At 60.8% G+C, this 55,607-nt stretch carries 57 protein-coding genes and 3 tRNA genes (2 of these 60 only partly in view); 42 read left to right on the plus strand and 18 right to left on the minus strand.

Features of this window, described 5'->3' with window-relative positions:
* The 4 genes from M5G17_RS13690 to M5G17_RS13705 all read right to left on the minus strand — a co-directional run.
* Positions 1-666: the 5' portion of a virulence factor family protein gene (locus M5G17_RS13690; RefSeq protein WP_273893445.1), read on the minus strand. The gene continues 630 nt to the left of window position 1, outside the view; the window shows 666 of its 1,296 coding nt (coding positions 1-666); it begins with the start codon at positions 664-666; its stop codon lies off the left edge, out of view.
* Entirely contained in the window at positions 666-3,308 is a 2,643-nt protein-coding gene (gene mprF / locus M5G17_RS13695) for a bifunctional lysylphosphatidylglycerol flippase/synthetase MprF (protein WP_273893446.1), read from the minus strand. The genes M5G17_RS13690 and mprF overlap by 1 nt, the downstream gene beginning before the upstream one ends.
* Positions 3,309-3,531: 223 nt before the next feature.
* Positions 3,532-3,608 (minus strand) — tRNA-Met (locus tag M5G17_RS13700).
* 131 nt (positions 3,609-3,739) lie between these two features.
* Positions 3,740-3,816: transfer RNA gene (locus tag M5G17_RS13705), tRNA-Met, on the minus strand.
* 218 nt (positions 3,817-4,034) lie between these two features.
* On the opposite strand from M5G17_RS13705, the gene dinB reads away from it, so the two are divergent.
* On the plus strand, positions 4,035-5,099 hold the full coding sequence (gene dinB / locus M5G17_RS13710) for a DNA polymerase IV (protein WP_273893447.1): 1,065 nt from the start codon (positions 4,035-4,037) through the stop codon (positions 5,097-5,099).
* A gap of 45 nt (positions 5,100-5,144) precedes the next feature.
* Here dinB and M5G17_RS13715 read toward each other — a convergent pair whose 3' ends face one another.
* The 3 genes from M5G17_RS13715 to M5G17_RS13725 all read right to left on the minus strand — a co-directional run bounded on the left by M5G17_RS13715 (position 5,145) and on the right by M5G17_RS13725 (position 9,307).
* Positions 5,145-6,098: a hypothetical protein gene (locus tag M5G17_RS13715; protein WP_273893448.1), complete on the minus strand. Its 954-nt coding sequence runs from the start codon at positions 6,096-6,098 to the stop codon at positions 5,145-5,147.
* 18 nt (positions 6,099-6,116) lie between these two features.
* Complete coding sequence (locus tag M5G17_RS13720; protein ID WP_273893449.1) at positions 6,117-7,832, minus strand: proline--tRNA ligase; 1,716 nt, start codon at positions 7,830-7,832, stop codon at positions 6,117-6,119.
* A gap of 170 nt (positions 7,833-8,002) precedes the next feature.
* A complete protein-coding gene (locus M5G17_RS13725; RefSeq protein WP_273893450.1) occupies positions 8,003-9,307 on the minus strand; it encodes an OprD family porin in 1,305 nt (434 codons plus the stop codon).
* Positions 9,308-9,602: 295 nt separating this feature from the next.
* Between M5G17_RS13725 and M5G17_RS13730 the strand changes: the two genes are divergently transcribed.
* The 3 genes from M5G17_RS13730 (at position 9,603) to M5G17_RS13740 (ending at position 10,752) form a co-directional block, all read left to right on the plus strand.
* Positions 9,603-9,860 (plus strand): hypothetical protein, encoded by a 258-nt coding sequence (locus M5G17_RS13730; protein ID WP_273893451.1) that lies wholly within the window; start codon positions 9,603-9,605, stop codon positions 9,858-9,860.
* Between the two features lie 256 nt (positions 9,861-10,116).
* On the plus strand, positions 10,117-10,542 hold the full coding sequence (locus M5G17_RS13735; protein ID WP_273893452.1) for an HIT family protein: 426 nt from the start codon (positions 10,117-10,119) through the stop codon (positions 10,540-10,542).
* Positions 10,543-10,545: 3 nt separating this feature from the next.
* Positions 10,546-10,752 carry a SlyX family protein gene (locus tag M5G17_RS13740; RefSeq protein ID WP_273893453.1) on the plus strand — a complete coding sequence of 69 codons (207 nt, stop codon included), beginning with the start codon at positions 10,546-10,548 and terminating at the stop codon, positions 10,750-10,752.
* A gap of 62 nt (positions 10,753-10,814) precedes the next feature.
* Here the strand turns inward: M5G17_RS13740 and M5G17_RS13745 are convergent, their stop codons facing one another.
* Positions 10,815-11,402, minus strand: a complete 588-nt coding sequence (locus M5G17_RS13745) for a cold-shock protein (protein ID WP_273893454.1) — start codon at positions 11,400-11,402, stop codon at positions 10,815-10,817.
* A 299-nt stretch (positions 11,403-11,701) separates the two neighbouring features.
* Here M5G17_RS13745 and M5G17_RS13750 point away from each other — a divergent pair, with 299 nt between their 5' ends.
* From M5G17_RS13750 to M5G17_RS13900, 31 genes are all read left to right on the plus strand, one after another.
* A complete protein-coding gene (locus tag M5G17_RS13750) occupies positions 11,702-12,175 on the plus strand; it encodes a Dps family protein (RefSeq protein ID WP_130263527.1) in 474 nt (157 codons plus the stop codon).
* 233 nt (positions 12,176-12,408) lie between these two features.
* A complete protein-coding gene (locus tag M5G17_RS13755; RefSeq protein ID WP_273893455.1) occupies positions 12,409-12,738 on the plus strand; it encodes a ribbon-helix-helix domain-containing protein in 330 nt (109 codons plus the stop codon).
* A 93-nt stretch (positions 12,739-12,831) separates the two neighbouring features.
* Positions 12,832-13,053 carry an FmdB family zinc ribbon protein gene (locus M5G17_RS13760; RefSeq protein ID WP_273893456.1) on the plus strand — a complete coding sequence of 74 codons (222 nt, stop codon included), beginning with the start codon at positions 12,832-12,834 and terminating at the stop codon, positions 13,051-13,053.
* A 93-nt stretch (positions 13,054-13,146) separates the two neighbouring features.
* Entirely contained in the window at positions 13,147-14,922 is a 1,776-nt protein-coding gene (gene aspS, locus M5G17_RS13765) for an aspartate--tRNA ligase (RefSeq protein WP_273893506.1), read from the plus strand.
* Positions 14,923-15,043: 121 nt separating this feature from the next.
* Positions 15,044-15,790, plus strand: coding sequence for a YebC/PmpR family DNA-binding transcriptional regulator (locus M5G17_RS13770; RefSeq protein WP_273893457.1), 747 nt, complete (start codon positions 15,044-15,046; stop codon positions 15,788-15,790).
* Between the two features lie 170 nt (positions 15,791-15,960).
* Positions 15,961-16,485, plus strand: a complete 525-nt coding sequence (gene ruvC / locus M5G17_RS13775; protein WP_273893458.1) for a crossover junction endodeoxyribonuclease RuvC — start codon at positions 15,961-15,963, stop codon at positions 16,483-16,485.
* A 108-nt stretch (positions 16,486-16,593) separates the two neighbouring features.
* Positions 16,594-17,202, plus strand: coding sequence for a Holliday junction branch migration protein RuvA (gene ruvA / locus M5G17_RS13780; RefSeq protein ID WP_273893459.1), 609 nt, complete (start codon positions 16,594-16,596; stop codon positions 17,200-17,202).
* The gene (gene ruvB / locus M5G17_RS13785) at positions 17,203-18,258 is read left to right on the plus strand and encodes a Holliday junction branch migration DNA helicase RuvB (protein ID WP_273893460.1); all 1,056 of its coding nucleotides are present in this window, start codon (positions 17,203-17,205) and stop codon (positions 18,256-18,258) included. It begins immediately after the preceding gene.
* Between the two features lie 125 nt (positions 18,259-18,383).
* Positions 18,384-18,839, plus strand: coding sequence for a tol-pal system-associated acyl-CoA thioesterase (gene ybgC / locus M5G17_RS13790; protein WP_045193538.1), 456 nt, complete (start codon positions 18,384-18,386; stop codon positions 18,837-18,839).
* Between the two features lie 2 nt (positions 18,840-18,841).
* Positions 18,842-19,537 (plus strand): protein TolQ, encoded by a 696-nt coding sequence (gene tolQ / locus M5G17_RS13795; protein ID WP_010223192.1) that lies wholly within the window; start codon positions 18,842-18,844, stop codon positions 19,535-19,537.
* Positions 19,538-19,551: 14 nt separating this feature from the next.
* Positions 19,552-20,004 carry a protein TolR gene (tolR, locus tag M5G17_RS13800; protein ID WP_130263534.1) on the plus strand — a complete coding sequence of 151 codons (453 nt, stop codon included), beginning with the start codon at positions 19,552-19,554 and terminating at the stop codon, positions 20,002-20,004.
* Positions 20,004-21,080, plus strand: a complete 1,077-nt coding sequence (tolA, locus tag M5G17_RS13805; RefSeq protein WP_115088304.1) for a cell envelope integrity protein TolA — start codon at positions 20,004-20,006, stop codon at positions 21,078-21,080. The genes tolR and tolA overlap by 1 nt, the downstream gene beginning before the upstream one ends.
* Entirely contained in the window at positions 21,077-22,378 is a 1,302-nt protein-coding gene (gene tolB, locus M5G17_RS13810; protein ID WP_130263536.1) for a Tol-Pal system beta propeller repeat protein TolB, read from the plus strand. The genes tolA and tolB overlap by 4 nt, the downstream gene beginning before the upstream one ends.
* A gap of 52 nt (positions 22,379-22,430) precedes the next feature.
* Positions 22,431-22,928, plus strand: coding sequence for a peptidoglycan-associated lipoprotein Pal (gene pal / locus M5G17_RS13815; protein ID WP_010223188.1), 498 nt, complete (start codon positions 22,431-22,433; stop codon positions 22,926-22,928).
* A gap of 6 nt (positions 22,929-22,934) precedes the next feature.
* Entirely contained in the window at positions 22,935-23,765 is an 831-nt protein-coding gene (ybgF, locus tag M5G17_RS13820) for a tol-pal system protein YbgF (RefSeq protein WP_273893461.1), read from the plus strand.
* A 158-nt stretch (positions 23,766-23,923) separates the two neighbouring features.
* The gene (gene queE, locus M5G17_RS13825; protein WP_273893462.1) at positions 23,924-24,571 is read left to right on the plus strand and encodes a 7-carboxy-7-deazaguanine synthase QueE; all 648 of its coding nucleotides are present in this window, start codon (positions 23,924-23,926) and stop codon (positions 24,569-24,571) included.
* 13 nt (positions 24,572-24,584) lie between these two features.
* A complete protein-coding gene (queC, locus tag M5G17_RS13830) occupies positions 24,585-25,259 on the plus strand; it encodes a 7-cyano-7-deazaguanine synthase QueC (RefSeq protein ID WP_130263539.1) in 675 nt (224 codons plus the stop codon).
* A gap of 61 nt (positions 25,260-25,320) precedes the next feature.
* Positions 25,321-25,396, plus strand: a tRNA-Lys gene (locus tag M5G17_RS13835).
* A gap of 298 nt (positions 25,397-25,694) precedes the next feature.
* Positions 25,695-26,693, plus strand: a complete 999-nt coding sequence (locus M5G17_RS13840; RefSeq protein ID WP_273893463.1) for an ATP-grasp domain-containing protein — start codon at positions 25,695-25,697, stop codon at positions 26,691-26,693.
* A gap of 77 nt (positions 26,694-26,770) precedes the next feature.
* Complete coding sequence (locus M5G17_RS13845) at positions 26,771-27,910, plus strand: trypsin-like peptidase domain-containing protein (protein ID WP_273893464.1); 1,140 nt, start codon at positions 26,771-26,773, stop codon at positions 27,908-27,910.
* A gap of 70 nt (positions 27,911-27,980) precedes the next feature.
* Entirely contained in the window at positions 27,981-29,108 is a 1,128-nt protein-coding gene (locus tag M5G17_RS13850) for a phosphoribosyltransferase domain-containing protein (RefSeq protein ID WP_273893465.1), read from the plus strand.
* Positions 29,098-29,856, plus strand: coding sequence for an HAD family hydrolase (locus tag M5G17_RS13855; RefSeq protein ID WP_273893466.1), 759 nt, complete (start codon positions 29,098-29,100; stop codon positions 29,854-29,856). Before M5G17_RS13850 ends, M5G17_RS13855 begins: the two co-directional genes overlap by 11 nt.
* A complete protein-coding gene (locus tag M5G17_RS13860; protein WP_273893467.1) occupies positions 29,849-30,943 on the plus strand; it encodes a cysteine protease StiP domain-containing protein in 1,095 nt (364 codons plus the stop codon). The genes M5G17_RS13855 and M5G17_RS13860 overlap by 8 nt, the downstream gene beginning before the upstream one ends.
* Positions 30,943-31,893 carry an HpcH/HpaI aldolase/citrate lyase family protein gene (locus tag M5G17_RS13865; protein ID WP_273893468.1) on the plus strand — a complete coding sequence of 317 codons (951 nt, stop codon included), beginning with the start codon at positions 30,943-30,945 and terminating at the stop codon, positions 31,891-31,893. The genes M5G17_RS13860 and M5G17_RS13865 overlap by 1 nt, the downstream gene beginning before the upstream one ends.
* Positions 31,890-32,621 carry an HAD family hydrolase gene (locus M5G17_RS13870; protein ID WP_273893469.1) on the plus strand — a complete coding sequence of 244 codons (732 nt, stop codon included), beginning with the start codon at positions 31,890-31,892 and terminating at the stop codon, positions 32,619-32,621. The genes M5G17_RS13865 and M5G17_RS13870 overlap by 4 nt, the downstream gene beginning before the upstream one ends.
* A gap of 2 nt (positions 32,622-32,623) precedes the next feature.
* Positions 32,624-33,214, plus strand: coding sequence for a TerD family protein (locus M5G17_RS13875; RefSeq protein WP_273893470.1), 591 nt, complete (start codon positions 32,624-32,626; stop codon positions 33,212-33,214).
* Positions 33,211-34,392: a TerD family protein gene (locus M5G17_RS13880; RefSeq protein WP_273893471.1), complete on the plus strand. Its 1,182-nt coding sequence runs from the start codon at positions 33,211-33,213 to the stop codon at positions 34,390-34,392. Before M5G17_RS13875 ends, M5G17_RS13880 begins: the two co-directional genes overlap by 4 nt.
* Before the next feature lie 49 nt (positions 34,393-34,441).
* Entirely contained in the window at positions 34,442-34,891 is a 450-nt protein-coding gene (locus M5G17_RS13885; protein WP_273893472.1) for a tellurite resistance TerB family protein, read from the plus strand.
* Positions 34,892-34,902: 11 nt separating this feature from the next.
* Positions 34,903-35,934, plus strand: coding sequence for a TerC/Alx family metal homeostasis membrane protein (locus M5G17_RS13890; protein ID WP_273893473.1), 1,032 nt, complete (start codon positions 34,903-34,905; stop codon positions 35,932-35,934).
* 31 nt (positions 35,935-35,965) lie between these two features.
* Entirely contained in the window at positions 35,966-36,541 is a 576-nt protein-coding gene (locus M5G17_RS13895) for a TerD family protein (RefSeq protein ID WP_273893474.1), read from the plus strand.
* Positions 36,542-36,576: 35 nt separating this feature from the next.
* Positions 36,577-37,155 (plus strand): TerD family protein, encoded by a 579-nt coding sequence (locus tag M5G17_RS13900; RefSeq protein ID WP_273893475.1) that lies wholly within the window; start codon positions 36,577-36,579, stop codon positions 37,153-37,155.
* Positions 37,156-37,221: 66 nt separating this feature from the next.
* Here the strand turns inward: M5G17_RS13900 and M5G17_RS13905 are convergent, their stop codons facing one another.
* The 4 genes from M5G17_RS13905 to M5G17_RS13920 all read right to left on the minus strand — a co-directional run bounded on the left by M5G17_RS13905 (position 37,222) and on the right by M5G17_RS13920 (position 43,186).
* A complete protein-coding gene (locus M5G17_RS13905) occupies positions 37,222-38,478 on the minus strand; it encodes a VWA domain-containing protein (protein ID WP_273893476.1) in 1,257 nt (418 codons plus the stop codon).
* 159 nt (positions 38,479-38,637) lie between these two features.
* Complete coding sequence (locus M5G17_RS13910; RefSeq protein WP_273893477.1) at positions 38,638-40,851, minus strand: TonB-dependent receptor; 2,214 nt, start codon at positions 40,849-40,851, stop codon at positions 38,638-38,640.
* Between the two features lie 131 nt (positions 40,852-40,982).
* Positions 40,983-42,236 (minus strand): ankyrin repeat domain-containing protein, encoded by a 1,254-nt coding sequence (locus M5G17_RS13915; protein WP_273893478.1) that lies wholly within the window; start codon positions 42,234-42,236, stop codon positions 40,983-40,985.
* Positions 42,237-42,289: 53 nt separating this feature from the next.
* Entirely contained in the window at positions 42,290-43,186 is an 897-nt protein-coding gene (locus tag M5G17_RS13920; protein WP_273893479.1) for a DMT family transporter, read from the minus strand.
* 97 nt (positions 43,187-43,283) lie between these two features.
* Here M5G17_RS13920 and M5G17_RS13925 point away from each other — a divergent pair, with 97 nt between their 5' ends.
* Both M5G17_RS13925 and M5G17_RS13930 read left to right on the plus strand, forming a co-directional pair.
* Entirely contained in the window at positions 43,284-44,165 is an 882-nt protein-coding gene (locus tag M5G17_RS13925) for a LysR family transcriptional regulator (RefSeq protein WP_273893480.1), read from the plus strand.
* A 48-nt stretch (positions 44,166-44,213) separates the two neighbouring features.
* On the plus strand, positions 44,214-44,897 hold the full coding sequence (locus tag M5G17_RS13930) for a peptidoglycan DD-metalloendopeptidase family protein (RefSeq protein ID WP_273893482.1): 684 nt from the start codon (positions 44,214-44,216) through the stop codon (positions 44,895-44,897).
* A 6-nt stretch (positions 44,898-44,903) separates the two neighbouring features.
* On the opposite strand, the gene M5G17_RS13935 is transcribed toward M5G17_RS13930, so the two are convergent.
* On the minus strand, positions 44,904-45,551 hold the full coding sequence (locus M5G17_RS13935) for a TetR/AcrR family transcriptional regulator (RefSeq protein WP_273893483.1): 648 nt from the start codon (positions 45,549-45,551) through the stop codon (positions 44,904-44,906).
* Between the two features lie 102 nt (positions 45,552-45,653).
* On the opposite strand from M5G17_RS13935, the gene M5G17_RS13940 reads away from it, so the two are divergent.
* Positions 45,654-46,085 carry a hypothetical protein gene (locus tag M5G17_RS13940; RefSeq protein ID WP_273893484.1) on the plus strand — a complete coding sequence of 144 codons (432 nt, stop codon included), beginning with the start codon at positions 45,654-45,656 and terminating at the stop codon, positions 46,083-46,085.
* On the opposite strand, the gene M5G17_RS13945 is transcribed toward M5G17_RS13940, so the two are convergent.
* The 4 genes from M5G17_RS13945 to M5G17_RS13960 form a co-directional block, all read right to left on the minus strand.
* Positions 46,072-46,482: a hypothetical protein gene (locus tag M5G17_RS13945; protein ID WP_273893485.1), complete on the minus strand. Its 411-nt coding sequence runs from the start codon at positions 46,480-46,482 to the stop codon at positions 46,072-46,074. The genes M5G17_RS13940 and M5G17_RS13945 overlap by 14 nt on opposite strands.
* 120 nt (positions 46,483-46,602) lie before the next feature.
* Positions 46,603-47,901 (minus strand): NAD(P)/FAD-dependent oxidoreductase, encoded by a 1,299-nt coding sequence (locus M5G17_RS13950; RefSeq protein ID WP_273893486.1) that lies wholly within the window; start codon positions 47,899-47,901, stop codon positions 46,603-46,605.
* Positions 47,898-48,977: a polyamine ABC transporter substrate-binding protein gene (locus M5G17_RS13955; RefSeq protein ID WP_420793397.1), complete on the minus strand. Its 1,080-nt coding sequence runs from the start codon at positions 48,975-48,977 to the stop codon at positions 47,898-47,900. The genes M5G17_RS13950 and M5G17_RS13955 overlap by 4 nt, the downstream gene beginning before the upstream one ends.
* A 59-nt stretch (positions 48,978-49,036) precedes the next feature.
* Complete coding sequence (locus M5G17_RS13960) at positions 49,037-50,395, minus strand: glutamine synthetase family protein (RefSeq protein WP_273893488.1); 1,359 nt, start codon at positions 50,393-50,395, stop codon at positions 49,037-49,039.
* Positions 50,396-50,569: 174 nt separating this feature from the next.
* On the opposite strand from M5G17_RS13960, the gene M5G17_RS13965 reads away from it, so the two are divergent.
* The 4 genes from M5G17_RS13965 to nadA all read left to right on the plus strand — a co-directional run bounded on the left by M5G17_RS13965 (position 50,570) and on the right by nadA (position 55,243).
* Positions 50,570-51,484 carry a helix-turn-helix domain-containing protein gene (locus M5G17_RS13965; RefSeq protein WP_273893489.1) on the plus strand — a complete coding sequence of 305 codons (915 nt, stop codon included), beginning with the start codon at positions 50,570-50,572 and terminating at the stop codon, positions 51,482-51,484.
* Between the two features lie 53 nt (positions 51,485-51,537).
* Positions 51,538-52,407, plus strand: coding sequence for an isocitrate lyase/PEP mutase family protein (locus M5G17_RS13970; RefSeq protein ID WP_273893490.1), 870 nt, complete (start codon positions 51,538-51,540; stop codon positions 52,405-52,407).
* Positions 52,408-52,461: 54 nt separating this feature from the next.
* Positions 52,462-53,958: a YdgA family protein gene (locus tag M5G17_RS13975; protein WP_273893491.1), complete on the plus strand. Its 1,497-nt coding sequence runs from the start codon at positions 52,462-52,464 to the stop codon at positions 53,956-53,958.
* A 226-nt stretch (positions 53,959-54,184) separates the two neighbouring features.
* Positions 54,185-55,243: a quinolinate synthase NadA gene (nadA, locus tag M5G17_RS13980; RefSeq protein ID WP_273893492.1), complete on the plus strand. Its 1,059-nt coding sequence runs from the start codon at positions 54,185-54,187 to the stop codon at positions 55,241-55,243.
* 79 nt (positions 55,244-55,322) lie between these two features.
* On the opposite strand, the gene M5G17_RS13985 is transcribed toward nadA, so the two are convergent.
* Positions 55,323-55,607, minus strand: partial view of a M48 family metalloprotease gene (locus tag M5G17_RS13985; protein WP_273893493.1) — the 3' portion only. The gene runs 1,149 nt beyond the window's last position; the window shows 285 of its 1,434 coding nt (coding positions 1,150-1,434); the start codon falls outside the window, past its right edge; the stop codon is at positions 55,323-55,325.

Below are 55,607 nucleotides of genomic sequence, written 5' to 3' on the forward strand. Positions count from 1 at the left end.
AGGGATGCTCATGGCGTTGCCATCTTCGCCTACCAGCGCCTGGGTCAGTTGTGCCTTGAGCACTTGCGGCAGGTGAATGTCGTAGTCGCTGATGCTGGTTTCGGCGTTCGGCTGGTCACGCACGAAGGCGGCGCTGGCGTCGTCCGGGTTGTCGTTCCAGACCACGCTCCAGTGACCGTGGGCAGCGGACTTGGGCAGTGGGGTGGCGCAGCCGGGCTGTTCGAGGGTGAAGTCCACCGAGATCGCCTGGGCCTTGTCATCACTCTGCTGGGCCAGCCAACGCCAGGCCTGGGCTGCGCCTGGGCCGATACCGGCCACCAGGGTCGGGGCGCCCTTGAGTTGCTGCAGGGCTTGCTGCAGGGCCTGTTGCTGCTTGCTGCAATCGGCGGGCGGAAGGATTACCTGGACCATCTGTGCTTCACCGCTCTGGCTCAGATCGAGCAACTGCTTCTCGCTCAAGGCCTGCTCCTGGGGCACGGCGATCGCCACCCGGGCCTTGGCCTGGGTGCCCGGGTTGACCTTTATCAGGCTGCTGCCATCGCTCAGGTTCAGGTGCTCAAGGGTGGCTTCAGGTGCCGGGCGCGTCCACAGCCAGAAGCCCAGGGCAGCGGCCAATAGGGCGAGTAGCAGGGGAACCAATACATACAGCCAGTAGCGTCGAATCATCAGCGTTTCACCAATCCAGTCAGGCCGCCCGCGATCAGGGCGGCGGTATCGGCCAGTGCCACCAGCGGATCGAGTCCGGCCGGCACGGCCATATAACGAGGTTCCCAGTCCGGTTGGAACTTGTCTTTGAAGCGGCGCAGGCCCTGGAAGTTGTACAGCTGCTCACCGCGCTGGAACACCATCGAGCCCAGGCGTTGGGTCAAGGGCGCGCCGCGCCGTGGTTGCAGCCCAGAGAGTGGCACCATGCCCAGGCTGAAGCGGCCATAACCGTGCTGCTTATAGTGTTGGATCAGGCCGATCATCATGAATTCCATGGTCAGCTTCGGCGCGTCGGGGTGGGCACGCATCAGATCAAGGCTGGCCAGCTCCAGTCCGCGTGTTTCCAGCAAGTTGGCAAACGCCACCGGCCGGCCTTCGAAGCGGATCAGGGCAATGCGAAAGTGCTGCAGGTAGTCGGGGCTGAAGCGGCCGAGGGAGAAGCCTTTCTCGCGCACGTTCTTGCCGCTGAGCCAGGCATCGGAAATGCTCTTGAGCTCGTGCAATGGCGCCTGTCCGGGTTCGTGAACTTCCAGGCTGAGGCCATCGCGGCCACCCCGGTTCCAGGTGTAGCGCAGGTCTTTCATCTCCTTGCCCTTGGCTTCCAGGTCAAAGCGCTTGAGGTCTACCCGGGCTTCTTCGCCCAGTTTGATCGCGGTCAGGCCGATGTCCATATAGAACGGCAGGTTCTCGGCGCGGACCTGGTAGAACACCGGGCGGGCATGGTGCACATCGCACAGGTCGCGGAATTGCCAGATCATCTCGGCGCGTTCATGGGCCGGGCCGATCGGGTCATACAGCGCCACCAGGCTGCGGCCGCGGCGGGCATACATGAGAAAGGCATCGTTGTTGGGGTGAAACAGCAACGCTTTGTCGCCGGTCAGTGCCAGGCCGCCGTCAGGCTGGTCGGATGCTTGCAGGATGGCATTGGCGCGTTGCAGTTCCTCGGCGCTGGGCAAGTGAATCACCGGACGGGCAGTGCGCAGCAACCAGGTCAGGGCGACGATCACCAGCAGCACCGCACTGCCCAGGGCCGAGCGCAGGCCGCGTGGAGCATCGGCGTCGAGGGTGAACTGCCACCACAGTTGGTGGCTGTAGGGCACATCCTGATAGGCAAACAGCAACAGCCACACCGAGGCGCCCAGTACGCAGGCACTGGCGGCAAGGTAAACCGGTGAGAACGGTAGTTCGAGCAAGCGGCTGGGACGGTAGAACGAACGGCGGAAGACTGCCAGCAAGCAGGCGGTGAAGGTCAGGATGCTGGCCTCTTCCCAGTCGAAGCCTTTGAGCAGCGAGAGCAGAGCGCCGACCAGCAGCAGGATGGTGGTCAGGATCCAGGCCGCCGACAGGCGCCGCCGCAGGCCTTGAGCCAGCAGCAGGCACAGCACGCCAATCAGGCTGGCGCCGAAATGCGAGGCATCAATCAGCCGGTGTGGCACCAAAAAGCCCAGGTGCTCCAGGCGCTCGTCGATTTCCGGCGTGGCCCCGGAGAACAGCAGCACCACACCAGACAGAAACACCAGTACCGCCAGCACTGGCGCCGCCAGGCCGGAAGCGGCCCGGATCGCCTGCTGGGCAAACAGCAAGCGCCGGGCTTCGCTGGCAAGCAGCAGGATGCAGGCCAGCAGCAGCGGCAGCACCACATAGATCAGGCGATAGAGTAGCAGTGCGGCAGCCAGTGGCGCGGCGCCCAGCTTGTCGGCAAAGGCTGCCAGCAGGATCGCCTCGAACACCCCGACGCCCCCAGGCACATGGCTGAGAACTCCGGCGGCCAGGGCCAGCAGGTAGACCAGCAGGAAGGCGCCAAAGGGCGGAGCCTCTGGCAACAGCAGGTAAAGCACGGTGGCGGCAGCGGCAACATCAAGGGCAGTAATGAGCAACTGCAACAGGGTCAGGCGTGCACCTGGCAAGCGCAAAGTGCGCCGGCCTACTTGCACCAGCAGGTTGTCTGCCAGGGGTTGTTCGGGCAGCCGTCGACGGTACAGCCCGTAGACCAGCGCCGCGCTCAGGCCCAGTACTGCCAGGGCGATCGCTGCCAACAGCGCAGGCGCGAGGTGCAAGGCCGAAGCGGCAGCAGGCAGGTTGCTCAAGGTCGCTAGGGCCGCGAGCGGCGGCAGAGCGCAGCCCAGGGAAAGGCTGGCGAACAGGGTCATCCGCGCCACTTCCGCGGCACCGATGCCGTGACGGGCATACAGGCGATAGCGTACCGACCCCCCGGACAGCAGCGACAGGCCAATGGCATTGCCGATGGCAAAGGCGCTGAAGCCGCCCATCACCAGGGTGCGCGGCGGCAACTGCACGCCGGCATAGCGGCTGGCCGACCACTCATAACCAAGCAGAATGACAAAGCCGATCACCGTGGCCAGCAACGCACCGATCAGCGATGTGGGCGGCACACTGAGCAGCGAATCATGCAGGGCATAGATGTCCAGTTCGCTAAGCAAGTGGCGGCAGGCGATCAGGGCAACGGTAAACAGCAGCAAGGTCACGCCCAGGCCGATCGGCTGGCGATACTTGCTCAGGCGCTCAAGCCAGCGCAAGCGATGCTCGGCAATCGGTAGTGCGGCAGTAACGGGGGCTTGTGTTTCAGGTGTCTGGGTGCGCATCAACCACCTCGTGGCTTGCGCGCGACAGCTAGGCTGTATCCGGTCAAAGTACCAATCCCTATGGATGCGTGATGTCCGATATGATCGGGCCGCTGAGCACCTTGAGGATAGTTAAAGAAGTTTCATATTGCCTGAGCGGCGGTGCGCGATAGCGCGAAAGGGAATGACCTGAATTGCAGACGCAAAAAAGGCCGCTTTTTTCAAAGTGGCCTTTTCTGTTGTTTGGTTGCGGGAGCCGGATTTGAACCGACGACCTTCGGGTTATGAGCCCGACGAGCTACCAGACTGCTCCATCCCGCGTCTGTGGGGCGGATTCTACAGCGTTGAGCTTTGCTGTCAACGCTTAATTGTTGATTTACAATAAAAAAGTGCCTGGGACTTTATTTCAGGCAAAGAAAAAGGCCACTCGTTAGAGTGGCCTTTCCTTGATTTGGTTGCGGGAGCCGGATTTGAACCGACGACCTTCGGGTTATGAGCCCGACGAGCTACCAGACTGCTCCATCCCGCGTCTGTGGTGCTGATTCTACAGTTCTGCCTGTGGCTGTCAATAGCTAATTTTCAGAAATCCTTTTTCCTTCAATCGCTTAGCGTCTGGAAAATGGGCTGCGGGGCAGCAGGGGCGGGCCTTGCAGGGCGTCTTCGAGGCGAAAAATTAGTTGTGATGCATGGCGCACGATCGGGTGAGATACTGCTTACATCACTTTAAACCTGTACTTACGTTCACTTATGTCCCAACGCAAGATCATCCATATCGACTGCGATTGCTTCTACGCCGCCATCGAGATGCGCGACGACCCGCGCCTGGTTGGCCGGCCGCTGGCAGTAGGTGGTTCGGCGGAGCGCCGGGGGGTGATCGCCACGTGTAACTATGAGGCGCGGGCCTACGGGGTGCGTTCGGCGATGTCTTCGCGTCACGCGCTCAAGTTGTGCCCGGACCTGCTGATCGTCAAGCCACGTATGGATGCCTATAAAGAAGCCTCGCGAGAAATCCACGGCATCTTTCGCCAGTACACCGACCTGATCGAGCCGCTGTCGCTGGACGAGGCGTACCTGGATGTGTCGCAAAGCACCTGGTTCGATGGCAGCGCCACGCGCATTGCCGCGGACATTCGCCGGCGGGTTGCCCAGCAACTGCACATCACCGTCTCGGCCGGCGTTGCGCCGAACAAGTTCCTGGCCAAGATTGCCAGTGACTGGCGCAAGCCCAACGGCCTGTTTGTGGTTACCCCTAATGAAATCGAGGACTTCGTTGCCGCCTTGCCGGTGAGCAAGCTGCACGGGGTAGGCAAGGTTACCGCCGACAAGATGGGCCGCCTGGGCATCATCACTTGTCTGCAATTGCGCGACTGGAGTCGCCTGGCCCTGGCCCGTGAGTTCGGCAGTTTTGGCGAGCGGCTATGGGGGCTGGCGCGAGGGATCGACGATCGTCCGGTGCACAACGACAGCCGTCGCCAGTCGGTCAGTGTGGAAAACACCTACGATACCGATCTACCGGACCTGGCCAGTTGCCTGGAAAAGCTTCCGGAGCTGATGGAAACCCTTGCCGGGCGCATGGCGCGTATCGACGACAGCTATCGCCCGGGCAAGCCGTTCGTCAAAGTGAAGTTCCATGATTTCAGCCAGACCACCCTTGAGCAGTCGGGGGCAGGGCGCGACCTGGGCAGCTATCAGCAATTGCTCAGCCAGGCCTTTGCCCGAGGTGGCAAACCGGTGAGGTTGTTGGGTATCGGCGTGCGCTTGCAGGATTTGCGCGGTGCCCATGAACAGCTGGAGCTGTTCATGCTGGAGTGAGGGGGTTAGCGCCAACAGGTTGGCGCTAACCGGATGATGCGGGGGTCAGTGCGCGCCGGGATCGGCGACCAGGCGGCCGGCGTCTTTGGTCAGCGCCTTGAGGAATTCCTCTTGCAGCTCCGGATCATTGCGGGTCAGTTCGATCAGGCTCTGCTCCAGTTCGCTGGCTTCCTCTTCCAGGCCCAGCTCCGACAGGCGCTTGACCCGGTGCACCCACTGGCTGACTTCATCGTCTTCCAGGTCGTCGAAAATCAGCTCGTGGGCTTCCACCAGTTTGCCGCGCAGGCTGGCGCTGATCAGCAGGCTGGCATCGCCACGTACATTGTTGTCTTCATCGGCGACCTGCAGGTGCAGGGTGCCGATATGGGTGAGGTTCTGCTCGCTGAACGGGCTGTCGAGCAGGTTCAGGTGCAGCACGCCGTTGCGGTCGGTGGTCAGCTCGTGGTTGACCTTGCCGGCCTTGACGGTGACCGGTCGTTCACTCCACGGCACGCTGGTGTATTCCTGACGCTTGTCCTTCTGCACCTCGGTGATACCCGCCAGGTTCTGCTGGGCACGGCCGTTGGACTGAGCGTTCATGAACGGGTTGAGGCCGTCGAAACCATAGCGCAACCAGTCATGGGTCACGCTGTCGGGCAGGTTGCCCAGGGCAAAGACGTTGACCACGTTGGCGCCGACGCCGGCAACCACCGCCACCGCGCCCAGCGGAATCTCGTAGACTTCGCGCCAGGGCTGGTAAGGCGTATAGCGATCATAGCGACGGGTAACTTCGAACTCGGTGACTTCGAAATTCTTCTGTTCGTGAATGCGCACACGCCGTTGCGGCAGCTCGAGTACCTTGGGGTCCCCGACATCGATCTGCAGGCTGTGTTCGAGCAGCTTGCGCTCGATGCGCTCCTCGTGTTCGCTGCGCTGGGACATCTGGTTGGCGCAACCGCTGAGGAACAGGGCGCCGCACAGTGCGGCGCCCCCCAGGTTGATGGTACTTCGCTTGAACATGATTACTCTTGCGTTGGCTTAGCGACGAATGCGGGCTTGCAGGAACGACAGCACCTGGGCCACTGGCAGCGGCTGTGCGTCACGCTCGGTGCGGTGCTTGTATTCCAGGTTGCCATCGGCCAGGCCGCGATCGCTGATCACGATGCGGTGCGGGATACCGATCAGTTCCATGTCGGCGAACTTGATCCCCGGGCTGGTCTTCTTGTCACGGTCGTCCAGCAGCACTTCGAAACCGGCAGCGGTCAGTTCGGCGTACAGCTTGTCGGTCGCTTCGCGAACCTGTTCGGTTTCATAGCGCAGCGGCACCAGGGCGATCTGGAATGGTGCCAGGGCGTCGCTCCAGATGATGCCGTTGTCGTCGTAGTTCTGCTCGATGGCAGCAGCCACCACGCGCGATACGCCGATGCCGTAGCAACCCATGCTCAGGGTCACCGGCTTGCCGTTCTCGCCCAGTACCTGGCACTTGAGTGCCTCGCTGTACTTGGTGCCGAGCTGGAAGATATGCCCGACTTCGATGCCGCGCTTGATCACCAGGGTGCCCTGGCCATCCGGGCTTGGGTCGCCTGCGACGACGTTGCGCAGGTCGGCCACTTGCGGAACCGGCAGGTCACGCTCCCAGTTGACGCCAAAATAGTGCTTGTCGTCGATGTTGGCACCGATGCCAAAGTCGCTCATCAGCGCGACCGAGCGGTCGATGATGCACGGCAGCGGCAGGTTCAATGGGCCGAGGGAACCGGCACCGGCGCCAATGGCGTCGCGCAGTTCATCGTCGGTGGCCATGACCAGCGGGCTGGCAACCTCTGGCAGGTTGGCGGCCTTGATTTCGTTCAGTTCATGGTCGCCACGCACGATCAGGGCAATCAGCTTGCCCTCTTCGGCAGCGTGGACGATCAGGGTCTTGACGGTCTTTTCGATCGCCAGGTCATAGTTGTCGACCAACTGGGTGATGGTCTTGGCGTCCGGGGTGTAGACCAGGCGCAGTTCTTCGGTCGGCGCAGGGCGCACGGTTTCCCGTGGAATGGCCTCGGCTTTCTCGATGTTGGCGGCGTAGTCGGAGCTGTCGCTGAAGATCACATCGTCTTCACCGGACTCGGCCAGCACGTGGAATTCGTGGGAGTAGCTGCCACCGATCGAGCCGGTATCAGCCTGCACTGGGCGGAAGTCCAGGCCCAGGCGGGTAAAGATGTTGCTGTAGGCCAGGTGCATGCGATCGTAGGTTTCCTGGAGGGAAGCAGGATCGGCATGGAAGGAGTAGGCGTCCTTCATGATGAACTCGCGACCACGCATCAGGCCGAAGCGCGGACGGATCTCGTCACGGAACTTGGTCTGGATCTGGTACATGTTCAGTGGCAGCTGTTTATAGCTGTTGAGCTCGTTACGGGCCAGGTCAGTGATGACCTCTTCGTGGGTCGGCCCCACGCAGAACTCGCGACCGTGGCGGTCCTTGAGGCGCAGCAGCTCAGGGCCGTACTGTTCCCAGCGTCCGGACTCCTGCCACAGCTCGGCAGGCTGGATGGCCGGCATCAGCACTTCCAGGGCGCCAGCGGCGTTCATTTCCTCGCGGACCACGGCTTCGACCTTGCGCATCACCCGCAGGCCCATCGGCAGCCAGGTGTAGAGGCCGGAGGCAAGCTTGCGGATCATGCCGGCACGCAGCATCAGCTGGTGGCTGATGACGACCGCGTCGGAAGGGGTTTCTTTTTGAGTAGCGAGCAAATATTGACTGGTGCGCATGGGAGGCCGTTGTCGGTTGCTTAAGACTTTGAATGACCCCGCATTGTACGGGGGCGAATCGGTGGCGTACAGGATGCCGGAGCTTGACGGCGTTGTCAGCCCGAATCGAGACAAGAAAAAGCCCGGCAGTGCCGGGCTCTTTCGTACTGGGGATACTGAAAGCCCGAGGCTTACAGGATGCTCAGCGGGTACTCGACGATCAGACGGAAGTCGTTGTTGTCGGCGGTGTAGTCTGCGTTGTACGCATCGTTTGCGCGGTAGATGGCATGACGGACGCGGAACGACAGGTCTTTGGCTGCGCCTTCCTGGATCACGTACTTGGTCTCGAAGTTGAACTCGTTTTCCTTACCTTCGGTGTTGGACGTGGTCTCGATGTTGTCACCGTGTACATAACGCGCCATGAAGCTCAGGCCGGGTACGCCGTAGCTGGCCATGTTCAGGTCGTAGCGCGCCTGCCAGGATTTCTCTTCTTCGCCGATGAAGTCGGAGATCTGGATGGAGTTGGACACGAAGATGGTGCCGTTACCGTCGACACCGTACAGGTAGGCCGAGTCGCCGGTCGAGCGCTGATAGGCCAGGGTGAACTTGTGAGCGCCCAGGCTATAAGCGGCTGCCAGGCTCCACAGTTTGTTGTCCAGCTCGCCGTACAGGGCCTGACCCTGGTCCTTGGTGCGGTAGGCGTTGAAGTCGAAGTTCAGCGACTGGCTGTCATCGATCGGCAGGGTGTAGTTGAGGTTGATGTACTGCTTCTTGAAGTAGTCATCGACATCGGAAGCTGCCAGGGTACCGACGAAGTTGTCAGTGAAGGAGTAGGTGGCGCCGGCAATGTTGGCCGAGGTCAGGCCCGGGGTGTGCTTGCCGTTGATGCTGTCCTTGCCCATGCCGGTCTGCGAGCTCAGGGCGGTGAAGCGACCTGCGCTCAGTTGCAGGCCCTTGATTTCGTCGCTGGTGATCAAGGTGCCTTCGGCGACTTCAGGCAGCAGGCGGCTGTCGTCGGTTGCGAAAACCGGGCTGGCAACGAACTGGCGACCGTACTTGAGCACGGTGTCGGAGACGCGCAGCTTCACCGCGCCACCGGTCTTGCCTTGTGCGTCTTCTGGCTTGCCGTCGCTGTCGGTGCGGAACAGGCCGTTGCCGGCACGGCCTTCGCCGCCGTCGAAGCGTGCGGTACCCATGGCCATGGCGTCGACACCAAAGCCAACGGTACCCTGAGTGAAGCCGGATTCGTAGATGCCCAGCATCGAAATACCGCTGTCTTCGCGGTAGCCGTTCTTGAAGCCGCTGCTCTTGGTCGCATCAGGGACGTTGCCGGCGCCATTGCGGAAGTCGCGGTTCATGTACATTGCACGGGTTTTGACAGACAGTTTGCTGTCTTCAATAAAGCCCTTGGACTCGTCCTGAGAAGAGGCCACTGCCAACTGCGAGGTGCCGGCTGCAACAGCCAGGGCGATAATGCTCCACTTCATCACGCGCATCGTGATTTGCTCCTTTGGTTTTTAGGAAGAGTACTGCCGTCACTGTTTGGTTTTTTTATCAGTGCGGCTCTTTCTTTTTTGTGTCGGCGGAAATGTATATCACGCTGACCTGCGTTGGCGATATGGGCGTCCAGAACCTTTCGGTAACTTTACGGTCATGTCGCTAACAGTTATGTCCCTGTCGCAAACCACGCCCCGGGTTTTGCGGGCCGTACAACTCCAGCGCTGTTTCAAGCGGATTAAGGATAGGTAAAAACAATCTAGCCCCTTGCCCCCGAAACTCCCTGGTTAACCCATGCAGCTGTTGTTATTTGTCGCCTTCCACCGCATCAATGCAGGTGTCGTGCCGACTGTGGCGGATGACAATGCAACAAGCGTGCACAAAAGCGAACAGCTTCACGAATTTTTCACTTTTGCAGCCTGCAAGGTGGCTGCGGTGCCGAGAAACCGGGGGTCAAAGAACCATTGGTTAGCGCAAGTCGCGTGCGCGGGAATAAGGGTAAAAGTTGCCCGTAAAGTCAAAGCGTTACCGCAAAAGGCTAAAGCTGAGTAGTTTGTGGATGTTCAGTGGGCGAAACGGCGATGGGCGGCGTCATTTTGGTGCGAAAAGTAGCGTTTCCTCACTCAGGCAGCGTAACACCCTCTCGCCTACGGGCCTTTTCGGTCATGGAACGGGCCAAAACAGTGCATCTCTTCATTAATAAAGGCAGCGGGCAATGCCCCGGCGGCCGATCAGGAGTATCCTGCTGGCAGTGGCTCGCGGTGGTGTTGTGTGAGCAAGGTATTAAGCTGTTGTAGGAGATTTCTCTTTGTTTGCTCTGGATCAACGTCTTCAACAAGACACCCTTTACCTGGGTGACTTTCCTCTTTGTCGGCTGTTGCTGAGCAAGGATGCCAACTACCCCTGGTTTATCCTGGTGCCGCGGCGTGCGGATGTCTGTGAATTGTTTCAACTTGATGACAGTGAGCAGCAGCAACTCTGGAAAGAGACTACAAGCCTGGCGCAAATCCTCAAGGATGTCTTTAAAGCCGACAAGATGAATGTGGCAACCCTTGGTAATGTAGTTAGCCAGCTACATATGCACGTCATTGTTCGTCGGCGCACTGACCCGGCCTGGCCGGCGCCGGTATGGGGCGCTAAGCCGGCTGTGGAATACTCGCCGCAACAGTTGGTCGATATCCGTTTGCGTCTTGCCGAGGTATTGGTTGACGACTTTCAGTTCATGGAGGCTTGAGTCATGACTCTTGAAGCACGCGTGACCGAGTTGGAAAGCCGCTTGGCCTTTCAGGACGATACCTTGCTGACCTTGAACGATGTGCTGGTCGAGCAGCAGCGTGTGGTGGAGCGCCTGCAGCTGCAAATGGCAGCGCTGCTAAAGCGTTATGAAGAGATGGTCGGTCAGTACGGAGCCAGTGAAGAAGAGGCGCCGCCGCCCCACTACTAGGTTCGGGGCGTAAAAAAACCGCGATGGGCAGTGATGCCGTCGCGGTTTTTTGTTTTCGGTGATCAGCGCCGTGGGGCAGCGATCACATCTTCAGCCTGCAGGCCCTTGTCACGGTTCATCACCGAGAACTCCACGCGCTGGCCTTCGACCAGAACGCGGTGGCCTTCGCCACGAATGGCGCGAAAGTGGACGAAGATGTCATCACCCGAATCGCGGGAGATGAAACCAAAGCCTTTGGAGGTGTTGAACCACTTTACGGTGCCGGTATCGCGATTGGACATGTCGTACGACGTGCTCTGGCTGCGTGCGCGGGTGCCTTTTGCAAGTCCTGCGACCAAGTGCAGAGCGGTTGCCACTACGGCGCAGGCCAGGGCTGGCAGGTCGCCAAGCTCCGGGCGAGCCAGCAGTGTGACGATCTGCAGGGCTACGGCGATAACCAGTAAGGCGCTGGCAGCGCGTTGCAGGTGTTGTCGCACGCCACGGTAGTGTTGCGGGACCACGGGGGCGAGGACCAGGTTGAGCAGGCCGAACAGGGCCAGGAAAACAGCTTGCGGTTGCTGCAGGAAGGGAATGGCTTCGGTTCTGAGGCTGGGTATGAAGGACAGCAGCAAAGCTGCAACGCCCGTCAACAGGTGGACGATCTTGAACATGTTGGTTGGCTCACATTGATAAGGCGGATCACAGGAAGAGCTGACTTCACGGCGCGCACGGGGTTAAAAGGCGCAAAAACGTGAAAAAGGGTCAGCCTATGCGCCAGCGCAATGACTATCAGCGCGGGCGGCACGCCGCCTATTTAACAGCAAAGCCCCGGGCTTCTCAAATCAGCGGCCAACCGTGTGTCGCACGGCCTGCAGCCTTGTGTCGCAGGCGCGCGGCTGCAGGCGGCTAAAACTATTGGTACAGTGGTTCGGACCCGCTTGATCACAAGCATTGATGAAAGGGGAATTGCATGGCTATCGATATCGGTATCAGTGAAGAGGATCGCAAGTCCATCGTGGATGGCTTGTCCCGCCTGCTTTCAGATACATATGTTCTTTATCTCAAAACCCACAACTTTCACTGGAACGTCACCGGTCCATCGTTTCGCACCTTGCACCTGATGTTCGAGGAGCAATACAACGAGCTGGCCTTGGCGGTCGACTCCATCGCCGAGCGTATCCGGGCGCTGGGCTTCCCGGCGCCGGGGGCCTACTCCATCTATGCGCGACTGTCCTCTATTAAAGAAGAAGAGGGGGTGCCGGCGGCCGACGAAATGATCAAGCAGCTTGTCGAGGGCCAGGAAGCGGTCACCCGCACGGCGCGCAGTATTTTCCCGCTGCTCGACAAGGTCAGCGATGAGCCTACTGCTGACTTGCTGACCCAGCGCATGCAGGTGCACGAAAAGACCGCCTGGATGTTGCGCTCTCTGCTTGAAGGCAAATAAACACCTGATCGCTGCTCCAGCCCGGCCTTCGAACGGAAGGCCGGGCGTTTTCTAGTGTGATGGAAGTGTTTACCGACGTTTTCAGATACCTAGTCTGTTGCAGATAGAGCCTACGCGCAGAGCTTTTGCGTCTGATAGTGCCGTCTCGTTACAGGGCGCTTCATTAAGGGCATGTTCCACGGCGAGTCCTGCCGTGGTTGTGTTTCCCTTGAATAAAGTGGTTGGGTAACAGTATGTCGGTATGGATGAGTCGCCCGGGCCGCGCAGGCGGTGTGCCGCACAACAGCAATATCGACCCGTTCGCGGCCGATTTCGAAATGAACCTGGCCCAGCCGCTGTCGCGTTCAGTGCGACTCAACGGCTTTGCCACCTGCCTGCGCCTGGAGCAGATCTACTGGCGCATTCTTGAACGCATCGCCAAGGCCAATCAGTGCTCGGTCAACACGGTACTGTCCTATGTCGATCGCGAGGTGCACCTGCGTCATGGTGGGGTAAAAAACTTCAGCGGCCTGGTCCGGGTGATTTGCGTGGTGTTCCTGCTCCAGATGGAAGTGGCACGCTAGTCGGTTGCCGGGCTGCACAGCACACCTTAACCATATATAATCTCGCGCTTTAGCGCCTGAACCAGCCAGCGCTATGGTTAACGAGACACGCCTATGCCCATGTACGACTATCAATGTGCTTCCTGCGATCATCAGCTCGAAGCCCTTCAGAAGCTCAGCGCGGCGCCGCTGACCGATTGCCCGGCGTGTGAGCAACCCGCGTTGAAGAAGCTGATCTCGGCCCCGGGGTTCCGCCTGGGTGGCACGGGCTGGTACGAAACCGACTTCAAGACCGGTGCGAAAAAGAACCTTGCAGGCGGCGACAAGGCCGACTGAGTTGATTGCACCGGCAGGGTCTTGCACTATTAGCCCTTTGTGGCGGCAAGGCCTCCACTGAACATACGAATGACGAGAAGCGAAACCACCATCATGATGCGCAGCCATTATTGCGGCCAACTGAACGAGAGCCTGGAAGGTCAGGAAATTACCCTTTGCGGATGGGTCCATCGTCGCCGCGACCACGGCGGGGTGATTTTCCTCGATATCCGTGATCGCGAAGGCATGGCCCAGGTCGTCTTCGACCCGGATCGCGCAGAAAGCTTCGCCGCCGCTGATCGCGTGCGCAGCGAATACGTGGTGCAGATCACCGGCAAGGTGCGTCCGCGTCCGGCTGGCGCGGTCAACGCCAACATGGCTTCGGGCGCCATCGAAGTGCTGGGCTACGAGCTGACCGTCCTCAACGAAGCGGAAACCCCGCCGTTCCCGCTCAACGAGTACTCCGACGTTGGCGAAGAAACCCGCCTGCGCTACCGCTTCATCGACCTGCGTCGCCCGGAGATGGCCGAGAAGCTGCGCCTGCGCTCGCGCATCACCACCAGCATCCGCCGCTTCCTCGATGAAAACGGCTTCCTCGACGTCGAGACGCCGATCCTCACCCGTGCCACCCCTGAAGGTGCGCGTGACTACCTGGTGCCGAGCCGTACCCACGCTGGCAGCTTCTTCGCCCTGCCGCAATCGCCTCAGCTGTTCAAGCAGTTGCTGATGGTGGCCGGCTTCGACCGTTACTACCAGATCGCCAAGTGCTTCCGCGACGAAGACCTGCGCGCTGACCGTCAGCCGGAATTCACCCAGATCGACATCGAGACCAGCTTCCTCGATGAGTCCGAGATCATGGGCCTGACCGAAAGCATGATCCGCAAGCTGTTCAAGGAAGTCCTGGACCTGGAGTTCGGCGAATTCCCGCACATGACCTTCGAAGAAGCCATGCGCCGCTACGGTTCCGATAAGCCGGACCTGCGTAACCCGCTGGAACTGGTCGACGTTGCCGATCAGCTCAAGGAAGTCGAATTCAAGGTATTCAGCGGCCCGGCCAACGATCCTAAGAGCCGTATTGCCGCCCTGCGCGTGCCAGGTGGCGCGAGCATGCCGCGCAGCCGCATCGACGAGTACACCAAGTTCGTCGGCATCTACGGTGCCAAGGGCCTGGCCTACATCAAGGTCAACGAGCGCGCCAAGGGCGTCGAAGGCCTGCAGTCGCCGATCGTCAAGAACATCCCTGAGGCCAACCTCAATGTGATCCTCGATCGCGTTGGGGCGGTCGACGGCGACATCGTGTTCTTCGGCGCCGACAAGGCCAAGATCGTCAGCGAGGCGCTGGGCGCCCTGCGGATCAAGGTTGGTAACGATTTCAACCTGCACACTTGCGAGTGGGCCCCGATGTGGGTGGTTGACTTCCCGATGTTCGAAGAGAACGACGACGGCAGCTTCTCCGCGCTGCACCACCCGTTCACCGCGCCAAAATGCAGCCCGCAAGAGCTGGAGGCCAACCCGGCCACTGCGCTGTCGCGCGCCTACGACATGGTCCTCAACGGTACCGAGCTGGGTGGCGGTTCGATCCGTATCCACCGCAAAGAGATGCAACAGGCGGTCTTCCGTCTGCTGGGTATCGAGGCGGCGGAACAGGAAGAGAAATTCGGCTTCCTGCTCGACGCCCTGAAGTTCGGTGCACCGCCGCACGGTGGCCTGGCCTTCGGCCTGGACCGTCTGGTGATGCTGATGACCGGCGCCCAGTCGATTCGCGAAGTCATTGCCTTCCCGAAAACCCAGAGCGCCGCGTGCGTCATGACCCAGGCCCCTGGCCTGGTCGATGCCAAGGCCCTGCGTGAGCTGCATATCCGTCTGCGCGAACAGCCCAAGGCTGAGTAAGCAGACCCCGGGCGCATCCAAATGGATGCGCCTTTGCGTTAAGGCGCATGAATTTCAAGGTTCTGGTCGGGCGTGAGCGCGGCTGGGGCGTGGCATTGTTACAAAGGATTCGGAGTGCGTTATGGCTGGTCATTCCAAGTGGGCAAACATCAAGCACCGCAAAGAGCGCCAGGATGCCAAGCGAGGCAAGATCTTCACCAAGTGGATTCGTGAGCTGACCGTCGCCGCCAAGCAGGGCGGTGGCGATCCAGCCTCCAACCCGCGCTTGCGCCTGGCCCTGGACAAGGCGCTGGCAGCAAACATGAGCCGCGACATCATCGACCGGGCGGTTGCCCGTGGTGCTGGCACGGCCGAAGCCGATAACGTCGAAGAGCTCAGCTATGAAGGTTACGGCCCGGGGGGCGTGGCGGTGATGGTCGAGGCTATGACCGACAACCGCAACCGTACTGCGGCGGCCGTGCGCCATGCCTTCAGCAAGTGCGGCGGTAACCTGGGTACTGACGGCTCGGTGGCTTATCTGTTCGAACGCAAGGGGCAGATCAGCTTTGCCGCTGGCGTCGACGAGGACGCCCTGATGGAAGCGGCGATGGAAGCCGATGCCGACGACGTGGTCAGCAACGAAGACGGCTCGTTCGACGTGTTTACCTCGTTCAACAGCTTCTATGCCGTGCGCAATGCCCTGGAAGAGGCCGGTTTCAAGGCTGCGGACGCGGAAATCGTCATGCAGCCGACCACCAGTGCCGAACTCGACCTGGAGGGCGCGCAGAAGGTGCTCAAGCTGATCGACATGCTTGAAGACCTGGACGACGTGCAGAACGTCTATTCCAACGCCGAAATTCCTGACGAAGTCATGGAGCAACTCGGCTAGTTTCACGTTGTTCATTTAGGTGGGAGCGAGCTTGCCTCGCGATGCGATTGGGCGGTATTGCGTAATCGCGGGGCAAGCCCGCTCCTACTGACTCGGGGCCGGATCCGCCTGCAGTTGCATTGCACCTGCGAGCCGGTCCGGCTTCTGTTTTTACTATGGCGCAAAGACGTATGACTCTGATTCTTGGCATCGACCCCGGTTCGCGCATCACCGGTTACGGCGTGGTGCGCCATACTGGGCGCGGCTGCGAGTATGTGGCCTCCGGGTGCATCCGTACTGGTGCGGGCGAGCTGCCCGAGCGCCTGCAGATAGTGTTTCGTGGCGTGCGCGAGATCATCCGCGAGCACGGTCCGGTGACCATGGGTATCGAGCGGGTGTTCATGGCGCGCAATGCCGATTCGGCGCTCAAGCTCGGCCAGGCCCGCGGCGCGGCCATCGTCGCGGCCATCGAAGAAGGCCTGGAGATCGCCGAATATAGCGCCACCCAGGTCAAGCAGGCGGTTGCCGGCAGCGGTGGGGCAAATAAAGAGCAGGTGCAGATGATGGTCATGCACCTGCTCAAACTGACCCAGAAACCACAGATCGATGCTTCCGACGCCCTGGCCATCGCCTTGTGCCATGCCCATACCCGTTCAAGCCTGGTGCCCCACGGCCTGGGTACGGCGCGCAGCCGCAGCGGGCGCTTGCGGCTCTGATAGCATCATCTGCTGAAACAAATTTTGCCCGGGCAATGCCATCGGCCATTGCATTTGCTGTTAGGGTTGACCGGTCGCTTGCCGGTGCCCATGAGGAAGGATCGGAACGTGATTGGACGTTTGCGCGGCACCCTGGCTGAAAAACAGCCGCCGCACCTGATTGTCGATGTCAACGGCCTGGGCTATGAGCTCGAAGTGCCGATGACTACCCTGTATCGCCTGCCCAAGGTCGGCGAAGCAGTGACCCTGCACACCCATCTGGTGGTGCGCGAGGATGCTCACCTGCTTTATGGCTTCCATGAAAAGCGCGAGCGCGAGCTGTTTCGTGAGCTGATCCGCCTCAATGGCGTCGGCCCCAAACTGGCCCTGGCGTTGATGTCGGGCCTGGAGGTCGACGAACTGGTACGCTGTGTCCAGGCCCAGGATGCCTCGGCCCTGGTCAAGGTGCCGGGGGTGGGTAAAAAGACCGCCGAACGCCTGATGGTCGAGCTCAAGGATCGCTTCAAGGCCTGGGAAACCTCGCCGGCGATGTTTGCCCTGGTCCCTAATGGTCCTTTGCCGATTGCCAGCGTCTCCAGTGCTGAGGCCGATGCCGTCAGCGCACTGATTTCCTTGGGCTACAAACCCCAGGAAGCCAGCAAGGCGGTGGCCGCCGTGGATGCCAAGGGGCTGAGCAGCGAAGAACTGATCCGTCGCAGCCTGAAGGGAATGATCTAAGTGATTGAAGCCGATCGACTGATAGCCGCCAACGGGCGCGACCGCGAAGAGGTCCAGGACCGGGCGATCCGCCCCCTGCGCCTGGCCGAGTACATTGGCCAGCCGGTGGTGCGTGAGCAGATGGACCTGTTCATCCAGGCGGCCCGTGGGCGTAACGAATCCCTCGATCACACCCTGATCTTTGGTCCTCCGGGGCTGGGCAAGACCACCTTGGCCAATATCATTGCCCAGGAAATGGGCGTCTCGATCAAGAGCACCTCGGGGCCGATCCTTGAGCGTCCGGGAGATTTGGCTGCCTTGCTGACCAACCTTGAACCGCACGATGTGCTGTTCATCGATGAAATCCACCGTCTGTCGCCGATCGTCGAAGAAGTGTTGTACCCGGCCATGGAGGACTTCCAGCTCGACATCATGATCGGCGAAGGGCCGGCAGCGCGCTCGATCAAGCTCGATCTGCCGCCGTTCACTCTGGTCGGCGCCACGACCCGCGCGGGCATGCTGACCAATCCGCTGCGTGACCGTTTCGGCATCGTCCAGCGCCTGGAGTTCTACAGCACCGATGACCTGGCGACCATTGTCAGCCGTTCCGGCGGTATTCTTGGCTTGCCCATCGAGGATGAAGGCGCCTTCGAGATCGCCCGCCGGGCCCGTGGTACGCCCCGGATTGCCAACCGCCTGCTGCGGCGCGTGCGCGATTACGCCGAAGTGCGCGGCAAGGGCCACATCACCAAGCCGGTTGCCGACCTTGCGTTGAACCTGCTGGATGTCGACGAGCGTGGTTTCGACCACCAGGACCGGCGCCTGCTGCTGACCATGATCGAGAAGTTCGACGGTGGCCCGGTCGGGGTCGACAGCCTGGCAGCCGCGATCAGCGAAGAGCGCCACACCATCGAGGACGTGCTCGAGCCCTATCTGATTCAGCAGGGCTACATCATGCGCACGCCCCGGGGCAGGGTGGTGACCCGGCACGCCTACCTGCATTTCGGCTTGAACATTCCCAACCGGCTGGGCGAATCGATCGGTGGCGAAGGTTTTTCTGCTCAGGCCGATGAATGACAGATTTATCCAGCATTTCTGTGGTCCTATTCGCGGGCATGCCTCAGTCACGCTGGCAATACGACATAATCGATGAAAAACAGTTGCCGGGGCGGATTGGCAAGCTGAGGAGTTAGCACTAGAGTATGCGCGCGCAAAATGAGCTAGAGCCGTTCGCACATCGTTGTCGTGTCTATTACGAAGATACCGATGCCGGCGGTGTGGTGTATTACGTCAATTACCTGAAATTCATGGAACGTGCCCGCACCGAGCGGTTGCGTGACCTGGGCTTTGCCCAGTCGGCACTGGCACAGGACAACCTGCTGTTCGTGGTCCACTCCAGCGAAGCGCGCTATCACGCGCCTGCGCGGCTGGACGACGAGTTGCGGGTTACTGCGCAAGTGCTTGAATTGAACCGCGCCAGCCTGCGCTTCGTGCAGCAGGTATGGCGTGAAAAAGATGCAACGCTGCTCTGTGAGGGGCAGTTCCTGGTGGCCTGTGTGCGCGCCGATACGTTCAAACCCCGGGCCATCCCCCAAGCGCTGCGTGCAGCCTTTGCCGAGGCGGGCGACCCGGGTACTCATTCAAATGCAGGAGATTAAGCGTGGAAGCTAACGTCGTCGACCATACCTCCATGTGGAGCCTGGTCAGCAATGCCAGCATCGTGGTGCAGCTGGTTATGCTGATTCTGGTGGCCGCATCGGTAACGTCATGGATCATGATTTTTCAGCGCAGCACCATGCTGCGCGCCGGTCGTCGTGCGCTGGACAGCTTTGAAGAGCGCTTCTGGTCGGGTATCGACCTGTCCAAGCTGTACCGTCAGGCTGGCAGCAACCCGGACCCGGATTCGGGTGTAGAGCAGGTGTTCCGCGCCGGCTTCAAGGAATTCTCGCGTCTGCGCCAGCAGCCAGGTGTCGACCCTGACGCAGTCATGGAAGGCGTTGGCCGGGCCATGCGCGTTGCGATCTCCCGTGAGGAAGAGAAGCTTGAGCAGAGCCTGCCGTTCCTCGCCACTGTCGGTTCCACCAGCCCGTACATCGGCCTGTTCGGGACCGTCTGGGGCATCATGAACTCCTTCCGCGGCCTGGCCTCGGCCCAGCAAGCGACCCTGGCCACCGTGGCCCCGGGTATTGCCGAAGCCCTGATCGCCACCGCGATCGGTCTGTTTGCCGCGATCCCTGCGGTTATTGCCTACAACCGTTTCGCTGCCCGCAGTGAAGTCTTGATCGGCCGTTACTACACGTTCGCCGACGAGTTCCAGGCCATCTTGCACCGTAAAGTGCACACCAGCGAAGAGTGATCAGGTAAAAGCCCATGGCCCGAGTTCGCCACAAACGCAAGCCGGTCGCCGAGATGAACGTGGTGCCATACATCGACGTGATGTTGGTACTGCTGGTTATCTTCATGGTGACCGCACCGATGCTCAACCAAGGCGTGAAGGTCGACCTGCCCAAGGTTTCCAGCGAAGCCTTGCCGCAGGACAACAACGTTCAGGTCCTGACCATTTCGATCAAGGCTGACAAGACCTATTTCTGGAACCTTGGCAGCGAAGTCGACACAGACAAGCAGATGGACAAGGCCATGACCTTGCCGCAAATGACCGACGCCGTGACCAAGATCATCGCCGCCGGACGTGACCAGGGCAAGCAGACCCAGGTCTTCATCCGTGGCGACAAGTCCGTTGACTACGGCGCGGTCATGGGTGCCATGGGCGGGTTGCAGAAGGCAGGTGTCGGTAACGTTGGCCTGATTACCGAGGCGCCCTGATGCAACAGCGAGAGCCATCCGCCTCGGAAAGCTATTTCTGGCCCAGTGTCTGGGCCATTGCGCTGCACGTTCTGGTGTTCGGCATGCTGTTCGTCAGTTTTGCCATGACCCCGGAGCTGCCGCCGGCCAAGCCTATTGTCCAGGCAACCCTGTACCAGCTCAAATCCAAGAGTCAGGCCACCACCCAGACCAATCAAAAGATTGCCGGGGAAGCCAAGAAGACCGCTTCGCGTCAAACCGAAGAAGAACAGATGGAACAGAAGAAGGTCGAGCAGCAGGCAGTCAAAGCTGCGGAACAAAAGAAGGAAGAAGCGGCTCAAAAGGCCGAAGAGGCACGCGCCGAAGCCGAAGCGAAAAAAGCCGAGCAGGCCGAGAAGGCCGAGGAAGCGAAGAAAACCGCCGAAGCCAAGAAAGCCGAAGAGGCGAAAAAGGCCACCGAGAAGCAACAGGCCGACATCGCCAAGAAAAAAGCCGAAGAGGAAGCCAAGAAAAAGGCTGACGAAGAAGCCAAGAAGCAGGCGGCTGAAGAGGCCAAGAAAAAAGCAGCCGAGGACGCCAAGAAGAAGGCGGCCGAGGATGCCAAGAAAAAAGCAACGGCTGAAGAGGCGAAGAAGAAAGCCGCTGAAGACGCCAAGAAGAAAGCTGCGGCAGATGCGGCCAAGAAGAAGGCTCAGGATGCAGCCCGCAAGGCGGCGGAAGACAAGAAAGCCCAGGCCCTGGCCGAGCTTCTGTCCGATACCACCGAACGGCAGCAGGCCCTGGCTGACGAGCAGGGTGATCAGGTAGCCGGCGACTTCGACGATCTGATTCGTGCACGTGCAGCCGAAGGCTGGGCACGTCCGCCTTCTGCGCGCAAGAACATGACGGTGGTCCTGCAGATCGGCATGTTGCCCGATGGCACCATTACCTCGGTGAGCGTAGCCCGCTCCAGTGGCGATGGTCCGTTTGACAGCTCGGCTGTTGCAGCGGTCAAGAACATTGGTCGTTTAACCGAAATGCAGGGCTTGAAACCGAGCGAATTCAATCCCTATCGTTCATTCAAGATGACATTCACACCTGAGGATCTAGCCTTGTGATTAACCTTCTTCGAGGACTGCTGGTCGTTCTCTGCTGCGCAGCAGGGTTGGCCGTAGCAGATGAAAAGAACATTCTGGTCACCAGCGGCAGCGATCGCGCCACGCCGATCGCCGTCGTGCCGTTCGGTCTGCAGGGCGGCAGCGTGCTGCCCGAAGACATGGCTGACATCATTGGTAATGACCTGCGCAACTCCGGTTATTACTCGCCCATCCCGCGGCAGAACATGATCAGCCAGCCAAGCCAGGCCAGCGAAGTGATCTTCCGTGACTGGAAAGCCCTGGGTGCCCAGTACATCATGGTCGGCAGCATCGTCCCTTCGGGCGGTCGCCTGCAGGTGCAGTACGCCCTGTTCAACGTCGCCACCGAGCAGCAAGTGCTGACCGGCAGCGTCTCGGGCAGTGTCGATCAACTGCGCGACATGTCCCACTACATCGCTGACCAGTCGTTCGAGAAGCTCACCGGCATCAAGGGTGCGTTCTCCACCCGCATGCTCTACGTGACTGCCGAGCGCTTCTCGACCAACAACACCCGTTACACCCTGCAGCGTTCGGACTACGACGGTGCCCGGGCGGTAACCCTGCTGCAATCGCGTGAGCCGATCCTGTCGCCGCGTTTTGCACCCGATGGCAAGCGCATTGCCTATGTGTCGTTCGAGCAGAAGCGTCCGCGCATCTTTGTTCAGCACATCGATACCGGTCGCCGTGAGCAGATCACCAACTTTGAAGGCCTCAACGGTGCGCCAGCCTGGTCGCCGGATGGTTCGCGCCTGGCGTTCGTGCTGTCCAAGGACGGCAACCCGGACATCTACGTGATGAACATGGGGTCGCGCCAGCTGTCGCGTGTGACTGCAGGCCCGGGTATCAACACCGAACCGTTCTGGGGTAAAGATGGCTCGACCATCTACTTCACCTCCGACCGCGGTGGCAAACCACAGATCTACAAAACCAATGTTTCCGGCGGTGGTGCAGAGCGGGTAACTTTTGTGGGTAACTACAACGCCAACCCTAAACTGTCGGCGGATGAAAAGACCCTGGTGATGATTCATCGCCAACAAGGTTTCACCAACTTCAAAGTGGCTGCACAAGATTTGCAGCGCGGCAGTGTAAAGATTCTCTCCGAGACAAGTCTTGATGAGTCACCCACTGTTGCGCCCAACGGCACCATGCTAATCTACGCCACCCGCCAGCAGGGCCGGGGAGTCTTGATGCTCGTGTCTCTCAACGGACGCGTGAGGCTCCCGCTTCCTACCGCTCAAGGCGAAGTCAGAGAACCGTCCTGGTCCCCTTACCTGAACTGACGCGGCGCTTTACGTTGTACTTAACACACTGGGGTTCATTAGGAGTTTCACGATGGAAATGCTGAAGTTTGGTAAGTTTGCTGCGCTGGCTCTGGCCATGGCCGTAGCTGTAGGTTGCTCCTCCAAAGGCGGTGACGACGCTGGCCAAGGCCAAGTCGACCCTAACGCTGGCTACGGTGCCAACACTGGCGCTGTTGACGGCAGCCTGAGCGAAGAAGCTGCTCTGCGCGCAATCACCACCTTCTACTTCGAATACGACAGCTCGGACCTGAAGCCAGAAGCCATGCGCGCTCTGGACGTTCATGCCAAGGACCTGAAAGGCAACGGCGCTCGCGTCGTGCTGGAAGGTAACACCGACGAGCGTGGTACTCGCGAATACAACATGGCTCTGGGCGAGCGTCGTGCGAAAGCCGTTCAACGCTACCTGGTACTGCAAGGCGTTTCTCCTGCCCAGCTGGAACTGGTTTCCTACGGCGAAGAGCGTCCAGTTGCTACCGGTAACGACGAGCAGTCCTGGGCTCAGAACCGTCGCGTCGAACTGCGTAAGTAATTCGATATGCGAACGTGCCGTCGTGCTGTAACCGTCCTGGCTCTCACCCTGCCTCTCATGGCCTGGGCTGAGGTTCCTGTTGTTGATGACAACGCAGGCTATAGCGGCGCAAGCAGCTATCCGCCCGCGGGTTATGGTACGAACGGCGCCTATGCCGGGGGAGGGGTTACGGCCCCTGCCTCGGCACAGGGCCAGCTGTTCATGCAACTGCAGCAAATGCAGGAGCAGATTGCGCGTCAACAAGGCATCATTGAAGAGTTGCAAAATGATGTGTCACGCATGAAACAGGAGAGCCTGGAGCGTTACCAGGACCTGGATCGGCGTATTGGAAGCGGTGTTGCACCTGCCGCCACTCCTACCAATTCCCCAGCCGGTGGCGAAGCCGCTGCCGGTGCTGCTGCAGGCGCCGCCGCGGGCGCAGCCACTGGCCAACAGCCTGCCGCCAGCAGCGAACCTGGCGATCCGGCGAAAGAGAAGCTCTACTACGACGCTGCTTTCGACCTGATCAAAGCCAAGGATTTCGACAAGGCCAGCCAGGCGTTCAACGCCTTCCTGCGCAAGTACCCGAACAGCCAGTACGCCGGCAACGCCCAGTACTGGCTCGGTGAAGTCAACCTGGCCAAGGGTGACCTGCAAGGCGCAGGGCAGGCCTTCGCCAAGGTCAGCCAGTTGTATCCCAAGCACAACAAAGTGCCGGATTCGCTGTACAAGCTGGCCGATGTCGAGCGTCGCCTGGGTCATACCGACCGGGTCAAGGGCATTCTCCAGCAGGTGGTCACCCAGTACCCGGGTACCTCGGCTGCGCAACTGGCCCAGCGCGACCTGCAAAAGCTCTAAAGCACTTGCTTTAAAAGAAACCCGCGCTCGTCGCGGGTTTTTTCGTTAGAATCATCGCCCTTTTATGAAACACGCTGCTGCGAACTACGCGATGACGGGTTTGCAGCGGTGCCTGACGGAGGCGGACAGCCTGTTTAGCTGTTACGCCCGTGGCGACTATGCAAGACACATTACGCATCACCGAAGTTTTTTACTCTTTGCAGGGTGAAACGCGTACCGCTGGGCTGCCCACGGTATTCGTTCGCCTGACTGGCTGCCCGTTGCGTTGCCAGTACTGCGACAGCGAATACGCCTTCAGCGGCGGCAGCATTCGCACCCTCGATTCGATCCTCGAACAGGTCGCCGGATTCCGTCCGCGCTATGTCTGTGTCACCGGCGGTGAGCCGCTGGCCCAGCCCAATGCCATTGCTTTGCTCAAGCAGCTGTGTGACGCCGGTTACGACGTTTCGTTGGAGACCAGTGGTGCTCTGGATATTTCCAAGGTCGACACCCGGGTCAGCCGTGTGGTCGACCTGAAAACCCCGGGCTCCGAGGAAGTGCACCGCAACCGTTACGAGAACATCGAACTGCTGACCCGCAACGATCAGGTCAAGTTCGTTATCTGTTCCCGTGAAGACTACGATTGGGCGGTGTCCAAACTCATTCAGTACGGCCTGGAAAGGCGTGCGGGTGAAGTATTGTTCTCGCCGAGCCACCACCAAGTGAGTGCCACGGACCTGGCCGACTGGATCGTGGCCGATAATTTGCCGGTTCGCTTTCAGATGCAGTTGCACAAGCTGCTGTGGAATGACGAGCCGGGACGCTGACAGGAGTGATGCAATGACAGACAAACGTGCGGTAATTCTGCTTTCCGGGGGCCTGGACTCGGCCACCGTCGTCGCCATGGCCAAGGCCGAAGGCTACAGCTGCTATACCATGAGCTTCGACTATGGCCAGCGCCACCGTGCCGAGCTCAACGCTGCGGCGCGGGTGGCCCGCGACCAGGGCGTGGTCGAGCACAAGGTCATTGGCCTGAACCTGGACGGTATCGGTGGCTCGGCCCTGACTGACAGCAGCATCGATGTGCCCGAGGCGCCGAGCGAAGGCATCCCGGTAACTTATGTGCCGGCGCGCAACACCGTGTTTCTGTCCCTGGCCCTGGGCTGGGCAGAGGTGCTTGAAGCTCGCGATATCTTTATCGGCGTCAATGCGGTGGATTACTCCGGTTACCCGGACTGCCGTCCGGAGTTCGTCGAGGCCTTCGAGCGCATGGCCAACCTGGCCACCAAGGCCGGCGTCGAAGGCAACGGCTTCCGCATCCAGGCACCGCTGCAGAACATGAGCAAGGCGCAGATCGTCCAGGCTGGTATGGCTCGCGGCGTTGACTACAGCCTGACGGTTTCCTGCTATCAGGCCGACGATGAAGGCCGTGCTTGCGGTAAATGCGACAGCTGCCGCCTGCGTGCTGACGGCTTCAAAGCCGCCGGTGTAGAGGACCCGACCCGATATTTTTAAATTATTTTGCGATGGGGTGTTGATTTCCTGTTAGAAATCAGTATTATACGCGCCATCCAACGGGTCGTTAGCTCAGTTGGTAGAGCAGTTGGCTTTTAACCAATTGGTCGTAGGTTCGAATCCTACACGACCCACCATACGCTGTAAGAGAAAGCCCGCGTCCTGCAAAGGTCGCGGGCTTTTTCGTTTCTGCTGCTTGCTACTTTTCAGGCAAGGTGGTGCACAGTTCACAATATTGGCAATCTGCAAAGATTCGTACATATGGTTTCAAATTGTCTTGCAGTCTGCGCAGACCAAATGTCATTGCTTGAGTAATATATCGCCACAGTTTCCCGTTGATACGTACCATCAGGTCGCGTCAACGCTTCCCCCGCAATGACTGCTGTCCCCGTCACGGGCTTCACCCGCGGCCGGGTAACTATTTAAGGATGAAATGTGATCTGGTTTCTCGAGGGGCAGTCCAGCCAAAGGGACATCATTCTGGGCGCTCGTGAAGCGCTTGCACCTGAAATCCGGATATTCGCCTCGCACCGTCAGGACCGCCCGGAAATCACCGGGCTGGCAGATGTCAGCCTGCGTGAGCCAAGCGATGACCAGGAGCGGCTTGACTGGGTCATCGCCACGGCTCGGGAGCAGGGCATCAAGGTCATCTTGGTGGGCCGGGGCGGCAGTGCCTTCGAGGCTTTCCGTGAGCGCTTCGAGGCCGAGAACCTGCAGTTGGTCACCGGTGGCATGTCGCCGCGCACCTTCGAGCTGGTCGACGACAAGAGCAAGTTCACCGCTGAGGCGCAGCGCGCAGGCCTGGCCTGTATCCCGGCGATCACTGTTACCAGCGCCCAGGAGCTGAGCAGTGCCTACGAAGCCCTCAGCGCTCTGGGTGAAGTATGTGTGAAGCCGGCCGTGGGTATCTATGGACAAGGTTTCTGGCGCTTCAAGCCTCAGGCCGATGCGTTTCGCTGTTTTGCCAATCCCGACTCCCGGGAAGTGAATTTCGACACATATCTGCAGGCTTACAGTACCGAGGCAGAGCGCCCGGCGCTGCTGGTGATGCCCTATATGCCCGGTAGTGAATGTTCGATCGACATGGTCTGCGAGGCCGGACTTGCGGTCGCGTATGTCGGGCGGCGCAAGCAGGGCCTGCATCAGACCTTCGAAATCGACTCCCCGGCAGTAGCACTTGCCCTGAAAGCGGCAGCGCATTTTCAGTGCGATGGTCTGGTCAATGTCCAGACTCGGGATGACGCGGCGGGGACCCCCCATTTGCTGGAAATCAATCCGCGCTACTCGGGCGGTATTGGCTATACCCGCGAAACCGGCATCAATCTGCCCGGTATTTTTGCCGCGCGGCGCTTGGGGCTGCCTGAACCGGTCGCAAACTGGCGTGCGGGCGTTCGGATCAAGGCCGTTACCGTAGCCGTGCCAGTAGCATCATGATGTTAAGTTGACACAGCATATTTGATACCATCGTGCCCAAAGGAATTCTGGGTAACGATACAGGGAGAAAAAAAGGGATGATCGTGCTGGCACCAGGGGCGAATTCGGCTTTATCGGGCACACAATGCGCCTGGTCGCTGGAATGCAGTGGCACGCAGTCGTTTGGCGAGTACGCAGCTGTTGCCTTGCTTGCGGTTGACGAGAAACGTCAGCCCAAAGGCGAGCCTGCGCTGTTTCACCAAACCCAGGACTGGATGGAGTGGAAAGGCAACCAGGAGAAGGTTCGCTGCGACCTTAATCTGGCCAAGCTTCCTGCCGGTGCAGACCGGGTCTTGCTGATTGTCTACAGCTTCTCTGCTGCCGGGCCGGTGAGCGCGCTGCGTTCGTTGCGCCTGCAACTCGACGAACAGCTCGACTTCAGCCTCGAGCTGGGCGAACACGGTGAGTCTGCGATCATCATTGGTGAGTTCTACTGCCGCCATCAGCAGTGGAAGTTTCGTGCACTGGCCGAAGGCTCGGCCTACGGGCTTGCCGCCCTTGGCCGGCGCCTGGGGGTGAACATCGATGACGCCCACCCGCATCGACGGCCCAATGCGCCTCATCGTTCGGCGCCTGGTAGTGGTAGCACGGGCACCGGCTTTGCTGTTTCCTCGACCCACCTGCTGACTTGCGCGCATGTCATCGAAGACATGCAGGAAATCCATATAGCCTCGTTTGAGGGGCGTCACCGTGCCGAGCCCGTCGTGGTCGACCGGCGCAACGATCTCGCGATTCTGCGCGTGCAAGGCGCGCCGGCATTCAAGCCGGTGTCCTTCAAGGACGGCCAAGGCTGTGACCTTGGTGAAAATGTCGTGGCGCTCGGGTTTCCGCTTGCTGGCCTGGCCGGTGGTGGCGTTCACGTTACCCAGGGTGGTGTGTCAGCGCTGTTCGGGCTGCACAACGACGCCAGCCTGCTGCAGTTCACTGCGCCAATTCAGCCTGGCTCCAGTGGCAGCCCTCTATTTGATGGAACCGGGGCCGTGGTCGGCATGGTCACTTCCACCGTTCCCGACGCTCAGAACATGAATTTTGCCGTGAAGGCCGGGCTCGCCCTGGCCTTTCTCGATGCCTGTGGCATCCCGGTATCCCGTACGCCCTCCGGCAGGTTGTTCAGCACCGCTGAAATGGCCCGTGAAGCACAACAATCCCTTTGGCGAGTCGAGGCACGCAACCCGTAACCGCACGTTGATTTGAAACCAAGGGAATAGGCGCCCGGTCTTCGACCTCGCGCCAATTTAGGAATAGTTCATGGAATGTAAAGTAGTACCCACATCCCTTAGCGCCACACTCATGCGCGGGCTGCTTGAAGTCGAAGTCGACGAGGCCATGCTTGCGCCCGAGTCGCTGTTCGGGTTCGCCGAGCGACGTAATCCAAAGCGCGCATTCCTCTTCGTCTCGAAGGTTCTGGGCCGCCATATTCCGGTGCGTCCGTCGCTGATGGCGGCAAGTTTCGACAGCCTGGCCGCGCAGATCCCCGCCGATCTTCCAGGCCCGGTACTGGTGATCGGCATGGCCGAAACGGCCGTGGGCCTGGGAGCCGGTGTCCACCGCGCCTACAGCGCAACCCGGGCTGATTCGATGTACCTGGTCAGCACCCGTCACCCGGTTGGCACTGAGCTGTTCACCCGCTTCGAAGAAGAGCACAGCCATGCCAGCGCCCACCTGATTCACTTGCCGGTCGACCCCGACGTACGCGAGCTGATGCTCAACGCCCGTTCGCTGGTGCTGGTCGATGATGAAGCCTCGACCGGCAAGACCTTTGTCAATCTGCACCGCGCTTTGGTCGATGCCGGACTGTCGAAGATCGAACGGGTGGTCACCTGCGTGCTCACCGACTGGTCTGCCGGCGCTGTCAGCGAGTGCATCGGCGAGTCCGCAACGCAGGTTTCGCTGGTAAAGGGTTCCTATCGCTTCCACGAAGACAGCTCGGCGCCACTGCCACAGATGCCGGATGTCGGCACGGTGTCGGTCGGCGAATGGCCTTTGTCCTCTGCCAATGACTGGGGGCGTCTTGGTGTGCGCTCGGTGGACGACACCCTGGCGCCAGACCTGCAGGTCAAGCCTGGGGAGAAGATCATCGTCATCGGTACCAGCGAGTTTGTCTGGCGTCCGTTTCTGCTGGCCGAACGACTTGAACGAGCGGGTGCGGATGTGCATTTCAGTTCCACCAGCCGTTCACCGATCGCCCTTGGTCATGCTATCGACCATGCGCTGTCGTTCTCCGATAACTACGGTCTGGGCATTCCCAACTTCATCTACAACGTGAAGCCCGGGCAATTCGACCGCGTACTGATTTGTAGCGAAACCCCAGCACAGGCAGTGCCTGCATCACTGGTGCAAACCCTGAAGGCTGAGGTCATCGTCGATGGGCAATAAACGTCCCCTGGTATTCGTCGACCTTGACGATACCCTGTTCCAAACTGCCCGCAAAATGGCTGCCGACGCACCCCGTTTCCCGGCAACGGCGGATGTTCATGGCCAACCCAATGGCTACATGAATCCGACTCAGCTGTCGCTGGTCAACTGGCTACTGGCTACAACGGACGTAGTGCCGGTCACCGCCCGCAGTGTCGAGGCCTACAGTCGCGTGCAGTTGCCCTTCACTCAGGGCGCGATCTGTTCCCATGGCGGGGTGATACTGGGCGTTGACGGCACGCTCGACCCAGCCTGGAATGCGCGCATGAGCGATACGCTTTGCGCCTTTCAGGAACGTCTGCCGGCCTTGAGCGAGGTCACCTTGGCGATTGGTGAGGCGATGGGCATTTCTCTTCGTGGCTGGGTTGTGGAAGAAGAGGGCCTACGTCATTACGTGGTCACCAAACATAACGAGTCCAATGACCAGGTGCTGTCTGCGGTGCTGGCTGAAGTTCAGGCGCGCGGCCTTGTCGAGGGCATGCACATTCACGGCAATGGCAACAATCTGGCATTCCTGCCTGAGGGGCTGAGCAAGCGCGTGGCCGTGCAGGAGTGGTTGCGTCGCGATCGTCTGGCCCATGGCGAACGCCCGGTGCTGGGCTTTGGTGACAGCATCACCGACCTGGGTTTCATGGCCGACTGTGATTTCTGGGCCACACCGGCTCGCAGCCAGTTGGCCAAGGCTGTGGAAGGGTTGATTCATGTCTGAGCTCTTGAGCGCCCTGGACACGGTAGGTAGCGGTAGCTACGCCGCCGGCGACGTGCATTTTCTCCTGCAGCCGGTGCGTATGGAGGCTACCGAGGTCGAGGAAAAGGAGCGGCTGATCCAGACCAACCAGAAACACTACTCCGAAATGATCAGTCAGGAGCATGCGCCTTCTGCTGTGCACAAGAGCCTCTATGCCCGCGCGCTTGAGCAGAACGGCCAGCGCATGGCCAACGATGTCCAGGCGCTGGCCCTGGCCCTGGATGCTGCGTTCACCGGCCCGAGCATTGCCCTGGTGTCCTTCGTGCGCGCCGGCTTGCCGCTGGGCGTGCTGCTGCGCCGGGCACTGGTGGAGAAAGGACGCGACGCCCACCACTATGGGGTGAGTATTGTCCGTGACCGGGGCATTGACAGCGTGGCGCTGGAAGCGATCATTCAGGCGCATGGTGCCCAGAACATCGTTTTCGTCGATGGCTGGACCGGCAAGGGCGCGATTTCCGGCGAGCTCGAACGCGCTCTGGGCGCTGATCGTCGATTCCCCCAGCAACCACGCCTGGTGGTGCTTGCCGACCCTTGTGGGCGTGCCTGGCTGGCCGCATCGGCCGATGACTGGGTGATTCCCTCCGGCATTCTCGGTGCCACCGTCTCCGGCCTGGTTTCTCGCTCCATCTGGCCAGCCCAGGGCGGGCTGCATGGTTGTGTGGTCTATAACCACCTGCATGAGCACGACGTGACCCGCGATTTCGTTGACCAGATCGAGGCCCAGCGCCGCCTGCTCGGCAGCGTTCATCCAGCGACTCCATGGACCCGCGAGCAGCAGCATGCATTGCAGCATGCCGCGCAGTCGGTGGTTTCTACCCTGGCCAAGCGTTTTGCGATTACCAACATGAACCGGGTCAAGCCCGGGATTGCCGAGGCCACGCGCGCGGTGCTGCGCCGGGTTCCGGATCACGTGCTGGTCAGAGACCGTAGCGACAGTGACGTGCAGTTGCTGATGCACCTCACCGAGCGTGCCGGGGTGAGCGTGGAGGAGGTCGGTAGCGATCTTGGGCCGTACCGTGCTGTGACCATTATCCGGAGCGTGAACTGATGAAAGAGATTTCTCCGTTCGCCCTCGGGGCAACCCTCTACATGCCGGCCACCCGCAGTGACATCCTCGACGTTGTTTATGGCCGCAAGCTGGCAGAGCTTCGTTCGCTGGTGGTCTGCCTGGAAGACGCGGTTGCCGAAATCGATGTCGAAACCGCGCTTAGCAACCTGCAGTTGCTGCTTCAGGCCATCGATCAGCAAGGTGGGCGACCGCAGGCTGGTCCGCTGCTGTTCGTTCGTCCGCGTGATGCGGCAATGGCGACGCGGCTCAACGATTGGGCGCTGATGAAGCACGTCGACGGCTTCGTCGTGCCCAAGCTGACCCTGCACAACCTTACGGCCTGGGAGCATGCGGTGACCAACCCGCAGCTGTTCCTCATGCCGACCCTGGAAACCGCTGATGTCTACAACCCAGGTGCCATGGTGGAACTGGGGCAGGCGCTGAAGGCTAACCTCGACCAGCGCATCATTGCCCTGCGCATTGGCGGCAACGACCTGATGGGGTGCCTCGGGCTGCGGCGCAATCCGCTGACAACGTTGTACAACACGCCGATGAGTTACGTGATTCCGATGCTTGCCGGGATTATGGGCGCCCAGGGTTTTGCCCTGACGGCACCGGTTTGCGAGCAGCTGGAGTCACCTGATTTGCTGCGCGAAGAGCTGGAACTGGACATCGCCCACGGGCTGGTGGGCAAGACTGCGATTCATCCTTGTCAGATCAGCATCATCCAGGAAACCCTGCGGGTCAGCCTGGACGACCTCAACAGCGCCAAGTTGATCGTCAACGACGTGGCGCCGGCGGTGTTCCGCCACAACGATGCCATGTGTGAACCGGCCACCCATTTCAAATGGGCTCTCAACATTCTTGAGCGCGCCAAGTGGCATGGGGTCAAGCCTGCGGATGCAGCAGGCGCTGAACAGCCGATGCGCCTGGCCGAGGCGATGCGATGAGTCAGGACATGCTGGCCATGGGGCCTGAAGGAGCCAAGGTGCTGTCGGTGTTCGATTTCGACGGCACCCTGACTCGTCATGACAGCTTCATTCCCTTCCTCAAGTTTGCTTTCGGCAAGCGTGAGTTCACCCGCCGCTTGCTGCGCCTGACGCTGCCGAGCCTGCGCTATGTGGCCCGGGGCGTGAGCCGCGACGAGCTCAAGGCGCAACTGATCAGCACCTTCTTGACCGGCGTCGAGGTGCAGTGGGTTGCGCGCAAGGCCGAGCAGTTCCATGAGCTCGCCTGGCCTCGGTTGATGCGTCCTGCGGGGCTGCTGGCGGTTGCTGCCGAGCGCGAATCGGGAGCCCAGGTCACCCTCTGCTCCGCATCGCCGGCCCTGGTGTTAAAGCCCTTTGCCGAGCGCCTGGGCATCCAGTTGATCGGCACTGAGCTGGAAGTCATCGACGGGCGCCTGAGTGGCCGGATCGTTGGCAACAACTGCCGTTGCGAGAACAAGGTACTGCGCCTGGAGGCCGTCTATGGGTCGTTGAGCCAGTACCGCCTGCGGGCCTGGGGCGACACGCGGGGTGATCGTGAGTTGCTGGCGGCAGCGCAGGACGCCCATTGGCGTCATTTTCATCCGGCATGGCGGCGCAGCCCGCTGCGCTCAAGCACAACAGGTCAGCAGCCGGCAGTCAGAACGGCAGCTGCCTCACAGAGCAAAACTGAAGATCAACAAGGAGCGTAATCATGGCACTGACCCTCAGTAAGAACCAAAGCATTTCCCTGGAGAAAACTGCTGGTAGCGGTCTGACCGCCATCAGCCTGGGCCTGGGCTGGGACCCGGTGAAAGCCGGTGGTTTCTTCGGAAAATTGCTTGGCAGCAACGACGAAATCGATCTTGATGCATCCTGCATCGTTCTCAATGGCGACTTGCAGCCCATCGACCTGGTCTGGTTCCGTCAGCTCAAGTCTCGGGATGGTTCGATCCAGCATTCCGGCGACAACCTCACCGGTGAAGGTGAGGGTGATGACGAGAGCATCAAGGTCGACCTGCAGCGCCTGCCGAGCGAGGTCAAGTACCTGGTGTTCACCGTGAACAGCTTCCGCGGCCAGACCTTCGACAAGGTCGAAAATGCCTACTGCCGTATCCTCAAGCAGTCCAACAACAATGAGCTGGCGCGTTTCAACCTGCGTGAGAAGGGCGGCCACACCGGTGTGGTCATGGCCTGCCTGACCCGTTCAGCAGGCGGTTGGGAATTCAAGGCCATCGGTCAGTCCACCAATGGCCGTACTGCCGATGACCTGGTCAACCTGGCTGTTCAGGCGATACGCCCATGACAGCCCTGGTACCTGGCGGTAATGCGCCGGTTGCCACCGGCCAACTGCGGATCGAGATCAATTACTCGCCGATTCCCGGCATCGACATCGATGTGTCTGCCTTCGTCCTGACCGCTACGGGCAAGGTCCGTGGTGATGACGACATGTGCTTCTACGGCCAGACCAGCGTACTGGGCGGTGCTGTACAGCTGACCGAAGCCTCGGTGGGGCGTGCGCTGTTCAGCCTGGACCTGGGCCGTATGGACCCGCTCGTCGAGAAAGTCGCGCTGACAGCGACCATTTACGACAACAAGGCCAGCTTCGACAAGGTATCGACTTTGTCGTTGTCGGTCAGCGGTGGCCTGGACGCGCAGATCCCCACGGGGGGAATGAACGAAACGGCGCTGATCCTCGGTGAGTTCTACCGACGTCAGGGCGCCTGGAAGTTCCGCTGCGTAGCCCAGGGCTTTGCCGGCGGCCTGGAGCCACTGGCCAAGCACTTTGGCGTTGACGTGGCCGCGCCGGCAGCCAGCCCGGCAGCGGCTCCTGTTCAGGCGCCGCCACCACCTGCGCCGACGGCGCCAGCGCCAGCAAAACCGTCGATCAACCTGAGCAAGGTCACCCTCGACAAGACCCGTTCGAGCATCAGCCTCGAAAAGACCGCTGCGGGCTTTGGCGAGATCAAGGTGAACCTGAACTGGAACCGGGGCAAGAGCGGTGGCTTTTTCAGCCGCAACAGCTCGATCGACCTGGACGTCGGCTGCCTGTACGAGTTGCAGGATGGTGAGAAGGGTGTGGTCCAGGCTCTGGGCAACTGCTTCGGCGAACTGGACTACCCGCCCTACATCCAGCTGATGGGTGATGACCGTACGGGCTCTGTGGCCGGTGGCGAGTGGTTGCACATCAATGGCCGCAAGTGGAGCGACATCCGCCGCATCCTGATTTTCGCCTTCATTTACGACGGCGCGCCCAATTGGCGGGCCACCGATGGTGTGGTGACGATCTTCGTCCCGGGCCAGCCCGAGATCGAAGTCCGACTCAATGAGGAGGGCGGCAGTCAGGGCATGTGCGCAATCGCCATGCTGGAAAACGACAATGGTGCGGTCAAGGTCAGCCGCCGGGTCGACTTCCACTCGCGTCACCGGGAAATGGACAAGGCGTACCACTGGGGCATGCAGTGGACTGCCGGATCCAAATGACAACTACGTTCAAGCGGGATCGAAAGATCCCGTTAATCAAGGGGATATGATGCTCGAATGGCTGAAGACAAACGCGGCGAAAGCACGCGAATCACTGACGACAGAAGTCGCCAAGTACAAAAACCGTACCTTCATGGTCGCTACCGCCAACGCCTGTGCGCTGATTTCGGCTGCCGATGGTGAAGTTTCCTCGGCCGAGAAGATGAAGATGACGGGCTTCATCAACAACTCTCCGGAGTTGAAGGTCTTCAACCTGATGGAGGTCATTCAGGAATTCAATGACGCCTGCGGCAAGTTCGAGTTCGATTTCAACATCGGGCAGGCCGAAGCCTTGAAGAACATCAGCAAGATCAAGAGCAAGGATGGCGAAGCGCGCCTGCTGGTGCGGGTGGCCTGTGCCATTGGCGCCTCCGATGGCGATTTTGATGACAAGGAAAAGGCGGCCTGCCGCCTGATCTGCCTGGAGCTGGGCTTGAACCCGGCTGATTTCGAACTCTAAGGACTGCTCACGTGGAAACTCAAATCGGCTTCCCTCCGCTGACCATAGGGGTCTTCGTCGGCTTGGCGCTCGCCGCCCTGCTGCTGGACATGGTCACCCATCGCGACGACAAGCCTATCACCCTGACCCGCGCCTCGATCTGGTCGGTGTTCTGGGTGGCGATCTCTCTGGCTTTTGCCGGTTTCCTCTACGTTCAGCACGGCGCAGAGGTTGCCAGCCTGTTCGTCACCGGCTATGCCCTGGAAAAAGTCCTGAGCGTCGACAACCTGTTCGTGTTCATGGCGATCTTTGCCTGGTTCAAGGTGCCGGACGGGCTGCGTCATCGCATCCTGTACTGGGGCATCATCGGCGCGATCGTCTTTCGCGGTGTATTCGTGGCGATCGGTACCGGGCTTTTGGCCTTCGGTCCGTGGGTTGAAATCATCTTTGCCCTGATTGTGGCCTGGACCGCGGTGATGATGCTCAGAAGCGGCGGTGATGACGAAGGTGAAGAGGACTATTCCCAGCACATCGCCTATCGCTTTGCGAAAAAACTCTTCCCGGTCTGGCCGAAACTGTACGGCCACAACTTCTTCGTCAGCCGCAAGAAGCTTGAAATTGAAGTGCAGAAGCCCGAGAACAAGGGCTTGAGCCTGGCTGCCAAGGGCGGGATCTTTGCCACGCCGCTGTTCCTGTGCCTGGTCGTGGTGGAAGTGTCGGACGTGCTGTTCGCCTTCGACTCTGTCCCTGCCGTGATTGCCGTGAGCCGTGAGCCGCTGATCGTCTATTCGGCCATGCTGTTCGCCATTCTTGGCCTGCGCACATTGTACTTCGTGCTCGAAGCCTTGAAGCGCTACCTGGTTCATCTGGAGAAGGCGGTGATCGTCCTGCTGTTCTTCATTGCTGCCAAGCTGGGCCTCAATGCTACCGACCACCTGTTCCACCACGGTATCAGCATTTCTCCGAACACCAGCCTGCTGATCGTCATGACCGTACTGGTCATCGGCATCCTGGCCAGCGTGCTCTTCCCTGAAAAAGAAGATGCGCAAAGCGAAAACTCGTAATCAGTAGCACCAACCACAAGGAGTTGTATCCATGGCACTGACTCTTAGCAAAGGCGGCAACCTGTCGTTGTCGAAAACAGACCCGAGCCTGACCAAGATCCTGGTAGGCCTGGGTTGGGATCCGCGCGCCACTGACGGCACCGAGTTCGATCTGGACGCTAGCGCCTTCCTGCTGGGCGCCAACGGTAAAGTCCGCGGCGAAGCTGATTTCATTTTCTACAACCAGCTCAAGAGCGTTGATGGCTCGGTCGAGCACACCGGTGACAACCGCACCGGTGCTGGCGATGGTGATGATGAAGTGATCAAGGTCGACCTCAGCCGCGTACCGGCCGACATTGACAAGATTGCCTTCACCGTGACCATCCACGATGCCGACGCGCGCAAGCAGAACTTCGGTCAGGTTGGCGGTTCGTTCATTCGAGTCGTTAACGAAGTGACCGGTGCTGAAGTTGTCCGCTACGACCTGGCCGAAGATGCGTCGACCCAGACCGCGATGATCTTCGCCGAACTGTATCGCAGCAACGGCGAGTGGAAGTTCCGCGCCGTTGGTGAAGGGTATGCCGGCGGCCTGCGCGCCCTGGCCAATAACTACGGTATGAATTTCTGATTGCCCCTACACCTACCTGATCAAGGAATATCGCAATGGCTGTAAGTCTGTCCAAAGGCGGAAACGTCTCGCTGTCCAAAGAGGCCCCGGGTCTGAGTGAAGTCATCGTCGGCCTGGGCTGGGATCCACGTGTCACCGACGGTACCGAGTTCGACCTGGATGCCTCGATTTTCATCGTTGGTGAAAATGGCAAGGTGCTGAACGACAGCAGCTTCATTTTCTACAACAACAAGCTTTCCGCCGACGGTTCGGTCGAGCACCTGGGCGACAACCGCTCCGGTCAGGGCGAAGGTGACGACGAGCAGGCCAACGTCAAGTTGACCAGCCTGGCTGCCGATGTGAAGAAACTGGTCTTCGCAGTCACCATCCACGATGCCGAAAGCCGCAAGCAGTCCTTCGGCCAAGTGTCCAACGCCTACATTCGCGTCATCAACAAGGCTGATGGCAAGGAACTGGCGCGTTACGACCTGTCTGAAGATGCTTCGACCGAAACCGCAATGATCTTCGGTGAACTGTATCGCAATGGCGAAGAGTTCAAGTTCAAGGCCATCGGCCAAGGCTTCGCCGGCGGCCTCAAGCCTCTGGCAGAAGCTCACGGTGTGAGCATCGGCTAACCCGCAAGGGTGAAAAAAAGCCCCGGCCTGTGCCGGGGCTTTTTGTTGCACCACATGGTGTCCTGGTTAGGCGATGATTCCTTTGGCGCCGGCCTCTTTCAACCAGCTTGGGAATTCCTCCATCAACTGGTCGTAGAGCGTCTCTTCGGAAATATCGTGCAGGTCATCCAGGGCAAAGAAACTGCAGTTGTCGACCACCCGTCCGCTCATGTCGTCGAGTTTTTCCAGGATCCCGTAACCGTGCCCGCCAATACCGACGAACTGCCAGAAGATCGGCAGCTTGGCGGCCTCGATCATCAGTTTGGTGATCTTGCGATTCTCGTGCACGCCACCGTCGCTGATGAACAAAACGTAAACCGGTGTACGGTCGCCCGACTGCTGATAATGGCGAATCAGGTGCTCCATGACCTTGGGCTCATCATTGATGCGGCTGCCCAGGTTCCACTTGCGCCAGCCATCGTTGTCGCTGTTGATGAAGTCCTGGTGGTTGGCCAGGGTGATCTCCGAGAGCTTTTGCGGCTTGGCACCGAAGGCCCAGCAATCGATGCAGCCATCGTCATCGAAATGCACGGCAAGCGGTAGCAACCGATTGACCACTTCCTGGACCCGACCTTTGGAATACTGGCCATTCATTGAGCCCGAGGCATCCAGCACCAGTGCGACACGTGCCTTGACCTGTTCGAGCTTGGCTTTCGCCAGGCTGACCTGGGCTTTTTTCGCCAAACTGACCAGGTGCGGGGCAGCGGCCGCGACTTTCTTCTCCAGCGAGAGGCTGGCCTGCACCGGGGCAGGGGCCGTAGCCGCCACTGGCTCGTCAGCAACTTCGCCGCCGAAGTGCCTGACCAATGCCGCCAGGCCCTGGTTGAAACCCTGCAGATTGGACGCCAGGCGCCACTGGCCATCCTTGCGGTAAATGTCCGCGAGCATGATGGCTTTCTCTTCGACAAAGGCACCGCCGTCGAACGGACAGGTGGCAACAGGCTGGCCGGACGCATCCTTGAGGGTAAAACTGCCTGTCTGGATATCGCGCATGCTGCCGGCGCCATCGATGGCGGCAGTGAACACCAGGCGATCGATCGAGGCGGGCAGAGCCGTCAGGTTCATCTTGAATTCACCGGCCCCTAGCAGTTTCACACTGGCGCAGGGAGAGTCCGGCTGATTGAAGAAGATCATGTAACGATCATCCGAGAGCTTGCCCTGGGCGTCTACGCCGAAACAGGCAAGATCAATGGTGCGCGGGGACTGGATGTTGACCGTAAGTGACAGGGCATGGCCCTGGATGAGGTTTGACAACGGCAACCGCTGTCCTTGGCTGATGTGCATACCTTGCTTCCTTGAATGTTCTGACGTGTGTCAGGTGCCGAACTCGATAGTATCGCGACAGCGGCTTTCAGGTCACACGCAGTACAGGAACGGAAATGTCGATAAGCAGGTTGCAAGCATGTGCATCAGCCCCGATCAAACGGGGCTGATGCACATGCCTTAGAACGCGTAGGTCGCCGAAAGAATTGCCGAACGCGCATCGCCATACTCGATGGCCGAAGAGCGCGCGTCGGTGCCGTTCTGCTGGCGCACACGCTCGACGTAATCCTTGTCGAACAGGTTGTTGACGTTCAGTTGCAGATCCAGGTCTTCGTTGACCCGGTACGCAACCATGGCATTGTGCAGCCAGTAGGCGTCGAGCTTGGCGCTGGTGCTGGAGGTCACGTTGCGTTCACTGACGTAGCGCGCGCCGTAGCCCAGGGTCCAGCCGGCAGGTAGCTCGTAGGTGGTCCACAGGTTCAGCGAGCGCGGCGGCGTGTTGCCCAGGGCCTGGCCTTCGCGGGCAATGCCTGCTGCGGTGTTGGCGGCCTTGAGGGTCTCGCTGTCGAGGAAGGTGTAGTTGGCGAACACATCCCACTGCTCAGTGATATGCCCGGTAACCCCGACTTCCACGCCCTGTACGCGCTGCTTGCCGGCCAGTTGGGTAGAGCCGTCGGCCATGGTTTCGCGGGCGTTGGTCTTCTCTACGCGAAACACGGCCGCGTCCAGTTCCAGGCGCTTGTCCAGCAACTCCCATTTGGTCCCCAGTTCCCAGGTTTCGTTTTTCTCCGGAGCAAGGTTTTCGGTGGCTGCACTCAGGCCGCCGCCGGTGGAGGCCAGGCTTTCCGCCGAAGGGTTGAACGAGTTGCCCCACGCCAGGTAGATACGGCCGTTTTCGGTGGGCTTGTAGACCAGCCCGGCACGGCCGCTGAGCTTCTCGTCGGTGGACTCGAAGTCTGAGGTGCGCACTTGGGCGGCGTCGTAGCCGTTGGCCTCGCCTTTGAACTTGTCATAGCGCAGGCCCAGGTTCAGGTCCCATTGCTCGTGCAGGGCAATGGTGTCGAACACATACAGCGCCTGGTTGGTAAGCTCGGTATCGGTGTAGCCGCTGGCGGCTTTGTTGGTCGGGCCCGACCAGTGCCCCGGCGGGTTGCTCAGGTCGTAGCCGTTGGCCGGATAGAGCGCGTTGCTCAGCCCGTAACCGTAGGTTTTCAGGTCCATGGTCTCGCGTGAGATTTCCATGCCGGTGACCAGGTCGTGACGCATGCCCAGCAGGTTGAAGTTGCTGATCAGGTTGGTCTGGTTGATCAACATTTCGGTGGTCGCATCGCGGCCGTAGCCCTGGGGGCCGGCAGGGCGATACCGGCCAGGGGGAACGCCGGTGGTGTTGACGTGGGACGCGGACACCGTGGTATCACGGGCAATATGGCTGTAGCGGGTCAGGTTCTGCAGGCGCAGGTTGTCGTTGAAGTCGTGCTCGAAGTTGGCGGTGAACGAGCTTTGCTCGATCTCTTCCTTGTCGAGGTTCTTCCAGCCGAAATAGTCCTCACGACTCACGCCGGCCAGGCGTTTGCCGTCCAGGGCCGGTACGCCGTAGTCGGGCAGGTTGTCGTCAACCTGGTGGAAGGCGCTCAGGGTCAAGCGTGTGGACTCGCTCAAGCCCAGGCGCAGCGATGGCGCGAGCCCCCAGCGCTCACGGTCGATCTGTTCGCGGCCGGCGACATCGTTCTGATGGCCCATGAGGTTGATGCGAAACGCGCTGTCCTGGCCCACGCCGTCCAGCGGCTGGTTGCTGTCCAGGGTCATGCGGTAGTAGTTGTCGGTGCCGACGCTGCCGCCCAGACGGGTAAAGGCCTGGTCCTGGGGCTGCTTGCTGATGATGTTGATGCTGCCGCCGGTGGTGCCGGCGCCACCGAACACCGAGTTGGGGCCCTTGATGACTTCCACCTGCTCGATATTGAAGGTGTCGGTACGGTTGGTCTGGGCGCTGTCGCGCAAGCCGTCGATCTGGATGTTGCTGTTGGCCGAGAAGCCGCGGATGTTGATGCTGTCGCCCGAGCCGCCACCGCCTTCACCGGCGTTGAAGGTGATGCCGGAGACGTTCGAGAGTACCTGGCGCAAGCTCAGGGCCTGCTGCTCCTTGATCAACTGGGCGGGCACCACGGTGATGGTCTGTGGGGTGTCGAGCAGCGAGGTTGTCGATTTGCTGGAGGCCGAGCGTTCGGTCTTGTAGTCACCGCTGGACCGGGCATCGATGTTGATGTTGCCCAGCTCCAGGGGCGTGCTGGAAGACTTCTCGGCGAGTGAATAGCTCGATGCCGAGGCAACGGCGAGGCCCAGTGCGGAGGCCATGAGGGAATGAGATGAACGGTTGCGGGCGAGTTCGCAAGTCATTGTAGGTGCCACCCAAGGGAAAATAAATTCAAGTGTTTATGAGAATTATTAGCAGTTACTCGCTAATGATAATCTCACGCCTTGCATTCCTTTCGGTAATAGGTGTTTCCTAATATTTCGTTACCCGTGCCTCAGCGCAGCAGCCTGCGGGACAAGGTGTCGATGCGCTCTGCTTCGGCCAGATAATCTGCGGCACTGAGATTGCTGAACAGCTTGCCGGCCTTGACCCGCTTGGCATCGCGTCGGAGCTGCTCGGTGCGCTCGAGCAGTGCTTGGTGCAACGCCTGGGCGCTGGACTGTGAGGCCTCAAGCAGCGGCTTGGCCATGACCTCGGCGCTTTGCAGGTGGCCCTGGGCGGCGGCGCTGAGTACGGCATTGGGGTCGCTGTGGGCGCCCTTGTCGAGCAAGCGCAAGGCCAGAGCCGGGGTCACCTGGGCCGCACCAATCTGCAGGGTGTCGACTTGTACCGGGACACCCTGGTCTAGCAGCCAGTCGGCGGCCTCCAGGTGCCCACGCTGCAGGCAGCACTCCAGGCTGGTGTTGTGCCCGCGCAGTGTCTCGGCCAGGTCGCAGCCGGCTTGTCGCAGTGCGTGCAGGCGTGGGATATCGCCTTGTTCGGCGGCATCGAGCATGGCCAGCTGGCGCAGGCGTGGCTGAGCGGCGAGGCTGCCATCGGCCAGGGCCGGGCGCCAGTCAAGAATGCGCTGGCGCAGTAGCGCCTCCAGGCGGGCCTTCAGGGCCGTCCCCGCCTCACCGGCAGTGTCCAGTTCATCCAGCGCTTCAAGCAGCTCGCCGGCGCTGCTGTATTCGGCTTCAGGATCGAAGGGGTCTTCTTCATAGACAAGTTCGCGGAACAGTGCGCCGACATCATCGGCCAGGCGCGCGAGGCTGTCGTGGTGCAGGCTGCCTGTCCAGGCTGGCGGCAGCCCGCGGCTCCAGGCGATCACTGCCCCGTGGTCAGGGCCCGGGGTGACACAGACGTAAAGGCGCTCCAGGTACTCGAAGCCGCCGAATGGCAGGTAGTCGAGCTTGCCGCTCCACTCACGGCCTTGTTCCACCGCCGCTTGTTCGGCTTGTACCCGCTCATGCTCGATCCAGCCCCACAGATCGTGGTAGCCATCACTGTCGGGATAGAACAGCTCGCTGAAGGAGAAGGGGTGACGGTGGCCGTCGTAGTCCACCTGCAGGTCATAGCCGACACGGCCGCCAAGGCAGGTTTGCCACAGCTGCAGCAGGCCTTGGGGCACCGGGCCGGCCAGGTGGGCTTCGAGCCGGGCCAGAGTGGCCGGGTCGATGGGCGGTTGGCTGTCAAAGATCACGCAGCCTTCAAACAGGGCCAGTTTATGGGCCTGCATCAACTGGCGCTCGGCGGGGGAGAGTTCCATTCGTGGTCCACCTTCGGGTTGGGGCGCAGACTGTACCACGCGCTGAATCTGCACTAGTTGACCGTCGCCCGTACCAGGTTGATCAGCAGGATGCCGAGGATCACCAGGGCGCCGCCGAGCAGCATCGGCGTGGTCAGGCGTTCGCCCAGCAGCAGGGCGCCGACGACCACGGCGGTCAGTGGGTTGAGGGCGATGAAGCTACCGGCGCGGGTCGCGCCAATGGTGCTGATGGCGTCGTAGTACAGCACGTAGGCCAGGGCCGACCCCAGCGCTCCCAGGTACACCAGGCTTGCCAGGTCGCGCGACGACAGCAGGCGCAGTGCGCTCATGCTCAGGCTGCCATTGATAAGGGCGTGTACACCGAGCATTGCTGCCCCGGCGAATACCGCATAGGTCACGGTAGGCAGCGCACCAATCTGCTTCACCAGGCGTGTGCAGAACACACTGAAGATCACCCAGCTCAGCACGCAGCCGAAAATCAACGCATCGCCGATCCAGTTGCTTTGGCCGATCGCCCCGGGCGCCTTGGCCAGTACCACTGCGGCGGCGCCCAGCAGACACAGCGCAACGCCGAGCAGTTGAGCTCGGCCAAGGCGTTGCCTGAAGCACAGGTAGGCGACGAGCGCCATGACCGCAGGGTTGGTCGCCACGATCAGTGAGGCCCTTGAGGCATCGGTGTAGTGCAGGCCATGGAAGAAGAACAGGGTGTAGGCATAGATGCCGGAAAAGCCCAGGCCGGCGATCTGCAAGGCCTGTACGGTGTTTACCCGGACCAGGCGTTGTTTCAGGATCAGGAAGATCAGCAGCACCAGGCTCGCCAGGGTAAAGCGCAAGCTGCCGAGCAACAGCGGATCGAGACCGCTGGCAAGGACACGGCCGGCGACGAAAGTACCGCCCCAGATCATCGAGACCAGCGCGAGTTTCAGGTAGGTGCAAAGGTTGGATGGCATGGGTGGCCCTGGCTGACGACGAACAACGAATTCGCCATACTGGTCCGAATGCCAACTCATAGGGAAATGAGCAAACGCTCATGGGATGTTGCTGTCGATGACCTTGACCCAACTGGAGATTTTCGCCGTCGTTGCCGCGCGCCAAAGTTTCACCCTGGCGGCTGCGCAACTGAACATCTCGCAATCCGGTGTGTCCCACGCCGTTCGTGCCCTGGAGCAGGAACTGGGTGTGGCGTTGTTCGAGCGTCGGCAGGCGCGGATCGAGCTGAGCGACATCGGCACGCGCCTGTTGCAGCGGGCGCAGGCCATGCTTGGCCTGGCCGAGACCATGCGCCAGGAAGCGCTGGATGCACGGGGGATGAAGCAGGGTACGCTGCGTATCGGCTCGTTCGGGCCGACGGCCTCGGTGCGCTTGCTGCCGGCGATCCTGGCGGCCTACCGCCGGGCGTATCCCGGTATCGAGGTGCATGTCGACGAGGGCCCGGATCGCCAGGTGCGGCAATGGTTGCTGGAGCGGCGCATCGATGTCGGCTTTGTGGTGCTGCCTGAAGAGCCGTTCGACACCTACCCGCTGCTGGAAGATCAAATGCTCGCCCTGATGCCCAATGACCATGGTCTGGCGCAGCAGCCTGCTGTGCGCCTCGAACAGCTCTGCCACGACCCGTTCGTGCTGACTGAAGCCGGTTCCGCCGAGATCGTTTCGCGGTTGTTTGTCGCCGCCAAACTACAGCCGCGCATTCGTTATCGCACCTCGCAACTGCTCAGCACCCTGGCAATGGTTGCCCGTGGCGAAGGGCTGAGCATCGTCGCCGAATCGTCCTTGCCGCTGGGCGTGGCCCGGGATCTGGCCTTGCGTGCGCTCGATCCGCCGGTCAAACGCGTGGTCGGCCTGGCGGTTGTCGATGAGCGCATCATCTCGCCAGCGACCCGGGCGTTCATTGAACTTGCACGGACTTTGCCGCGTAACACTGCGGACTGATTTATAGTAGGCGCCTCGTTAATGGCGTCTCCGGGAAAAGGAAGTGGTGTGTTTTTCAGGTTTGTTCTGATCGCCGTAATGTTGGCGATGTCCGCATGTAGCTCACATTCCCCATCCCCCGCTGCCTCCGCCAACAAAGTCGCGGCGGGCACCTACAAGGTCAAGCGCGGCGATACCTTGTATTCGATTGCCTCGCGCCATGGCTGGAGCTTCAAGGAGCTGGCGCGCTACAACGGCATCAGTGCGCCCTATGCCGTGAATGTCGGCCAGACCATCCGCTTTGGCGGCGCGAAAACCACCACGCAGACCCGCACCAGCACGGCCAGCAAGGCCCGACCGGTGGCTGCGACCACCAAGGTGACCTTGAGCGGCTGGGCCTGGCCGATACAGGGCACGGTGATCCGCCGCTTCTCGGCCGCCGACAAGCTCAACAAGGGCATTCGCATCGCCGCCACCCAGGGCCAGCCGGTATTCGCAAGCCTGGCCGGCAAGGTGGCGTTTGCGGTGAATATCCGCGGCTATGGCAACCTGATCATTCTGCAGCACGGCACCTCGCACGCCAGTGTCTATGGCCACAACAGCAAGCTGTTGGTCAAGGAGGGCCAGACCGTCAGCAAAGGCCAGAAGATCGCCGAAGCCGGCGACCTGGATACCGACCGCGTGCAGCTGTACTTCGAGATCCGCCAGAATGGCAAGCCCATCGACCCGCTCAGCGTACTGCCGGCGTCTTGAGGGCGCTCAGGCAGAGCCTTGCAGGTACTGGGCGATGATCTTCACGCTCAGTTGCAGGCGCTGCTCGATGAGGGCCGGGGGCGGGGTGTAGTCCGGCACGCTGACGGCCTTGAGGAACAGGTCGGCCTTGAGCATTTCCAGGAACTGGCAGGCGATCACGCCGAGGGTACCAAGGTCGGCCTGAACGTCTTCCAGCTGCGCCAGCTGTGCCGCCAGCAACTGGTAACTGCGCTCGGGTCCCAGCCTGTAGAAGGCCTCGCCGATTTTCGGCAAGCGCGGTGCCTCGGCCACGACCAGGCGGTACAGGCCAATGGTGCGCGGGGCCAGCAGGCTATGCACAAACCGCCGACCGTAGTGCTCGAGCACGCCATGGATCGAGTCTTGCGGCACAGTGCCTTCGCCAGGGGCCTGGAAGATCTCCTCGATCATGCGCTCGATCACGGCGGCGAACAGGCCTTCCTTACCGCCGAACGAGCTGTACAGCGTTCCCCGTGAGCCACCGGCCTGATCGATGATCATGTCCAGGGTGGTGCCTTCGAAGCCGTGTTCGAGAAAGGTCAGGGTGGCTGCCTCGATCAGCGCATGACGGCGTTGGCGCCCGCGTTCAGTCAGGCGCGGGCTGGCCTTGGTGGCCTTTTGTGCTGCTGTGCTCATGGATTATGTCCGTTACTTAACGAGAGCTTTTCTCGTTTGAGTTGATCTTTGTCGATTAAAGTGTATCGTACAGTACAGTACAGTATTAAATCGAGGTGTGCGATGAAACTCAACGAATTGGTTCTGTTCGATGCCGGGGAATTTCCGCTGGTTCACGTCACGTCCATGCCCGCGTGTCTGGAGGAGGTGGAGCGCTGGATTATCGAGGTTGAAGCGTTGCTGCTGATCAAGCGCGAGTTTGTCCTGGTCTATCCACCATTGCCGCCATCGGCAGAGGAGGACCTGCAAGCGCGCAAGCGTCTGGTGCTATGGCTCAAGGTGAACCGGCAGTGGCTGGCATCGCTGTGCCGGGGAATGGTCCTGACGGCAACTGAACAGCCGGGCAACCTTGCCCAACTGACCGGCTTGGCGCCGGTGCTGGCGGCGGTGTATGGCGTGCCGGTGCAGGCCGTGCCGGGAGCGGCACTGGCCCATAACCTGGCCTTGAGCCTGCTTACCACAGGTCATCGTGTAACTGCACCTATTGATACTTGATGACGATGCCTTTGAGCTTGCGGCCTTCGATGGTGCGGATGTCGCGGTCCCACAACGGGCCACTGACATAGGCTGACACCGGCTGGATGCGGTCATAGACCACCACCACGGCATCGCCGCCAATGCTGGCGGCCTGCTCGCGCAGCTTCTGCTCGACTTCGCTGATTGGCGGTGGCGGCTCGACACTGGCATCGACGACGATTTCACCCAGGCGGGCATGAGGCCGGGTCGGCTCGCTGCGCAGCACTTCGACAGTGGCTGCACTGGTGGGGGCAGCATGGGGTGCACCGACATATTCGGTGGTGCGCGCATCGATGTTGGCGCAACCGGCAAGGGCCAGTAGCACTGCGCCAAGCAAGCAGTTCCGACCTGGGTAACGCTTGAGAGCTGCAATCATCCTTCGATTCCCTCCGAAGCCTGTGAGGCACTGAAACAAAGACTTAACTGAAAATAGCCGTAATTGAGTCAGCCGCAAGCCAGCGCAAGGAAAAGAAGGATGTTTGTCCCGGCCGAGGCCTCAGCCAAGTACCTCGCGCAGGCGGTACCAGAACATCCCCAATGCCAATAGTGGCGAACGCAGGGCCTTGCCACCCGGGAAGGTCAGGTGCGGCACTGCGCTGAACACATCCAGGCCCTGGCTGTGGCCGGCATGAATGGCCTCGGCCAGCAACCGCGCGGTCCAGTGGGTGACGTTCAGGCCGTGTCCACTGTAGCCCTGGGCGTAGTACACGTTTGGGTGCTGCAGCAGGCGGCCGACCTGGGGGAAACGATTGGCGGTGATGCCGATCTTGCCGCCCCACTGAAAATCGATGCGGGTATCCGCCAACTGCGGGAACACCTTGAGCATCTTCGGCCGCATGTAGGCGGCGATATCCTGTGGGTCGCGTCCGGAGTAATGGCAGGCGCCACCGAACAGCAGGCGTCGGTCGGCAGACAACCGATAGTAGTCAAGGCCAACCTTCTGGTCGCACAGCGACAGGTTCTGCGGGATCAATTGCTCAGCCTGTGCCGGTGACAAGGGCTCAGTGGCGATGATGTAGCTGCCAGCGGGCAGTACCTTGCCGCTCAGGCGTGGTTCCAGTTCGTCCAGGTGAGCGTTGCAGGCCAGCACCAGGCTGCCGGCGCACACTGTGCCGTGGCGGGTGCGTACCTGCACGCTGGCGCCATGGCTGATCTCCAGCACCGGGCTCTGCTCGAACAGGCGCACGCCCAGGGCCTGGGCCACGCGCGCCTCGCCCAGGACCAGGTTGAGCGGGTGTAGGTGGCCCGAACCACGGTCGATCAGGCCGCCGGCATACAGGTTGGAAGCGACCACCTGATGCATTTGCTCGGGCCCGACCAGTTGCGTTTCATGGCGATAGTCCAGCTCGGCCAGGCTTTGTTGTTCGGCGCGAAAGGCGGCGAACTGTGCCGGGGTGTTGGCCAACTCGCAAAAACCCCAGCGCAGGTCGCAATCAATGGCGTGTTCGCGGATGCGCTCGGCCACCACTTCGACCGACTCGATCCCGGCGCGCTGCAGGTACTTCACCCCGTCCTGGCCGACATAGCGGGCGAAGCCTTCGACTTCATGGCCGATGCCTCGAATCAGTTGGCCACCGTTGCGCCCGCTGGCGCCCCAGCCGATGCGCCGGGCTTCCAGGAGGATCACCGAGAGCCCGCGCTGGGCCAGTTCGATGGCGCTGTTGACGCCGGTAAAGCCACCGCCGATCACGCAGACATCGGCCTGCAGGTCGGCGCCCAGGGCAGGGTAGGCCGCCTGCGTGTGGGCCGTGGCGCTGTAGTAGGAGCGGGCATGTTCACAGGTGTGCTGGTTCATTTGTTCGACTTCACTTTGCTCCAGGAGCGGGTCATCAGGCGCATGATCGCCGGCGTCGGGGTGTTGGAGACATACAACTTGTCCAGCACCGCTTGCGGCGGGTACACCTCGGGGTTGTTGACCAGAACGGCGTCCATGTATTGCTTGGCCGGCGGGTTGGCATTGGCGTAACCGACCACGCCGCTGACCTTGGCGATCACCTTCGGCTCGAGCAGGTAGTTGATGAAGGCATAGGCTTCTTTCGGGTTACTGGCGTCGGAGGGAATGGCCAGCAGGTCGAACCACAGGTTGCTGCCTTCCTTGGGAATGGCATAGGCGATGTTGACGCCGTTGTTGGCTTCCTTGGCGCGGTTGGCGGCCTGGAACACGTCGCCCGAATAGCCGAAGGCTACGCAGATATCGCCGTTGGCCAGGTCCGAGACGTATTTGGAGGAGTGGAAATAGGTGATATAGGGGCGCAGGGTCAGCAGTTTGGCCTCGGCTTCCTTGTAGTCTTCAGGCTTGTTGCTGCGCGGGTCCTTGCCCATGTAGTTGAGGATCGCCGGGAACAGTTCGTCGGCCGAATCCATGAACGACACGCCGCACTGGCTGAGTTTTTTCAGGTTCTCGGGCTCGAACATCACCGCCCAGGAGTCGATGTGATCGACGCCCAGTACCTGCTTGACCTTGTCGACGTTGTAGCCGATGCCGTTGGTGCCCCACAGGTAGGGCACCGAATGCAGGTTATTGGCATCGTTCTCCTGGAGGAACTTGAGCAGTACCGGGTCGAGGTTTTTCCAGTTCGGCAGCTGTTCTCGGTCGAGTTTCAGAAAGGCCCCGGCTTTGACCTGGCGGGCCAGGAAGTGGTTGGAAGGCACCACCACGTCGTAGCCGGTACGACCGGCCAGCAACTTGCCCTCCAGGGTTTCGTTGGAGTCGAACACGTCGTAGATGACCTTGATACCGGTGCTGCCCTGAAAATCCGCCAGGGTGGTTTCGCCGATGTAGTCGGTCCAGTTGTACACGCTGACACTGGGCTGGGCCTGGGCCGCAGCGCTGACCAGCAGCGCCAGGGTTGCAGTTACGACTGTTTTCATGGGACGCATATCGACACCTTTTCGAATTGTTGTTTTCGATACTGCTTACAGGCTTGGGCTCAGACGCTGAGCAGCAGGAATTCGCGCTCCCAGGAACTGATCACGCGCTTGAAGTTTTCGTGCTCGGCACGCTTGACCGCCACATAGCCGCGCACGAATTTGTTGCCCAGGTATCGCTCGATGGTCGGGCAGTCTTCCATGTGCGCCAGGGCGTCTTCGATGGTGATCGGCAGGCGCAGGTTGCGCCGCTCGTAAGCGCGGCCCTGGACCGGGGCGCTGGGGTTGATCTTCTCGACCATGCCCAGGTAGCCACACAACAGGCTGGCGGCAATCGCCAGGTACGGGTTGGCGTCGGCGCCTGGCAGGCGGTTCTCCACGCGCATCGCCTCGGGGCTCGAGGTGGGTACGCGCAAGCCCACTGTGCGGTTCTCTTCACCCCATTCGACATTGACCGGCGCCGAGGTGTCGGGCAGGAAGCGGCGGAACGAGTTGACGTTGGGGGCGAACATCGGCAGCACTTTGGGGATGTACTTCTGCAGGCCGCCGATGTGATGCAAGAACAGCTCGCTCATCTGCCCGTTGTCGTCCACGAAGATCGGCTTGCCACTGGCGATATCGACCACACTCTGGTGCAGGTGCATGGCGCTGCCCGGCTCATCGCCCACAGGTTTAGCCATGAAGGTGGCGGTGACGTTGTGCTTGAGCGCGGCCTCGCGCATGGTGCGCTTGAACACGGTGATCTGATCGGCAAGGTCGAGGGCGTCGCCATGCCGGAAGTTGATTTCCATCTGCGCCGGGCCGTCTTCGTGGATCAGCGTGTCGAGGTCCAGGCCCTGGGCTTCACACCAGTCGTAGACGTCTTCGAACAGCGGGTCGAATTCGTTGGCGGCGTCGATCGAGAACGACTGGCGGCCGCTTTCGGCCCGGCCCGAGCGGCCCAGCGGCGCTTGCAGCGGCAGGTCCGGGTCTTCGCAGCGCTGGGTCAGGTAGAACTCCATTTCCGGGGCGACGATCGGCTGCCAGCCCTTGTCGGTGTAGAGCTTGAGGACTTTCTTGAGCACGTTGCGCGGCGACAGTTCGATCGGGTTACCCTGTTTGTCGAAGGTGTCGTGGATGACCACAGCCGTCGGCTCGATCGCCCATGGCACCACATACACCGCAGCCGAGTCCGGGCGGCAGATCATGTCGATGTCGGCAGGGTCGAGCAGGTCGTAGTAGATGTCGTCGTCGACAAAGTCCCCGGTTACCGTTTGCAGAAGCACACTTTCCGGCAGGCGCATGCCTCGCTCATGCAGGAACTTGTTGGTCGGTGCGATCTTGCCGCGGGCGATGCCGGTCAGGTCACTGACCACGCATTCGACTTCGGTAATCTTGTGTTCTTTCAGCCACGCAGACAGCTGATCGAAAGGGGCATTCATAAAGACCTCGTTATTGGTTTTATCCACGCCAGGACCGGCAGTTGCGACCGGCTTGCCACCCAAGCGGCTTCCCCTGTAGCGCGTTGAGGTCTATCTTGGGTGACGCTTGCGCATTCGATCTATCCACTTTCAGCAAGACAAAAATGCACCAAAAGAGTGCATAAAGAGCAGCTCATGACAGTGTCAACGCCCTTGCGGGTTCAAGCTTTCAACACCGCCGATGTCACCGAACAAGTCCGCGCCACCCCGGGCTGGACCCAGCATTACCAGCAGATGTCGCCCGGGCATTTTGCCGGCCAGTTGCGCTGCCTCGACTTGCAGGGCGTGGAGATCTACGAGGAGTGCATGAACACCCGGGTCGAGCAGAATTTCAGTGCGCCGGCCGGCTCCCTGGCGTTCTGTTTCGACCGCAGCGACCACAGCCTCTACGTACTCAACGGTGAAAGCCGCAACATCTGGATCACCCCGGAAAACTACCAGGAGGTGGCGGTGGTGTTCGGTCCGGCGTTCGTCCAGCGCCACGGCCTGGACATTGCCCGCCTGGACGGATTGTTCATGGCGCCGCTGAACTCGATGCAGAACGATCTGTTCAGCCGCTGGTTGAGCGGGACCCTCACGCGCCTGTCCCAGGCCATCGACCCGCCAAGCCAGGACGCGCTGGCTGAGCAGTTGTTCGAAGATTGCTTGTTCATCCTTGATAACGCGTGTATCTGCCTCGATCGTGGCGCATTGTGGCGGCGTACCGAAGAGCGGGCGATCATGCGTAAAGTGGGTGAGTGGGCGGCGGATTGCCCGGAAGAAACCTTGAACCTGCTGGAACTTGCGCGGGTTGCCGGGGTGCCCGTGCGCCAGTTGCAGCACGCCTTCAAGACCTTCACCGGCATGGCCCCGGCGCAGTGGTTGCGCTTGCGCCGGCTCAACAGTGCGCGGCGCGAGCTGCTCAGTTGCAAGTCCGGCGACACTACCGTAGCGGAGGTGGCCATGCGCTGGTCGTTCTGGCACCTGGGGCGGTTTTCCGACAGCTACCGCAAGTTGTTCAAGGAGCTGCCCAGCGAGACCCGCAAACGCGCGATGCTGTCAGTCAGATAGCCAGCAGTGGTAATGTTCGGCCCACTAAATGAAGTCGATAGCCTGGAAAGACCATGCCAAGAGCCTCCCACCAAGACCTGCGTCGCGCGTTCCGTCAACTGCTCGCCTCACCTGCCTGCTATCACACCGCCTCCGTGTTCGACCCGATGTCGGCGCGCATTGCCGCCGACCTGGGCTTTGAGGTGGGTATCCTCGGTGGTTCGGTGGCATCCCTGCAAGTGTTGGCCGCGCCTGACTTTGCCCTGATTACCCTCAGCGAATTCGCCGAGCAGGCGACGCGGATCGGTCGGGTGACCCAGTTGCCGGTGATCGCCGACGCCGACCACGGTTACGGCAACGCGCTCAACGTGATGCGCACGGTGACCGAGCTTGAGCGCGCCGGGATTGCCGCGCTGACCATCGAGGACACACTGCTGCCGGCCCAGTTCGGGCGCAAATCCACCGACCTGATCAGCATCGCCGAAGGCGTTGGCAAGATTCGTGCGGCGCTGGAGGCACGGGTTGACCCGGAGCTGTCGATCATCGCCCGGACCAACGCCGCACTGATTCCCACCGAAGAAGTCATCGCCCGCGCCGTGGCCTACCAGAACGCCGGAGCCGATGCGCTGTGCATGGTCGGTGTCCGCGACTTCGCCCATCTTGAGCAGATTGCCGCGCACACCAGCGTGCCGCTGATGCTGGTGACCTACGGCAACCCGCAGCTGCACGACGATACGCGCCTGGCCGAGCTGGGCGTACGCATTGCCGTCGACGGCCATGGCGCCTACTTTGCCGCCATCAAGGCCACTTACGACTGCCTGCGCGAACAACGCGGCATCACTTGCAGCACCTCGGACCTGAGTGCCACCGAACTTACCCATACCTACACGCAGCCGGACGACTACATCGTCTGGGCCCGCGAGTACATGGATGTCAACGAATAAGCCTCAAGGCTTAGCCAAAGCAACAACTCTCTACAAATGGAAGCGAAACAGTTCATGAAGAAATCTACAGGCGTAGTCGGGCTCGTGGTAGCAGTGGCAGCGGTGTGCACGGCGGGTGCCTGGTACACCGGCAAGCAACTGCCTGGCGTGCTGGAAACCACCCTCGCCGAGTCCAATGCCCAGACCAAGCAGGCGCTGCTGGGCATGGACAGCAGCATGGTGCTGGAGCTGGTGTCGCTGGACACCCATCTGTTCAGCAGTACTGCCAAGTACCGCCTCAAGGTGCAGAACCTGCAGGTTGGCGAAGAGCGTAAAAGCTTCGACCTGACCTTCGTCGACCAGATTGAGCACGGCCCGCTGCCGCTGTCGCGGGTCAAGGCACTTAAGCTGATGCCGGTCATGGCAGCCAGCCACTACACCCTTGAAAAAGACGCCGCCACCGCCGACTGGTTTGCCCTGACCAAGGACGTTTCACCGCTGCAGGGCCAGGTCGCCTATGGGTATGACCGCTCGATGGACAGCGCTTTCCAGGTAGCGCCGCTGGAGTGGAGCGAGGCGGGTTCGTCGCTGAAGTTCTCCGGGCTGGAAGTCATCGGTCATGCCAGCGAGGGTGCCGAGCGGGTTCAGCTCACTGGGCAATCGGCGGGCCTGACCCTGAACCTTTCGGCTGCAGACCGTGCGCCGCTGAAAGTCGAGATCAAGGGCCTGAGCCTGACCGGCGACATGACCAAGACGCCGTTCGGCTTCTATGTTGGCAAGATGGACGTAGCCCTGGCTGACAACGTCGCGACTTTCGGTGACGAGCAGAAGGTCCTCACGCTCAAGGGGCTGGCGCAGAACAACGAGTACAAGAACGACGGTGACAAGCTCTCGGCGCGCATGGAGTACAAGGTTGCCGACATCAACTACGACGGCAAACCGATCGGTGCCGCCGAAATGGTCTGGAGCCTGAAGAGCCTCGACATTCCGGCCATGCAGGCGCTGATTGCCTGGTACCAGAGCCGTCTGCCAGAGTTCCAGCAAGCGGCGGCAGAGGGTGCGGGCATGCCGGAGCTGGCGATGAACGACGCCGAGAAAGCCAAGGTACGCAGCGATGTCCAGCGTCTGCTGGCGGCCAAGCCGCAGATCGCCCTGGAAAACCTGTCGTTCAAGACTGCCAACGGTGAAAGCCGCTTCAGTCTCAGCGTTGACCTGGCCAACCCGGCATCCCTGGACCTGCCACCGCAGGAGCTGTACAAGCAGCTGATCACCCAGCTGCAGAGCAAGCTGTCGTTGTCCAAGCCGATGATCGGTGACCTGGCGACCCTGCAGGCGCAGTTCGAGGGCCAGACCGATGCCAGCATCGTCTCCCAGCAAGCGGCCCAGGCCGGGGAAATGGTCAGCATGATGGCAGTGCAAAGCCAGATGGCCAAGGTCGAGGGCAACGACATTGTCACCACGCTGCGCTATGCCGATGGCATGGTCGACTTCAACGGCCAGAAGATGACCGTCGAGCAGTTCGCCAGCGTGATCATGGCCAATGCCAGCGCCTTGCAGGCGACCGGCGGTTGATGTTCAGGCCCGGGGCGCCCGCCCCGGGCTTGTTTCACTAAAAAAACCTTTTGAATTCATCCGATTATCTGTAGCCTTCGGCATCCTATAAAAACCCGAGGCCGCAGCTGGTCCGTGGTTCTGTACGCAAGGCTGCCTGGCCCTGCCTGCGGAGCCTGTAGCCGATTTGCCAGGGCTCGGTGATACACTCGACTTACGCGCTCAAGCGCCTGCAGGTCCAGCGATCATGACCCAGATTTCCGAACGCCTTCTCGTCCAGGCTCACCTCGACGCCAAGCAGCCCAAGCCGCTGACGCCCGAGCAAGAAGCCGACTACCGCGCTGCCATTGCCGCCGAGCTCAAGGCGCAAAATGCCGTGCTGGTTGCCCACTACTATTGCGATCCGGTGATTCAGGCCCTGGCCGAAGAAACCGGTGGCTGTGTGTCCGACTCGCTGGAAATGGCCCGCTTTGGCAAGAATCACGCGGCCACGACCGTGCTGGTGGCCGGTGTGCGCTTCATGGGCGAGACGGCCAAGATACTCACTCCGCAAAAGCGTGTGCTGATGCCAACCCTCGAGGCGACCTGTTCGCTTGATCTCGGCTGCCCGGTCGAAGAGTTCTCGGCCTTCTGTGACAAGCACCCGGAACGTACCGTGGTGGTGTATGCCAACACCTCGGCAGCGGTCAAGGCCCGGGCCGACTGGGTGGTGACCTCCAGCTGCGCGCTGGAAATCGTCGAAAGCCTGATGGACAACGGCGAGACCATCATCTGGGGGCCGGACCAGCACCTGGGCCGTTACATCCAGAAGCAGACCGGCGCCGACATGCTGCTGTGGGACGGTGCCTGCATCGTTCACGAAGAGTTCAAGTCGCGTCAGTTGGCCGACATGAAGGCCTTGTACCCGGATGCCGCGATCCTGGTGCACCCCGAATCGCCCGAGGCGGTGATCGACCTGGCCGATGCGGTAGGTTCCACCAGCCAGCTGATTGCCGCAGCGCAAACCCTGCCGAACAAGACCTTCATCGTCGCCACCGACCGCGGCATCTTCTACAAGATGCAGCAGCTGTGCCCCGACAAGATCTTCATCGAGGCACCCACCGCCGGTAACGGCGCGGCCTGCCGCAGTTGCGCGCATTGCCCGTGGATGGCGATGAACACCCTGGAGCGCACCTTGCAGTGCCTGCGTGAAGGCACCAACGAGATCTTCGTCGAGCCGGCATTGATCCCCCAGGCGATCAAGCCGCTCAAGCGAATGCTCGACTTTACCCAGGCGGCGCGGATGAAGTTGTCCGGTAACGCTTGAGGGCCCCATCGCTGGCAAGCCAGCTCCCACATCTGGTGTACACAGGCCTCTGTGGGGGCGGGCTTGCCCCGCGATGCTTTTAGCGCATCATGTCCTTGACCATTCGCTGCTGCTCCATCAGCTCACGCTGGCGGGCATCGATCTTCGACGCCAGGACAAAGTTGTTGCCCGCTCGCTGCTTGGCGTAGTCAAGCTGCTGCAAGGCCTGGTCAAAGTCGCCGACCAGGGCAAAGTACTCGGCGCGGGCCTGGTGCAAGCCGATGGTATTGCCCGACAAACCACGCACTTCCGCCACGTCGTACCAGACATCCGGGTCGTACGGACGGTTCTTGAGCAGCGCATCCAGTGCCTTTTCAGCCTCGGC

Source organism: Pseudomonas rubra (assembly GCF_028656935.1).
Classification (GTDB): Bacteria; Pseudomonadota; Gammaproteobacteria; order Pseudomonadales; family Pseudomonadaceae; genus Aquipseudomonas; species Aquipseudomonas rubra.

Coding starts and splice junctions, on each gene's coding strand:
- nadA (WP_273893492.1), top strand. CDS start 54,185: ATGACCCAGATTTCCGAACGCCTTCTCGTCCAGGCTCACCTCGACGCC.
- mprF (WP_273893446.1), bottom strand. CDS start 3,308: ATGCGCACCCAGACACCTGAAACACAAGCCCCCGTTACTGCCGCACTA.
- M5G17_RS13865 (WP_273893468.1), top strand. CDS start 30,943: ATGAAAGAGATTTCTCCGTTCGCCCTCGGGGCAACCCTCTACATGCCG.
- M5G17_RS13850 (WP_273893465.1), top strand. CDS start 27,981: ATGGAATGTAAAGTAGTACCCACATCCCTTAGCGCCACACTCATGCGC.
- M5G17_RS13870 (WP_273893469.1), top strand. CDS start 31,890: ATGAGTCAGGACATGCTGGCCATGGGGCCTGAAGGAGCCAAGGTGCTG.
- ybgF (WP_273893461.1), top strand. CDS start 22,935: ATGCGAACGTGCCGTCGTGCTGTAACCGTCCTGGCTCTCACCCTGCCT.
- pal (WP_010223188.1), top strand. CDS start 22,431: ATGGAAATGCTGAAGTTTGGTAAGTTTGCTGCGCTGGCTCTGGCCATG.
- M5G17_RS13760 (WP_273893456.1), top strand. CDS start 12,832: ATGCCCATGTACGACTATCAATGTGCTTCCTGCGATCATCAGCTCGAA.
- M5G17_RS13725 (WP_273893450.1), bottom strand. CDS start 9,307: ATGCGCGTGATGAAGTGGAGCATTATCGCCCTGGCTGTTGCAGCCGGC.
- M5G17_RS13730 (WP_273893451.1), top strand. CDS start 9,603: ATGCAGCTGTTGTTATTTGTCGCCTTCCACCGCATCAATGCAGGTGTC.
- aspS (WP_273893506.1), top strand. CDS start 13,147: ATGATGCGCAGCCATTATTGCGGCCAACTGAACGAGAGCCTGGAAGGT.
- M5G17_RS13750 (WP_130263527.1), top strand. CDS start 11,702: ATGGCTATCGATATCGGTATCAGTGAAGAGGATCGCAAGTCCATCGTG.
- ybgC (WP_045193538.1), top strand. CDS start 18,384: ATGCGCGCGCAAAATGAGCTAGAGCCGTTCGCACATCGTTGTCGTGTC.
- M5G17_RS13950 (WP_273893486.1), bottom strand. CDS start 47,901: ATGAACCAGCACACCTGTGAACATGCCCGCTCCTACTACAGCGCCACG.
- M5G17_RS13770 (WP_273893457.1), top strand. CDS start 15,044: ATGGCTGGTCATTCCAAGTGGGCAAACATCAAGCACCGCAAAGAGCGC.
- M5G17_RS13745 (WP_273893454.1), bottom strand. CDS start 11,402: ATGTTCAAGATCGTCCACCTGTTGACGGGCGTTGCAGCTTTGCTGCTG.
- M5G17_RS13940 (WP_273893484.1), top strand. CDS start 45,654: ATGAAACTCAACGAATTGGTTCTGTTCGATGCCGGGGAATTTCCGCTG.
- M5G17_RS13855 (WP_273893466.1), top strand. CDS start 29,098: ATGGGCAATAAACGTCCCCTGGTATTCGTCGACCTTGACGATACCCTG.
- ruvC (WP_273893458.1), top strand. CDS start 15,961: ATGACTCTGATTCTTGGCATCGACCCCGGTTCGCGCATCACCGGTTAC.
- M5G17_RS13715 (WP_273893448.1), bottom strand. CDS start 6,098: ATGTTCAAGCGAAGTACCATCAACCTGGGGGGCGCCGCACTGTGCGGC.
- M5G17_RS13965 (WP_273893489.1), top strand. CDS start 50,570: ATGACAGTGTCAACGCCCTTGCGGGTTCAAGCTTTCAACACCGCCGAT.
- M5G17_RS13975 (WP_273893491.1), top strand. CDS start 52,462: ATGAAGAAATCTACAGGCGTAGTCGGGCTCGTGGTAGCAGTGGCAGCG.
- M5G17_RS13895 (WP_273893474.1), top strand. CDS start 35,966: ATGGCACTGACTCTTAGCAAAGGCGGCAACCTGTCGTTGTCGAAAACA.
- queC (WP_130263539.1), top strand. CDS start 24,585: ATGACAGACAAACGTGCGGTAATTCTGCTTTCCGGGGGCCTGGACTCG.
- M5G17_RS13925 (WP_273893480.1), top strand. CDS start 43,284: ATGACCTTGACCCAACTGGAGATTTTCGCCGTCGTTGCCGCGCGCCAA.
- M5G17_RS13935 (WP_273893483.1), bottom strand. CDS start 45,551: ATGAGCACAGCAGCACAAAAGGCCACCAAGGCCAGCCCGCGCCTGACT.
- M5G17_RS13740 (WP_273893453.1), top strand. CDS start 10,546: ATGACTCTTGAAGCACGCGTGACCGAGTTGGAAAGCCGCTTGGCCTTT.
- M5G17_RS13970 (WP_273893490.1), top strand. CDS start 51,538: ATGCCAAGAGCCTCCCACCAAGACCTGCGTCGCGCGTTCCGTCAACTG.
- tolA (WP_115088304.1), top strand. CDS start 20,004: ATGCAACAGCGAGAGCCATCCGCCTCGGAAAGCTATTTCTGGCCCAGT.
- M5G17_RS13885 (WP_273893472.1), top strand. CDS start 34,442: ATGCTCGAATGGCTGAAGACAAACGCGGCGAAAGCACGCGAATCACTG.
- queE (WP_273893462.1), top strand. CDS start 23,924: ATGCAAGACACATTACGCATCACCGAAGTTTTTTACTCTTTGCAGGGT.
- tolR (WP_130263534.1), top strand. CDS start 19,552: ATGGCCCGAGTTCGCCACAAACGCAAGCCGGTCGCCGAGATGAACGTG.
- M5G17_RS13955 (WP_420793397.1), bottom strand. CDS start 48,977: ATGAAAACAGTCGTAACTGCAACCCTGGCGCTGCTGGTCAGCGCTGCG.
- dinB (WP_273893447.1), top strand. CDS start 4,035: ATGTCCCAACGCAAGATCATCCATATCGACTGCGATTGCTTCTACGCC.
- M5G17_RS13910 (WP_273893477.1), bottom strand. CDS start 40,851: ATGACTTGCGAACTCGCCCGCAACCGTTCATCTCATTCCCTCATGGCC.
- M5G17_RS13900 (WP_273893475.1), top strand. CDS start 36,577: ATGGCTGTAAGTCTGTCCAAAGGCGGAAACGTCTCGCTGTCCAAAGAG.
- M5G17_RS13915 (WP_273893478.1), bottom strand. CDS start 42,236: ATGGAACTCTCCCCCGCCGAGCGCCAGTTGATGCAGGCCCATAAACTG.
- M5G17_RS13880 (WP_273893471.1), top strand. CDS start 33,211: ATGACAGCCCTGGTACCTGGCGGTAATGCGCCGGTTGCCACCGGCCAA.
- M5G17_RS13845 (WP_273893464.1), top strand. CDS start 26,771: ATGATCGTGCTGGCACCAGGGGCGAATTCGGCTTTATCGGGCACACAA.
- M5G17_RS13960 (WP_273893488.1), bottom strand. CDS start 50,395: ATGAATGCCCCTTTCGATCAGCTGTCTGCGTGGCTGAAAGAACACAAG.
- M5G17_RS13920 (WP_273893479.1), bottom strand. CDS start 43,186: ATGCCATCCAACCTTTGCACCTACCTGAAACTCGCGCTGGTCTCGATG.
- M5G17_RS13875 (WP_273893470.1), top strand. CDS start 32,624: ATGGCACTGACCCTCAGTAAGAACCAAAGCATTTCCCTGGAGAAAACT.
- M5G17_RS13720 (WP_273893449.1), bottom strand. CDS start 7,832: ATGCGCACCAGTCAATATTTGCTCGCTACTCAAAAAGAAACCCCTTCC.
- M5G17_RS13945 (WP_273893485.1), bottom strand. CDS start 46,482: ATGATTGCAGCTCTCAAGCGTTACCCAGGTCGGAACTGCTTGCTTGGC.
- M5G17_RS13905 (WP_273893476.1), bottom strand. CDS start 38,478: ATGCACATCAGCCAAGGACAGCGGTTGCCGTTGTCAAACCTCATCCAG.
- M5G17_RS13755 (WP_273893455.1), top strand. CDS start 12,409: ATGTCGGTATGGATGAGTCGCCCGGGCCGCGCAGGCGGTGTGCCGCAC.
- M5G17_RS13860 (WP_273893467.1), top strand. CDS start 29,849: ATGTCTGAGCTCTTGAGCGCCCTGGACACGGTAGGTAGCGGTAGCTAC.